This window comes from Variovorax paradoxus, from assembly GCF_022009635.1.
Classification (GTDB): domain Bacteria; phylum Pseudomonadota; class Gammaproteobacteria; order Burkholderiales; family Burkholderiaceae_C; genus Variovorax.
Window position 1 is genome coordinate 275652 of record NZ_CP091716.1, and the last position, 46849, is coordinate 322500.

Annotated in this window: 46 protein-coding genes and 1 rRNA gene (2 of these 47 only partly in view); 13 read left to right on the forward strand and 34 right to left on the reverse strand. The window is 68.1% G+C overall.

All coding sequences use genetic code 11. The annotated features are described in order from the left end of the window. Positions 1-426: the 5' portion of an SDR family NAD(P)-dependent oxidoreductase gene (locus tag L3V85_RS01435; RefSeq protein ID WP_237677661.1), read on the reverse strand. 339 nt of this gene lie to the left of the window's left edge; 426 of the gene's 765 nt are visible here — the first part of the coding sequence; its start codon is at positions 424-426; the stop codon falls past the left edge of the window. 19 nt (positions 427-445) lie between these two features. Further along, positions 446-1312, reverse strand: coding sequence for a dioxygenase (locus L3V85_RS01440; protein WP_237677662.1), 867 nt, complete (start codon positions 1310-1312; stop codon positions 446-448). 130 nt (positions 1313-1442) lie between these two features. Here L3V85_RS01440 and L3V85_RS01445 point away from each other — a divergent pair, with 130 nt between their 5' ends. Continuing rightward, positions 1443-2477: a LacI family DNA-binding transcriptional regulator gene (locus L3V85_RS01445; protein ID WP_237677663.1), complete on the forward strand. Its 1035-nt coding sequence runs from the start codon at positions 1443-1445 to the stop codon at positions 2475-2477. Between the two features lie 16 nt (positions 2478-2493). Here L3V85_RS01445 and L3V85_RS01450 read toward each other — a convergent pair whose 3' ends face one another. The 3 genes from L3V85_RS01450 to L3V85_RS01460 all read right to left on the reverse strand — a co-directional run bounded on the left by L3V85_RS01450 (position 2494) and on the right by L3V85_RS01460 (position 4790). Further along, entirely contained in the window at positions 2494-2841 is a 348-nt protein-coding gene (locus L3V85_RS01450; RefSeq protein WP_237677664.1) for a hypothetical protein, read from the reverse strand. Positions 2842-2857: 16 nt separating this feature from the next. Further along, positions 2858-4531, reverse strand: coding sequence for a hypothetical protein (locus tag L3V85_RS01455; protein ID WP_237677665.1), 1674 nt, complete (start codon positions 4529-4531; stop codon positions 2858-2860). A gap of 64 nt (positions 4532-4595) precedes the next feature. Beyond that, positions 4596-4790 carry a DUF1127 domain-containing protein gene (locus L3V85_RS01460; protein WP_237677666.1) on the reverse strand — a complete coding sequence of 65 codons (195 nt, stop codon included), beginning with the start codon at positions 4788-4790 and terminating at the stop codon, positions 4596-4598. Positions 4791-4914: 124 nt separating this feature from the next. Between L3V85_RS01460 and L3V85_RS01465 the strand changes: the two genes are divergently transcribed. Then, positions 4915-5805 (forward strand): LysR family transcriptional regulator, encoded by an 891-nt coding sequence (locus L3V85_RS01465; RefSeq protein WP_237677667.1) that lies wholly within the window; start codon positions 4915-4917, stop codon positions 5803-5805. A 15-nt stretch (positions 5806-5820) separates the two neighbouring features. Here the strand turns inward: L3V85_RS01465 and L3V85_RS01470 are convergent, their stop codons facing one another. From L3V85_RS01470 to L3V85_RS01525, 12 genes are all read right to left on the reverse strand, one after another. Beyond that, positions 5821-6471, reverse strand: a complete 651-nt coding sequence (locus L3V85_RS01470) for an ANTAR domain-containing response regulator (protein ID WP_237677668.1) — start codon at positions 6469-6471, stop codon at positions 5821-5823. Positions 6472-6473: 2 nt separating this feature from the next. Further along, a complete protein-coding gene (locus L3V85_RS01475; protein ID WP_237677669.1) occupies positions 6474-7628 on the reverse strand; it encodes a transporter substrate-binding domain-containing protein in 1155 nt (384 codons plus the stop codon). Positions 7629-7677: 49 nt separating this feature from the next. Next, positions 7678-9330 (reverse strand): nitric oxide reductase activation protein NorD, encoded by a 1653-nt coding sequence (locus L3V85_RS01480; RefSeq protein WP_237677670.1) that lies wholly within the window; start codon positions 9328-9330, stop codon positions 7678-7680. Next, positions 9327-10145: a CbbQ/NirQ/NorQ/GpvN family protein gene (locus L3V85_RS01485; RefSeq protein WP_237677671.1), complete on the reverse strand. Its 819-nt coding sequence runs from the start codon at positions 10143-10145 to the stop codon at positions 9327-9329. The genes L3V85_RS01480 and L3V85_RS01485 overlap by 4 nt, the downstream gene beginning before the upstream one ends. Beyond that, positions 10142-11179: an aliphatic amidase gene (locus L3V85_RS01490; RefSeq protein ID WP_126183487.1), complete on the reverse strand. Its 1038-nt coding sequence runs from the start codon at positions 11177-11179 to the stop codon at positions 10142-10144. The genes L3V85_RS01485 and L3V85_RS01490 overlap by 4 nt, the downstream gene beginning before the upstream one ends. 39 nt (positions 11180-11218) lie before the next feature. Next, the gene (gene urtE / locus L3V85_RS01495; protein WP_237677672.1) at positions 11219-11908 is read right to left on the reverse strand and encodes an urea ABC transporter ATP-binding subunit UrtE; all 690 of its coding nucleotides are present in this window, start codon (positions 11906-11908) and stop codon (positions 11219-11221) included. Between the two features lie 18 nt (positions 11909-11926). Then, a complete protein-coding gene (gene urtD, locus L3V85_RS01500) occupies positions 11927-12727 on the reverse strand; it encodes an urea ABC transporter ATP-binding protein UrtD (protein ID WP_423838536.1) in 801 nt (266 codons plus the stop codon). Next, positions 12724-13773, reverse strand: coding sequence for an urea ABC transporter permease subunit UrtC (gene urtC, locus L3V85_RS01505; RefSeq protein ID WP_237677673.1), 1050 nt, complete (start codon positions 13771-13773; stop codon positions 12724-12726). Before urtC ends, urtD begins: the two co-directional genes overlap by 4 nt. Positions 13774-13783: 10 nt before the next feature. Continuing rightward, positions 13784-14686 (reverse strand): urea ABC transporter permease subunit UrtB, encoded by a 903-nt coding sequence (urtB, locus tag L3V85_RS01510; protein ID WP_125952481.1) that lies wholly within the window; start codon positions 14684-14686, stop codon positions 13784-13786. 5 nt (positions 14687-14691) lie between these two features. Next, entirely contained in the window at positions 14692-15885 is a 1194-nt protein-coding gene (gene urtA / locus L3V85_RS01515; RefSeq protein WP_237677674.1) for an urea ABC transporter substrate-binding protein, read from the reverse strand. 378 nt (positions 15886-16263) lie between these two features. After that, a complete protein-coding gene (locus tag L3V85_RS01520; RefSeq protein WP_237677675.1) occupies positions 16264-16758 on the reverse strand; it encodes a hypothetical protein in 495 nt (164 codons plus the stop codon). Continuing rightward, complete coding sequence (locus L3V85_RS01525; protein ID WP_237677676.1) at positions 16755-17702, reverse strand: LysR family transcriptional regulator; 948 nt, start codon at positions 17700-17702, stop codon at positions 16755-16757. The genes L3V85_RS01520 and L3V85_RS01525 overlap by 4 nt, the downstream gene beginning before the upstream one ends. A 95-nt stretch (positions 17703-17797) precedes the next feature. Between L3V85_RS01525 and L3V85_RS01530 the strand changes: the two genes are divergently transcribed. Continuing rightward, positions 17798-18790: an NAD-dependent epimerase/dehydratase family protein gene (locus L3V85_RS01530; RefSeq protein ID WP_237677677.1), complete on the forward strand. Its 993-nt coding sequence runs from the start codon at positions 17798-17800 to the stop codon at positions 18788-18790. 13 nt (positions 18791-18803) lie between these two features. Here L3V85_RS01530 and L3V85_RS01535 read toward each other — a convergent pair whose 3' ends face one another. From L3V85_RS01535 to L3V85_RS01555, 5 genes are all read right to left on the reverse strand, one after another. Further along, entirely contained in the window at positions 18804-19757 is a 954-nt protein-coding gene (locus L3V85_RS01535) for a glutaminase (protein ID WP_237677678.1), read from the reverse strand. Continuing rightward, positions 19754-20662, reverse strand: a complete 909-nt coding sequence (locus L3V85_RS01540) for a DMT family transporter (protein WP_237677679.1) — start codon at positions 20660-20662, stop codon at positions 19754-19756. Before L3V85_RS01540 ends, L3V85_RS01535 begins: the two co-directional genes overlap by 4 nt. 91 nt (positions 20663-20753) lie before the next feature. After that, positions 20754-21254 carry a BON domain-containing protein gene (locus L3V85_RS01545; RefSeq protein WP_237677680.1) on the reverse strand — a complete coding sequence of 167 codons (501 nt, stop codon included), beginning with the start codon at positions 21252-21254 and terminating at the stop codon, positions 20754-20756. Then, the gene (locus L3V85_RS01550; RefSeq protein ID WP_237677681.1) at positions 21251-21760 is read right to left on the reverse strand and encodes a flavin reductase family protein; all 510 of its coding nucleotides are present in this window, start codon (positions 21758-21760) and stop codon (positions 21251-21253) included. The genes L3V85_RS01545 and L3V85_RS01550 overlap by 4 nt, the downstream gene beginning before the upstream one ends. Positions 21761-21804: 44 nt before the next feature. Then, positions 21805-22734 carry a LysR family transcriptional regulator gene (locus L3V85_RS01555; protein WP_237677682.1) on the reverse strand — a complete coding sequence of 310 codons (930 nt, stop codon included), beginning with the start codon at positions 22732-22734 and terminating at the stop codon, positions 21805-21807. A gap of 73 nt (positions 22735-22807) precedes the next feature. Here L3V85_RS01555 and L3V85_RS01560 point away from each other — a divergent pair, with 73 nt between their 5' ends. Beyond that, the gene (locus L3V85_RS01560) at positions 22808-24799 is read left to right on the forward strand and encodes an alkyl/aryl-sulfatase (protein WP_237677683.1); all 1992 of its coding nucleotides are present in this window, start codon (positions 22808-22810) and stop codon (positions 24797-24799) included. Here the strand turns inward: L3V85_RS01560 and L3V85_RS01565 are convergent. Beyond that, positions 24781-26010 (reverse strand): nucleoside recognition domain-containing protein, encoded by a 1230-nt coding sequence (locus tag L3V85_RS01565; RefSeq protein WP_237677684.1) that lies wholly within the window; start codon positions 26008-26010, stop codon positions 24781-24783. The two genes, L3V85_RS01560 and L3V85_RS01565, sit on opposite strands and share 19 nt — an antisense overlap. Positions 26011-26095: 85 nt before the next feature. Here L3V85_RS01565 and L3V85_RS01570 point away from each other — a divergent pair, with 85 nt between their 5' ends. From L3V85_RS01570 to L3V85_RS01585, 4 genes are all read left to right on the forward strand, one after another. After that, positions 26096-27679 (forward strand): phospholipase D family protein, encoded by a 1584-nt coding sequence (locus L3V85_RS01570; RefSeq protein WP_237677685.1) that lies wholly within the window; start codon positions 26096-26098, stop codon positions 27677-27679. Between the two features lie 104 nt (positions 27680-27783). After that, a complete protein-coding gene (locus tag L3V85_RS01575) occupies positions 27784-29343 on the forward strand; it encodes a metallophosphoesterase (RefSeq protein ID WP_237680474.1) in 1560 nt (519 codons plus the stop codon). Continuing rightward, entirely contained in the window at positions 29340-30692 is a 1353-nt protein-coding gene (locus L3V85_RS01580; RefSeq protein ID WP_414080180.1) for a cytochrome-c peroxidase, read from the forward strand. Before L3V85_RS01575 ends, L3V85_RS01580 begins: the two co-directional genes overlap by 4 nt. A gap of 103 nt (positions 30693-30795) precedes the next feature. Then, a complete protein-coding gene (locus L3V85_RS01585; protein ID WP_237677686.1) occupies positions 30796-31953 on the forward strand; it encodes an ABC transporter substrate-binding protein in 1158 nt (385 codons plus the stop codon). A gap of 105 nt (positions 31954-32058) precedes the next feature. Here L3V85_RS01585 and L3V85_RS01590 read toward each other — a convergent pair whose 3' ends face one another. The 8 genes from L3V85_RS01590 to L3V85_RS01625 form a co-directional block, all read right to left on the reverse strand. After that, positions 32059-32763 carry an ABC transporter ATP-binding protein gene (locus L3V85_RS01590; protein WP_237677687.1) on the reverse strand — a complete coding sequence of 235 codons (705 nt, stop codon included), beginning with the start codon at positions 32761-32763 and terminating at the stop codon, positions 32059-32061. Beyond that, positions 32756-33526 carry an ABC transporter ATP-binding protein gene (locus L3V85_RS01595; protein ID WP_237677688.1) on the reverse strand — a complete coding sequence of 257 codons (771 nt, stop codon included), beginning with the start codon at positions 33524-33526 and terminating at the stop codon, positions 32756-32758. The genes L3V85_RS01590 and L3V85_RS01595 overlap by 8 nt, the downstream gene beginning before the upstream one ends. Beyond that, positions 33523-34485 (reverse strand): branched-chain amino acid ABC transporter permease, encoded by a 963-nt coding sequence (locus L3V85_RS01600; RefSeq protein WP_237677689.1) that lies wholly within the window; start codon positions 34483-34485, stop codon positions 33523-33525. The genes L3V85_RS01595 and L3V85_RS01600 overlap by 4 nt, the downstream gene beginning before the upstream one ends. Continuing rightward, positions 34482-35342, reverse strand: a complete 861-nt coding sequence (locus tag L3V85_RS01605; protein WP_237677690.1) for a branched-chain amino acid ABC transporter permease — start codon at positions 35340-35342, stop codon at positions 34482-34484. The genes L3V85_RS01600 and L3V85_RS01605 overlap by 4 nt, the downstream gene beginning before the upstream one ends. Positions 35343-35409: 67 nt before the next feature. Beyond that, positions 35410-36603, reverse strand: a complete 1194-nt coding sequence (locus L3V85_RS01610; RefSeq protein WP_237677691.1) for an ABC transporter substrate-binding protein — start codon at positions 36601-36603, stop codon at positions 35410-35412. Positions 36604-36698: 95 nt separating this feature from the next. Continuing rightward, positions 36699-37022, reverse strand: a complete 324-nt coding sequence (locus tag L3V85_RS01615) for a 2Fe-2S iron-sulfur cluster-binding protein (RefSeq protein WP_237677692.1) — start codon at positions 37020-37022, stop codon at positions 36699-36701. A 19-nt stretch (positions 37023-37041) separates the two neighbouring features. Further along, complete coding sequence (locus L3V85_RS01620) at positions 37042-38490, reverse strand: glutamine synthetase family protein (RefSeq protein WP_237677693.1); 1449 nt, start codon at positions 38488-38490, stop codon at positions 37042-37044. A 10-nt stretch (positions 38491-38500) separates the two neighbouring features. Beyond that, positions 38501-39835 carry an aromatic ring-hydroxylating dioxygenase subunit alpha gene (locus tag L3V85_RS01625; RefSeq protein ID WP_237677694.1) on the reverse strand — a complete coding sequence of 445 codons (1335 nt, stop codon included), beginning with the start codon at positions 39833-39835 and terminating at the stop codon, positions 38501-38503. Positions 39836-40097: 262 nt separating this feature from the next. Here L3V85_RS01625 and L3V85_RS01630 point away from each other — a divergent pair, with 262 nt between their 5' ends. Continuing rightward, positions 40098-40832, forward strand: coding sequence for a GntR family transcriptional regulator (locus L3V85_RS01630; protein WP_237677695.1), 735 nt, complete (start codon positions 40098-40100; stop codon positions 40830-40832). Positions 40833-40918: 86 nt separating this feature from the next. After that, positions 40919-41536, forward strand: a complete 618-nt coding sequence (locus L3V85_RS01635; RefSeq protein WP_237677696.1) for a TetR/AcrR family transcriptional regulator — start codon at positions 40919-40921, stop codon at positions 41534-41536. 12 nt (positions 41537-41548) lie between these two features. Here the strand turns inward: L3V85_RS01635 and L3V85_RS01640 are convergent, their stop codons facing one another. Beyond that, complete coding sequence (locus L3V85_RS01640) at positions 41549-43045, reverse strand: amidase (protein WP_237677697.1); 1497 nt, start codon at positions 43043-43045, stop codon at positions 41549-41551. Positions 43046-43152: 107 nt separating this feature from the next. Then, the gene (locus L3V85_RS01645; protein ID WP_237677698.1) at positions 43153-43959 is read right to left on the reverse strand and encodes a metallophosphoesterase; all 807 of its coding nucleotides are present in this window, start codon (positions 43957-43959) and stop codon (positions 43153-43155) included. Positions 43960-44085: 126 nt separating this feature from the next. Between L3V85_RS01645 and L3V85_RS01650 the strand changes: the two genes are divergently transcribed. After that, positions 44086-44259 (forward strand): hypothetical protein, encoded by a 174-nt coding sequence (locus L3V85_RS01650; RefSeq protein ID WP_237677699.1) that lies wholly within the window; start codon positions 44086-44088, stop codon positions 44257-44259. A 13-nt stretch (positions 44260-44272) separates the two neighbouring features. On the opposite strand, the gene L3V85_RS01655 is transcribed toward L3V85_RS01650, so the two are convergent. Further along, a complete protein-coding gene (locus L3V85_RS01655) occupies positions 44273-45253 on the reverse strand; it encodes a LysR family transcriptional regulator (RefSeq protein WP_237677700.1) in 981 nt (326 codons plus the stop codon). A gap of 118 nt (positions 45254-45371) precedes the next feature. On the opposite strand from L3V85_RS01655, the gene L3V85_RS01660 reads away from it, so the two are divergent. Next, positions 45372-45914 carry a hypothetical protein gene (locus tag L3V85_RS01660; protein WP_237677701.1) on the forward strand — a complete coding sequence of 181 codons (543 nt, stop codon included), beginning with the start codon at positions 45372-45374 and terminating at the stop codon, positions 45912-45914. Between the two features lie 581 nt (positions 45915-46495). Next, a 16S ribosomal RNA gene (locus tag L3V85_RS01665) occupies positions 46496-46849 on the forward strand (it continues 1177 nt past the right edge of the window).

Genomic DNA, 46849 nt, shown 5'->3' on the forward strand with positions numbered 1-46849 from the left:
GCCGCTGGCCTTGAGCATCGGCGCGAAGGCGCGGATGGTGGCGAACACGCCGCGGAAGTTGGCGCGCACGATGTCGTCGATGAGCTCGTCGGTCAGCGCGTCCAGGTCGGCGGCCGGCACCGGCTGCGTGTGGCCCGCGCTGTTGACCAGGATGTCGCAGCGCCCGAGCGTGGCCTTCACCTCGGCGGCGGCGGCCACGAGGCTCGCCGAGTCGACGATGTCGGCGCGGATCGCCGCATGGCGCTGGCCGTTGGCGGAGGGCAGGGCGGCCGCGCGCGCCGCCGCGTCGCCGCCCTTGCGGTGCAGCAGCACGCAGGTGGCGCCGAGCGCGGCCAGGCGCGTGGCCGTGGCATAGCCGATGGCGCCGAGGCCGCCGGTGATGACGGCGACCTTGCCGTCGAGTCTGGAGACAGGATCGAAGCTCATATCAATAGGGGGAGTTGGTTCAGGGAATCGGGGGGCGCGGGAATTTCATTTCGCCGGGCTCTAGTTCGAAGTCGTGGTGCATGGACGCGCTCTTGCCATCGGGCGCCAGCGCGAAGCGCCCGATCAGCCTGCGCGTCACGCCGAAGGTCGGGTCGCTTTCGAGGTTCTCGTCGTCGTCCGCGAAGACCTGCGTGATCAGCACCTTGTGGCCGGGCTTGCTCACCATGAAGTGCAGGTGCGCGGGCCGGTTCGGGTGGCGCACCTGCGCGCGCAGCAGCACGCCGCAGGGCCCGTCGGTCGGTACCGGGTAGCCGGCCGGGCGCACGCTGCGAAAGCGGAAGCGCCCTTCGGCGTCGGTGAAAAAGCGCCCGCGCAGGTTCATGTCTTCCTGCGCCGGGTCCTGGTTTTCATAGAGGCCGACGGGCGAGGCCTGCCATACGTCGACCGTGGCGCCGGCCACCGGGCGGCCCTCGTGGTCGCGCACCGTGCCCGTCACTTCGAGCGGCGTGCCGGGCGTGCCCGAGCGCGCGATGTCGTCGCCCAGCGCGCAGGCCGGTGCATTGGCGCGCCAGAACGGCCCGAGCAGCGCGGCGGGCGATTCGCCGTGCGGGTCCTGGTTGTTCTGCAGCGCGACCACGGTCGACACGCCCAGGATGTCCGCCGCCAGCACCACCTCGTTCTTGGTCTCGCCCGTGGCGTGGCCGATGGCGACGATGAATTCGAGCGCCTGCTCGAACTCGTCTTCCGTCAATTTCACTTCCTGCACCAGCGCATGCAGGTGGCGCGTGACCGCTTCCATCACGGTGCGCAGCCGCGGGTCGGGCGTGTTCTTCATGGCGTCGAGCACATGGCCCAGCACCGAGTCGGGGGAGGTGGCGATGTTCATGGTGGATTCGTGCAATCGTTTGCACGATATTAGCCATATTTGCCGAAAAGTAAAATGGAGGTTTCCGGCAGACCCTGAGGGAAGCATTGGCACCCGATGCCGGCCGGCCTCGCGACAATCGTTTGCACCAATGAGCACCAGCCCGACTTCTTCGTCTTCCGCCACCGTCACCATCCGCGACGTCGCCCGTGCCGCCGGCGTGCATGTGTCGACCGTCTCGCGCGCGCTCAGCCCCGAGAAGCGCTCGCTCATCAGCGAGGAGGTGCTTCGCGTGGTCGAGGAGGCGGCGCAGCGGCTGGGCTACCGGCCCAACCGCGCGGCCTCTGCATTGCGCACGGGCCGCACCCACACCATCGGCGTGCTGGTGCCGGACATCACCAACGCGGTGTTCCCGCCGATCCTGCAGGGCATCGAGGCCAGCGCGGCGGCGCGCGGGTACTTCGTGTTCGTCACCAACGTGGCCGACCCGGCGCTGGCGCGGCCGGTGCTGGAGCGCATGCTCGCGCAGCGCGTCGACGGCGTGGTCATGGCCACCGCCACGCGCGACGACCCGCTGGTCGACTTCGTCGCCAAGGCCGGCATGACGGCCGTGCTGGTCAACCGCGCCGACGAAACCGGCCGCCTGCCGGCCGTGGTCAGCGATGACCGGCTGGCGATGAAGCTCGCGGTCGACCATCTGGTGGCGCTCGGCCACAAGCGCATCGCGCACCTGGCGGGGCCGCAGACCATCCCGACCGGCGTGGGCCGGCGCCTGGGTGTGGAGCAGGCCCTGCGCGACCACCGCATGAAGCCCTTCCGCGTGGTCGAGTGCGCGAGCTACAGCCGCGAGGCCGGCGCGCTGGCGATGAAGCAGATGCTCGAGGCCGGCGCGGCCCCGCAGGCGGTGGTGTGCTGCAACGACCTGGTGGCGCTGGGCGCCTACGACGCGCTGCGCGAAGCCGGCCTGCGCGTGCCGCAGGACATTTCCGTCACCGGCCACAACGACATGCCGCTGGTCGACATGGTCGACCCGCCGCTCACCACCATCCGCCTGCCGCACCGCGAGCTGGGCTGGCGCGCGGCCGAGATGCTGTTCGACGAGATCGACGGCCGTTCGATGTCGGCATCGACCGTGGTGCTGCGCCCGGAGCTGGTGGTGCGCCAGTCGACCGCCGCGCCGCGCTGACGAGCGGCGAAGCGCCTTACTTCATGCGCCACCACAGGGCGGCGATGTCGTCGCTCAGGCCCGCGAGCAGCAGCGCCACGGCGACCAGCGCGACCAGCGCCTTGGTGCGCCCCGACATCTTTTCCTTGGGCGCGAAGTCTTCGGCACGGCCGCTGAAATGCACGCCGCAGTAGGGGCAGCGCAGCACGTAGCCGAAGACCGGCTCGCCGCAGCGGATGCAGGGCACTTCGCCGGGGCCCGGCTCGGACGCGGACGACGAGGCTGCGTCGCGCGCGGCCTGCTCCGCGGCACGCTGTTGCTGCTGTCGGGCACGGCGTTCGCGGTGCGCGGCCAGGTCGATGGGTTCGTGGGAGTTGTCGGGCATGGTCGGACCCCGAAGTCTAGGACGCGATTTTCTTTCGTGCAGCAGGCCGGCGCGGCGGCTTTGCCTCCAGCACCAGTTCGGCCGGCAGCGTGTCGTTCCACGATTCCGTGAAGTAGGCGCGGTCGCTCGGCACCAGCTGCGGCAGCGCCTCGCGCAGCAGGGCGAGCGACTGCTCGGCGGCCTTCAGCTCGCCGGCGTGGGCGGCGTACCAGGCGTGCTCGAACAGCAGGCTGCAATGCTGCAGGCCCGGGTAGCGGCGCCGCCCGGCCTGGTGGTCGGCCAGCCGCGCCTGCGCCACCTGCACCCAGCGCGCAGGCCAGTTCGTGGCGTCGAAGGCATCGGCCAGCGGGCCGGCGAGCTTCGATACGGCGGCCGGGTCCAGCGGTTTCTGCGCGCGGAACTGCGCCAGAGTGGGCTGCTTCTCGGGTCGGCAATGGCCGCGCGCGATGCGCATCAGGTAGATGGCGTTCCATGCCGAGCGGCCTTGGCCGTCGGTGTGGCCGCACAGCCATTCGCTGAAGGCGATCCATTGCACCGCGCGGCGCGTGGTGTCGGCGTTGCCGTGCTGCGCGAGCGCGGGCAGGTCGGACAGGCCCACGCGGTCGAACAGCCACGCGGCCATGCCCATGTTGGCCGCCACATGCTGCGCCGCGTCGAAGGAGTGCGATTCGAAAGCCGCCGCCAGCGCCTCGCCGAAGCGGCGCAGCGACTCTTCGGCGAGCGCCGCGGAGGCCGGCTTGTCGTCGGCCGAAAGCCCGAGCGCGCGCGATCGGCACACCAGCGCCCACAGGTTGCACCACTCGAAGCGCACGTCGGGGTGATGCCGCAGCACCAGCCCGCGCGCGGCGTCGTCGGCCATGCCGCCCAGCAGAGACTGCGCCAGCGGCAGGTCGCGCGCGGTGTAGGCGCACCAGGCGGCGACGATGCACTCCATCGCGCCGAGGTAGTCGTTGCCCGCCACATGGTGCGCGAGCCGCTGCTTCTTGAGTGCCTGCAGCCGGCGCCGCGCCTGCTCGTTGTCGCCGAGCCGGCGCCACAGCATGGCCTCGTTGAGCGTGACCAGCGCGCGCTGGAAGTCGGTGGCGGCCAGCGTGCCGGCCAGGCGTATGGATTCGAGCGCGCTGGCCGGTTGGGCGCCGGCACTCGCATCGCCCGTGTTCATGCCTGCCACCGGCGCCATCAGCCGGCCCTGCCGCGCCGCCTGCTGCGACGCGACCAGCTGCTTCCAGAAGGCGGCGTCCTGCAGATGCACCGCGTCGGGCGGCGGCGAGCCGGCGGCCGCCTGCGACTTGCGCGCGCGCAGCCCCAGGAACGAGGCCACTTCGGCCGCGGTGGCCGCACGGCCTTCCACCAGCACGCGCACGCGCCGGGCCTCGACGGCGGGCAGCCAGAACGGCCCCTGGCTGCGCCGCTCGGCATTGAGGAAGCGCGGCTCGCGCAGCGTGTCTTCGCCCCAGCCGACCTCGATGTTCCAGGCCTTGAAGTCGCGGAACGCGCGGCTCACCACCATGCGCAGCGTGCTGGCGTCGGACACTTCGCCGCGCAGGTCGACCAGCCGCACGACGCCGGTGCCGGCTTCCTGCGCGTGCTGCATGCGCACCAGCAGCCAGAGCGATTGAAAGGCCGCGCGCCGGCCGTTGACCGACTGCGGCGAGGTGAGTTCGATGGAAAGAAGAGCGGGCTTGGACACGCCCCGGATTGGACCTCAAAACCGGCGCGATACCTGAAGAAGAAAAGCGCCTGCCCGGTCCGGCTCAGTGGCGGTGGCGGTCCAGCAGCTCGGGCACTTCGCTGCGCCCGATGCCCAGGTCGCGCAGCTCGTGGTCGCTCATGCCGGCCAGGTGCCGCGTGTCGGCCCGCGCGCGGCGGCGATTCATCACGCGGCGTCGCCAGCCGCGCAGGGCATGGATCAGGCGTTGATGAAAGGACGATGGCTTCGGCGCGGTCACGATGGGCTCCTTGGTTGGGAGCGCTCATCTTCCGGCGGCGCGTGATATTGTGGAAGTTGAGAATCCTGAGGCCTTCGATCAGCTTTGCTGATACTGAAAATATCCACTTCACACGGCGACCCCGATGCGACAACTCAACCTCGACCAGCTGCGCACCCTCATCGCCATCGTCGACCTCGGCACTTTCTCCGCCGCGGCCAAGGCGCTGCATCTGGCGCAGCCGACGGTGAGCCTGCACATCAGCGAACTCGAATCGCGGCTGGAGGCGCCGCTGGTGGTGCGCGGCAACCGCCGCATCACACCGACCGCCGCCGGCGCCGCATTGGTCGAGCGCGGGCGCAAGCTGCTGCGCGACACCGACGACGCGGTCGAGGCCGTCAAGCGCCAGGCCGAGGGCCGCACCGGCCGCGTGCGGCTGGGCACATCCACCGGCGTGCTGGTCGACCTGCTGCCGCAGGTGCTGGAGGCGCTGGGCGCGGAGCATTCGGGCATCGACGTCGAGGTGAGCATCCGCGGCTCCTACGAGGCCATGGAGCGGCTGGCCGCCGGCACGCTCGACATCGGCCTGGTGGCCATTCCGCAGCCGCCGGTGCGCGGCATCGTCGTCACGCCGTGGTGCGAGCAGCCCATGATGGCCTTCGTGCCGCCGCGCTGGAAGGCGCCGAAGCGCGTCACGCCGGCGTGGCTGGCGGCGCAGCCGCTGATCTTCAACGAGGCCACCACGCACATGTACCGGCTCACGATGGAGTGGTTCGCCGAGGCGGGCTTCGCGCCGCGCGCGCGCATCGAGCTCAACTACGACGCCGCCATCCGCAGCCTGGTGGCGGCCGGTTATGGCGCGGCGCTGCTGCCGCTACAGCAGAGCACCGACAACGTGCGCGGCGACCGCATGCGGATCCTGCCGGTGAGCCCGAAGCTCACGCGACGCGTGGGCATCGCGCACCGGCAGCACGCGACGCTGGACGGTGCCACGCTGAGCGTGCTGAAGGTGCTGACGATGTTCCGCCAGGCCTGAGCGGAATCCGGCGGCTCAGCCCGCGTCGGGCTTGTTGCGCATGCCCAGCGAGAGGATCTCGTTGGCATTGACGATGGCGGTGGCTATTTCTTCCGTGGTGGTGCGCTTGCTCATCGCCTGGTCGCGGATCAGGTCGTAGGCCTGGCCTTCGGACACGTCGTGCGTCTTCATGAGGATGGCCTTCGCTTCCGCGATGCGGCGTTGCCCCAGCAGCTTGGCCTCGACCTTGCGCAGCCGCTTGGCGAGCGAGCGCGCTTCCTTGTGCGCCTCGCGCGCCACCACCAGCGCGGAGAACAGCCCGAACGAGCGCACGGGCGACGGCAGCACGGCCTTGGCGCCGATTTCCAGAACGGCCTCGATGATGGTCGGGTTCTCGTAGGTGACGACCGCGATGATGGCCGGCGCGTCTTCGCTCTTGGTCCATTCGAAGCGCATGTTGATGAAGTCGGGCTGCACGGCCATGAAGGCGACGTCGATGCCTTCGGGCAAGACTTGAACGGGCGGCCAGAAGGCCTGCACCTGGCAGCCGATGCGTTGCAGCTGTTGCGTGAGTTGACGGCCGTCGTTGTCGTCGGGGTGGATCACGGCGATCTTCAGCAGGCGTAGCTCTTTCAGCTGCGGCGGCGTGACACGCAGGGTGTGGCGTTTCGGAGCCGTGCCTTCCACGCTCAGGCCTCCAGGGTGTCGAGCTTGGCCGTCCAGTCCCCCAGCGAGTGGGTGACGAGGTAAGGGTCCGGGTACACCGCCCGCGTCGCCTGCCGCACGATGGTGAACTGCCCATGAGAGTCGACCCGCCCGATGCGTGGGTAGAGACACGTGTGATGGTTGGTCGGATCGATCTTCACCAGCCCCTGCGGCGCATCGAACTCGCTGCCCAGGATGTACGGAAGAATCTCCGCGATGCCGTCGCTGCCCGCCTGCCGGTAGGCATTCGCGAAGATGTGCATCTGGAAGTACGAAGCCTCCCAGCACAGGTTGGGCACGCAGCCGTCGCCGAAGCGCGCGCGCAGCATCGCCAGGCAACGCCGGTTGGCGGCGGAGTCGATCGACTGGAAATACGGCGCCGCCGTGAAGTGCCCCGTCGCCACGCCGTGGCCCATCTGCGAGATCTCGGCCTCCGAGGTCGTGAGGCTGGCGATCGGCATCGTCTTCGGGTCGAAGCCGGCCTCGGCATATGCGCGGTACAGGCTCGCGGTGGAATCGCCCACCACGGTCGAGAAGATGAAGTCGGGCCGCTTGTCGCGGATGTCGTCCATGATGGCCCGGTAGTCGCGCTCGCCGGCATCCAGCGCCACGTAGCGCTCGCCCAGTTTCTCGCTGCCGGGGCGCTGCATCACCAGCTCGCCCATGATGCGGTTCGACTCGTACGGGTAGATGTAGTCGGAGCCGATCAGGTACACGCGCGCGCCGAAATTCGTGGTCATGAACTCCGCGAGCTGCACGCTGTTCTGGTTGGGCGCGGCGCCGGTGTAGATCACGTTGCCCGAGTACTCGAAGCCCTCGTAGAGCGTCGGGTAGAAGAGCAGTTTGTTCCACTTCTCGATGACCGGGATCACGGCCTTGCGGCTGCTCGACATGTAGCAGCCGAAGATCACGTTCACGCGGTCCTGCACGATCAGCTTCTCGGCCAGCTGGGCGTAGCGCGCGGGGTTGGATTGCGGGTCGTAGCGCACGGCCACGATCTCGCGGCCTTCCACGCCGCCGGCCGCGTTGATCTCCTCGATGGCGAGCAGGGCGCCCTGCAGCTGCGAGAGTCCGATGGTCGAAGTGACGCCGGTTTCCGAATAGAGGATGCCGACGCGTATGGGGTCCTTGTCAGCCACGCTGAAGTCTCCTGGGGTGTCGAATCATCATAGTCTTCAGTCGGCGGTGTCAGTGCGCGGCGGCGAGCCGTGCGCTCATGCGCGCGAGCCGCGCCGGCAGGCTGCGCGTGTCGTCGGCGATGCAATAGTTGCGCCAGCCGAAGATGCGCCGCACATAGGCATCGGCCGCGCCGTCCACCGCGATGCAGGCGATGCGCACGCCGGCATCGCGGGCCTCGGCGACGGCCTGGCGGGCGTCTTCGATCAGGTACTGCGGATCGTGCACGTCGATGTCTGATGGCGCGCCGTCGGTCACCAGCAGCACCGCGCGCTGGCCGGGCGGCTCGGCGCGCATCAGCGCGGTGGCGTGGCGCAGCGCGGCGCCCATGCGGGTCGAGTAGCGCCCGCGCAGCGCGCCGATCATGGCGCTCGTCGGTGCGTCCAGCGGCCGGCCGGATTCGAGCAGGCGGTAGTAGTACACCTCGGCGCGCGTGTTCGACGAGAAGCCGTGGATCGCCAGGCGGTCGATGCCGCGCGCGTTCGACGCGGCCAGCATCAGCGCGGCCTGCTTCTCGAGGTCGAGCAGCGAAGCCGCGTGCGGCCCCGCGTCGTTGGCCGATGCCGAGAGGTCGAGCAGCACCAGCACGCTCGACGGGCGCGGGCCCTTGCCAGGCCGCATGAAAAGCCGCGCGTCGGGCCGCAGCCGCAGGCGGCGGTCGACCAGTACCTCGATGGCGGCATTCAGGTCGATGTCGTCGCCTTCCCACTGCCGGCGCAGGCGGTGCGTGCGGTCGAGGTGGCGCGCGCGGGGCAGGGCGAGCGGGGCGATGCGCTCGGTGCCGGCAGCCGCCTGCTCGCGCGTCGGCAGCAGGCCCTGCCATGCCGGCAGCTTCTCGATCACCGTGCACCAGTCGGGACGCAGGCGTTCGAGCTTGCGGTCCCATTCGGGGTACGTGTAGCGGCCGAGTTCGATGTCGCCCGCGGCATCCGGCGGCGGGGCGCTGCCTTCGTCCTGTGCATCGGAAGGCGGCGATGGCCGCGCGCCTGTCTGCTTCAGCGCGATGGCCTCGTCGGGCGCGGTCTCCGTCTCGGCGAAATCCCACAGGTAGCTGTTGTCGTCGCGCCAGGGCGCGGGCACGGCGTAGTCCTGGGGCTCGAAGCGCACGCGCATCTGGCCCAGGTCGTTGGCAAGGATCGAGGCGATGGCGCGGAAGGCGTCGTAGTCCTCCAGGCCCGCGCTGGCGGCGGTCTCGTCGAACAGGCGGCGCGCCTTGTTCACCCAATGGTTGTCGTCCCGCGCGTCGGGCATCAGCAGCAGGCGGTCCATGCGGGCGACGAGCGCGGCGAAGCGCAGGTCGAGCGCATCGGGCACCGGCGGCAGCGACGCGGCGAACCAGCCGTGCAGACCGGGGAAGTCGCGGAACAGCAGGCGCTCGACACGCGCGTCCTCGATGGCCGAGACGACGGCGATGCCCATGGGCCTGAGCGTGTGCGCCGGACGCGCGGGCCGCGAGTGGCGCAGGTGCGCGACCGCATGCGCGACCATGGCGCGGCGAAGGCCCGGCTCGCTGGCGCCCTCCGGCAGCAGCAGCTTGCGGCCCGTGAGCACGGCGCGAGTGCCTGCGCCAGTCAGCGCCTGCACGTCCACGTCGACGCCAGCCAGCCCACGCGCCAGCAGCGCCAGTGCGCCGTGCCCGCTGCACCCGCCACGCCCGTCGTTCATCCGAACTGCGCCTCCACGAAGCCTTGCAGCGCGCTCGCCATGTCGGGGTCGTCGGTCAGCGCGCGCGTCATCGTCATCTCGCAGCTCTCGCGCGGCGTCACGCCGTCGCGGATCAGCACGCCCGCGTAGATCAGCATGCGCGTGGACACGCCCTCGTCGAGCCCGCGATGCTTCAGCTCGCGCGAGCAGCGCGCGATGGCCACCAGCTTCGCGGCGAGATCCGTGTCCACGCCGGCCTCGTGCGCGACGATCTCCGCCTCCAGCGCGCTGCCCGGGTAGTCGAACTCCAGCGCCGCGAAGCGCTGGCGCGTCGATGGCTTCATGTCCTTCGCGCTGCTCTGGTAGCCGGGGTTGTACGAAACCACCAGCTGGAAGTCGGGATGCGCATGCACCAGCTCGCCCTTCTTGTCGAGCGGCAATATGCGCCGCGCATCGGTCAGCGGGTGGATCACCACGGTGGTGTCCTGCCGCGCCTCCACCACCTCGTCGAGGTAGCAGATGCCGCCGTGCCGCACCGCCAGCGTGAGCGGCCCGTCGTGCCAGGCGGTGCCGTTGGCGTCGAGCAGGTAGCGCCCGACGAGGTCGGACGCCGTCATGTCCTCGTTGCAGGCCAGCGTCACCAGCGGCCGGCCCAGCGACCACGCCATGTGCTCCACGAAGCGCGTCTTGCCGCAGCCGGTCGGGCCCTTGAGGATCAGCGGCATGCGGTGGCGGTACGCCTGCCGGTAGAGCGCCACCTCGTTGCCCGCGGGCCGGTAGAAGGGCTCGGACTCTATGCGGTAGGCCGCGAGCGGATCGGGGATCGCCGCGTTCATCGGTGTTTCGCGGGCTCGTTCGGAATGCCTTCGATGGGGCATTCCGGCGTGCCCACCGTGCTGCGCGTGAACGACTCCACCATCTCGCGCGTGCCCTCGGGGTCGTTGATCCACTTCGTGTAGAAGTTGTACGGGCAGGCCGCCACGCCCTTGTCGCCGTCGCCGGAGTTGATGGTGCCGGTGTAGCCGCGGTGCACCAGCTTGAACAGGTGGTTCTGCGACTGGCCGTTCTTGCGCGCGTCGCGGATCAGGCCCATGGAAAGCTCGGCATAGTTGATGCCCATCTCTTCCTCGCCGCATTCGCCGAGCGTGCGGCCGTCGAAGCCGATGAGCGCGGAGTGGCCGAAGTACGAGTACACGCCGTCGAAGCCCGCCGCGTTGGCCACCGCCACGTAGGTGTTGTTCATGAAGGCCATGGCCTTCGACACCATGATCTGCTGTTCCTTGGCCGGGTACATGTAGCCCTGGCAGCGAATGATGAGTTCGGCGCCGCGCATCGCGCAGTCGCGCCAGATCTCGGGGTAGTTGCCGTCGTCGCAGATGATCAGGCTGATCTTCATGCCCTTGGGGCCTTCGCTCACGTAGGTGCAGTCGCCCGGATACCAGCCCTCGATGGGCACCCACGGCATGATCTTGCGGTACTTCTGGACGATCTCGCCCTTGTTGTTCATGAGGATCAGCGTGTTGTAGGGCGCCTTGTTCGGGTGCTCCTCGTGGCGCTCGCCGGTCAGCGAGAACACGCCCCACACGTTGGCGCGGCGGCAGGCATCGGCGAAGATGGCCGTTTCCTCGCCGGGCACCGTGGCGGCCGTGTCGTACATCTCCTTGGCGTCGTACATGATCCCGTGCGTGGAGTATTCGGGGAACACCACCAGGTCCATGCCCGGCAGGCCCTTCTTCATGCCGACCAGCATTTCGCCGATCTTGCGGGCGTTGTCCAGCACCTCGGCCTTGGTGTGCAGGCGGGGCATCTTGTAGTTGACGACCGCGACGCCCACGCAATCGTTGCTGCTCGAAATATCACCGTGTCTCATGGGACTGCTCCTGAAAGAGGGGTTGAGGAAAAAAGAGGGCTACACGGTCAGGAAGGACCTGACCTTGTCCTGGTCGAGCGTCGCGCGCGCCTCGTCGTGCACGAGGCGCCCGCGGTCGATGACGAGAAAGCGGTCGGCCAGGTCGAGCGCGAAGCTCAGCACCTGCTCCGACACCACGATGGCGAAGCCGCGCTCGGCGCGCAGCACGTTCAGCGTCTGCGCGATCTCCTTGATGATCGAAGGCTGGATGCCCTCGGTCGGCTCGTCGAGGATCAGCAGCTTCGGCTCGGAGATGAGCGCGCGCGCAATCGCCAGCATCTGCTGCTGCCCGCCCGAGAGGTTGCCGGCCTTGCGCTGCTTCATGTCTTTCAGCACCGGGAAGAAGCGGTAGAGGTACTCGGGCACCGTGCGGTGGCCCGACTTCGCGGCGCCCGAGAGGATGTTCTGCTCCACCGTGAGGAACGGGAACACCATGCGCCCCTGCGGCACGAAGGCCAGCCCCTGCGCCACGCGCTGGTAGCTGGGCAGCCTGGTGATGTCGGCGCCGCCCAGGCGGATGCTGCCGCCGCGAGCCGGCAAGAGGCCGATGAGCGACTTCAGCAGCGTGGTCTTGCCCATGCCGTTGCGGCCCATGATGGCTACCGCTTCGTCGGGCGCGACGCGCAGCGAAACATCGCGAATGACGTGCGACTCGCCATAGGCGACGTCGAGTTCGGAGACTTCGAGCATCTGTGTTTCTCCTTGTGCTCAATGGCCGAGGTACACGTCGATCACGCGCGGGTCGGCCTGCACCTCTGCAGCGGTGCCTTCGCTGAGCAGCCGGCCCTGGTGCAGCACGGTCACGCGGTGCGCGATGCGCTTGACGAAGTCCATGTCGTGCTCGATCACCACCACCGACTTGCCCGGCGAGATGCGCCGCAGCAGGTCGCCGGTCTGCTCGCGCTCGCGCGGGCTCATGCCGGCCACGGGCTCGTCGAGCAGCAGCAGCTCGGGCTCCTGCATCAGCAGCATGCCGATCTCCAGCCACTGCTTCTGGCCATGGCTGAGCTGGCCCGCGCGTCGGTCGAGCTGGTCGAGCAGGAACACGTCGGCCGCCATCGCGTCGATGCGCTCGCGCAGCGCCGCCGTACGGCGGAAGGCCAGCGACTGCAGCAGGCCGTGCATGCGCGGCAGCGAGATCTCGAAGTTCTCCAGCACCGTGAGGTCTTCGTAGACCGAGGGCGTCTGGAACTTGCGGCCCACGCCGGCGCGCACGATCTCATGCTCGTTCATGCGGGCGAGGTCGGTGCCGTTGAACAGCACGCGGCCCGAACTCGGCTTGGTCTTGCCGCACACCATGTCGAGCAGCGTGGTCTTGCCCGCGCCGTTCGGGCCGATGATCACGCGCAGCTCGTTGCGCTCGACCGCAAGGCTCAGGCCGTCCACCGCCTTGAAGCCGTCGAAGGACACGGTGAGGTCTTCCACGCGCAGGATCTGTTCGTTCGACGGCGGCACCGCCGAAGCCGCCTGCGGCAGGCCGCCGTTGGGCATGGTCATGGTCGCGTTCATGGCACGGCCTCCGCGCCGCGACGGCGCAAGAGCCTCGCGCCCAGGCCCGCGAGGCCGTCGGGCATGGCCCAGACCACGAGGATGAACACGGCGCCCAGGAAGTACAGCCAGCCTTCGGGAAAGGTCTCCGACAGGTACGACTTGAGAAAGCCGATCAGCAGCGCGCCGATCACCGCGCCCGGAATCGACAGCCGCCCGCCGACCGCCGCGTAGATCACCATCTCCACCGATGCCACCACGCCGATCACGCCCGGCGCGATCAGCCCCACCTGCAGGCTGTAGAAGGCCCCGCCGATGGACGAAAGCACCGCTGCCACCGCGAACACGAAGGCCTTCATGTGCGCCGTGTTGTAGCCGCTGAAGCGCACGCGGTCTTCGCGGTCGCGGATGGCGATGAGGATCTTGCCGAAGCGGCTGCGCACGATGACGAGCGACACCGCCATCACCAGCGCGATGGCCAGCACCTCGACGAAGTACATCGTGCGCTTGGCGTCGTCGCCCGCGATGTCCAGGCCCAGCAGCGTGCGGAAGTCGGTGATGCCGTTGGCGCCGCCGGTGTCGCCCTGCTGGCCGATCACCACCACGGTGAGCGTGAGCGCGAGAGACAGCGTGACGATCGCGAAGTACACGCCGCTCACCCGCCGCTTGAAGATGGCGTACGAGAACACATACGCCAGCACGGCGGGAACCACGAGGATGCCCACGATGGTCCAGCCCAGCGAGTGGAACGGAATCCACCACGAAGGCAGCTGGTCCACGCTGCTCCACACCATGAAGTCCGGCAGCTCGGGCGCCGAGGCTTCGAGCTTGAGAAACATGGCCATCATGTAGCCGCCCAGGCCGAAGAACATGCCCTGGCCCAGGCTCAGCACGCCGCCGTAGCCCCAGGTCAGCACCACGCCGACCGCGACGAAGGCGAAGGCCAGGTACTTGCTCACGAGGTTCAGGCGAAAGGGATCGAGCGTGGCCGGCAGCACCACGGCCAGCAGCAACAGCACGGCCGCCATGCCGGCGAGGTCGCTCCTGCGTTGGGGAGAAAGCTTCATGCCCATGCCTTCAGCTCCTCGAACGCGTGGCGAACAGCCCGTTGGGGCGGAAGTACAGCACCACGATCACCAGCAGCAGGATCGTCGCCTTGGCCATCGAGCCGCTCATCAGGTACTCCAGCCAGGTCTGCGACTGCGCGATGGAAAAGCCCGAGAGGGCCGTGCCCACCAGGCTCTGCACGCCGCCGAACACCACCACGATGAACGAATCGACGATGTAGAGCTGCCCCGTGCCGGGGTTGGTCGAGCCGATCATGGTGAACACCGCGCCCGCGATGCCCGCGAGGCCCGAGCCCAGCGCGAAGGTCATGGCGTCGACGCGGTGCGTGTCGATGCCCACCGCGCCGGCGATCGCGCGGTTCTGCGTCACCGCGCGCACCTTGAGTCCCCACGAAGTGCGGTACAGCAGCAGGTACACGCCGGTGGCCACCAGCGCGGTGAGCCCCACGATGAAGATGCGGTTCAGCGGCAGCTGGATGCCCGCCGTCGGCTCCCACGCGCCCGCGAGCCAGGAGGCCAGCGGCACGCTCACTTCCTGCGCGCCGAAGATCGAGCGGTAGGCCTGCTGCAGCATCAGGCTCAGGCCCCAGGTGGCGAGCAGGGTGTCCAGCGGCCGGTCGTAGAAGAAGCGGATGAAGCCGCGCTCCAGCACGTAGCCGAACGCGAAGGTCACCGCGAACGCGAACGGAATCGCGGCGAACAGGTACAGGTCCATGAAGCCCGGCGCGAAGTGCTCGAAGAAGCGCGCGGCCAGGTAGGTCATGTAGGCGCCCAGGGCCATCAGCTCGCCGTGCGCCATGTTGATGACGCCCATCAGGCCGAACACGATGGCCAGCCCGATCGCCATCAGCAGCAGGATGGTGAACAGGCTCACGCCGTTGAACACCTGCATCACCGCGATGTCGAAGTTCATCGCGTTCAGACCTTCGGGAAGGGGTTGGGCTCGACGAGCTGGGGCGATTCCCACACGATGTCGAACTGCCCGTCGGGCCGCGCGCGGCCCACGCGCACCTTCTTCCACACGTGGTGGTTGGTGGCGTGTATGCGCACCGTGCCTTCGGGCGCCTCGATCTCGACGCCCGCGGCGGCGGCCGTGACCTTGTCGACGTCGAAGGACTTGGCTTTTTCGACCGCCAGCTTCCACAGGTACACGCTGTTGTAGGCCACCTCCATCGGGTCGCCGATCACGCGGTCCTGCCCGTACTTAGCCTTGAAGGCTTTCACGAACTTCTCGTTGGCCGGCGACTTGATGCTCTGGAAGTAGCCCATGCAGGCGTAGTAGCCCGCGGCGTTGTCCTTGCCGATGCCGTCGATCTCGTTTTCCGACACCACGGTGGACAGCAGCACCTGCTTGGCGCCGTCCAGGCCCGCCGCGCGCAGCTGCTTGTAGAAGGCCACGTTGGAGCCGCCCACCACGGTGCTGTAGATGCAGTCGGGCTTGGCGGCCTTGATCTTGTTGATGATCGACGAGAACTCGGTGTGGCCCAGCGGCGCGTATTCCTCGCCGAGCACCTTGCCGCCGGCCTTGGCGATGGCGGGCTTGGCGATCTTGTTGCAGGTGCGCGGGTAGATGTAGTCGGAGCCCACCAGGAAGAAGCTCTTGCCCTTCTCGCGCGCCATCCACTCGACCGCCGCGATCACCGACTGCGTGGCCTCCTGCGAGGGGTAGAACACGCGCTTGTCCTGCTCCTGGCCCTCGTAGTAGGTCGGGTAGAAAAGCAGCCCCTTGGCCTGGTTGAGCACCGGCAGCAGCGCCTTGCGCGAGGCCGATGTGTAGCAGCCGATGATGGCGGCCACCTTGTCGCGCTCCAGCAGCTTGCGGGCCTTCTCGGCGAACACCGGGTTCTCGCTCGCGCCGTCTTCCACCACGGCTTCGATCTTCTTGCCCATCACGCCGCCGGCCGCGTTGATCTCCTCGATGGCGAGCTTTTCGGCATCGACCAGCGAAGCCTCGGCGATGGCGATGGTGCCCGAGAGCGAATGCAGCAGGCCCAGCTTCACGGTGTTGCCGTCCTGCGCCGATGCGATGCCGGCCACGCCGCCCGCGGCGCCCAGCACGATCATCGAGCCGCCGGTCTTCACGATCTGGCGGCGGTTGAAAGCGTTCGTCATGTCAAATTCCTTTGTGTTTGTGCGAGTCATCAGGAAGATCCGACCTTCGGAACCGCGCGTTGGGTGTCTCCTCCCGCGGCGCGGCCCTGCAAACGGGCGTTCGGCTGCCAGTGCGTTTTCTTTGGGCAAGGCTCCGCCACCGGATGCGGCGCATCCGTTTCGAAAAAGCTTCCTTGCGGCCGAGAAAACAAAAAAGCCCGAACCGGTGGTGAAACCGATTCGGGCTTTATTGCCCGACGCCTCGCTGGCAGCACTGGCAGCGGGTGTCGTATGACTGGTAACGATTGCTCGTTGGGGCGGATTCTTCTCAACTCACCCCGGCATGAACATACGCTGTTTCGCTAATTGGCGAAATCGCGATTCATGTGTTATTCGCGCTCAGCGCGGGCGCGCGTAGCCGGATTCGATCCATGCGCTGGCGCTGCTCGCCGTGAGCCTGAAGGCGGGCGACACGCTCACGCTGGCGAGTTCGGAGTCGTCGGCGTCGTCATACGCCGTGAGCGTGGCCGAAGGGTTGTCTTCGTCGGGCACGATGGCCAGCGCCACGCGAATGCGCTGGTCGTCGCGCGCGGTGACGGTCACGCTCTTGTTGAGCGTGGCGTGCAGCTGCTGTTCGTGGCGGCGGATCACTTCGGCGGCGGTCTTCACCAGCGTGGAGAAGGCGGGGCCGTCCAGCGGCTTGGGGTTCTTCTTGTCGCGGCCCATGGTCCAGGGGCCGACGAGCGCGGGCTCGGGGTCGCCGTGGCGGGTCATCTCGACGGCCCAGCCATCGTCTTCCTCGTTCTTGATGACGCGGGCGGTCCAGGCGTCGTCGCGCCAGAGGCGGGCTTCCTGCAGGGGGAGGGTGTCGGAGTCGTTCGATGGTTCTGTCATTCGGAGGCCTGTGTACTTGCGCGGGCCATTTTCCCCCGCGCGCCGGCGTCTTTCTGCCCGTCAACGTACTGTTGCAGTCCTTCGGCCAATGCGTCGAAGGTGGCGCGGCAGCGCGGGCTGTTGCGCAGGTCTTCGTGCATGGTGATCCAGGTGTCGAGCTGGAGCACCAGGGCGCGCGGCATCAGCCGCACCAGCGTGTCGGTCCGGCGGGCCAGGCCGACCTGGCACACGCCGATGCCCGCGCCGGCGCGGATGAGCGCCAGTTGCCCGAGGTCGCTGTCGGTGCGCAGCGAGAAGCTGTCGCGGCTGTAGCCCGGCACCGACTTGCCCGCGTTGCGCACGAAGGCCGAAGGCTGGTCGTAGCCGACCACCGCATGGTCGGCCAGGTCTTCGAGCCTGCGCGGCGTGCCGTGGCGCGCGAGGTAGTCGCGATGCGCGTGGAAGCCCAGTTCGATGTTCCCCACGCGCCGCGCCACCAGCTGTTCCTGCCGGGGACGCACCATGCGCACCGCGATGTCGGCCTCGCGCCGCAGCAGGTCCTGCACGCGGTTGGTCAGCACCAGCTCGACCTTCAGCGCGGGATGTTCCTCGCGCAGCCGCGCGACGATGGGCGGCAGCACTTCAACGCCGATCACCTCGCTGGCCGACACCCGCACCACGCCGCGCACGCCTTCGCCCTGGCTGCTGGCGGCGCGCTGCAGCGATGCGGCGGTGCTTTCCATGGCTTCGGCGTGCGTTCGCAGCGCCAGCGCCACTTCGGTGGGCAGCAGTCCCGTCTGCGAGCGGGTGAAGAGCACCACGCCCAGCGCGGCCTCCAGCGCCGCCACATGGCGCCCGGCCGTGGGCTGGGTGATGCCGAGCGCGCGCGCCGCGCCCGAGAGAGAACCCTCGCGCAGCACGCCGAGGAAGGAGCGATAAAGCTCCCAGCCGATGTTCGAAGTCATGCATAAATGTATAGCCGCTGGCTCATGTTCGGTAATTCCAATTGAACCTGGCCGGTTCCAGAATTCATCCATCGACAACTGTTCTGGAGCATTCCATGGCACACGGCAACGACAACACGGTTCTGGTTCTTGGCGCGACGGGCGGCATCGGCGGCGAAGTGGCTCGCCAGTTGCGCGACGCGGGCTGGGAGGTGCGCGCACTGAAGCGCGATGCGACCGAAGGCAGGCGCGAGGGCATCACCTGGATGGCCGGCGACGCGATGGATGCGCAGGCCGTGCGGCAGGCGGCCCGGGGCTGCGCGGTGATCGTGCATGCCGTCAACCCGCCGGGCTACCGCAACTGGTCGCAGCTGGTACTGCCGATGCTCGACAACACCATCGCCGCCGCCAGGGCGGAGGGCGCGACCGTCGTGCTGCCGGGCACGGTCTACAACTTCGGCCCCGACGCATTTCCGCTGCTGGCCGAGGACTCGCCGCAGCATCCGGTCACCCGCAAGGGCGCGATCCGCGTCGAGATGGAAAAGCGCCTCGAAACCGCCAGCCGCGAAGGCGCCCGCGTCATCGTCGTGCGCGCCGGCGACTTCTTCGGCCCGCGGGCCGGCAACAACTGGTTTTCCCAGGGGCTGGTGAAGGCGGGGCAGCCTGTCAAGGCGGTGAGCTATCCCGGCCGCGCGGGCGTCGGTCACCAGTGGTCGTACCTGCCGGACGTGGCGCGCACCATGGTCGAGCTGCTGGCGCGGCGCGACCGGCTCGAGCCCTTCGCGCGCTTCCACATGGCCGGCCACTGGGACGCCGACGGCACGCGCATGAGCGGCGCCATCCGCAAGGCGGTGGCGCGCCGCACCGGCACCGAGGCGCGCGTGTCGGCCTTCCCGTGGTGGCTGCTGACGTTGGCCTCGCCCTTCGTCACCACCTTCCGCGAAATGCGCGAGATGCGCTACCTGTGGCGCACGCCCGTGGGCATGGACAACGCGAAGCTGGTGGCCTTGCTCGGCCGCGAGCCGCACACGCCGCTCGACGAGGCGGTCGAGGCTTCGCTCGAAGGCATGGGCTGCCTGGCGACGGCACCGGTGGCCGCGGCGGCCTGAGCCGGAACGTCGCTCAGAACACCGACAGCCCCGTGCGCGCCACGAACAGCTCCAGCGCCTTCATGCCCAGCAGCGAATTGCCGGTGGCATCGAGCGCCGGCGACCACACGCACAGCGTGAGCTTGTCGGGCACCACGGCCACGATGCCGCCGCCCACGCCGCTCTTGCAGGGCAGCCCGATCGAGAAGGCCACGTCGCCGGCGGCGTCGTAGGTGCCGCAGGTGAGCATCAGCGCGTTGATGCGGCGGGTCTGCCGCTCGCCGGTGATCCCGGGCTGGCCTTCGATGGGGTGCGCGCCGTCGCGGCTCAGGAAGGCGGCGGCGCGCGCCAGCTGGCGGCAGCTCATGCGCAGCGCGCACTGGTGGAAGTAGGTGTCGAGCACGGCGGCGACGTCGTTGTCGATCTTGCCGAAGCTCTTCATGAAGTTGGCCAGCGCGATGTTGCGAAAGCCCGTGTCGGCTTCGGACTGCGCCACCTCGTCGTCGAAGGCGATGGGCTCGCCGCACAGGTTGGCCATGAGCGCGAGGATGTCGGCCTTGGCGCTGCCGCCGCTGGCCTTGGCCTGGCTCACCAGCCGGTCGGCCACGGCGATGGCGCCGGCATTGATGAACGGGTTGCGCGGCTTGCCCTGTTCGTTCTCCAGCTGCACCAGCGAGTTGAACGGATTGCCCGAGGGCTCGCGGCCGATGCGCTCCCACAGCGCGTCGCCCATGCGCTGCATGGCGAGCGTGAGCGTGAAGAGCTTCGACACGCTTTGAATGGAAAAGGGCGTCTCGAAGTCGCCCGCGCCCGCTTCCCGGCCGTCGCAGGTGCGCAGCGCGATGCCGAACTGCCGCGCGTCGATGCGCGCCAGCGCCGGGATGTAGCTGGCCACCTTGCCGCCCGGGCAACCCTGCTCGATCTGCGGGCGCAGCGTGGCGACGATCTCGTCGAGCACCGGCTGGAAGTCCATGGTCTTGTCGTTCATGCGCTGCGCTGTACGGCGGGCCGCCGGTTCACCAGCACGATGCCCAGCGCCACGCCGATCAGCGCGACGATCAGCTGCGCCGTGAGCGGCTCCTTCAGCACCACCACGCCGAACACCAGCGCGAACAGCGGCGTGAGGAAGGTGAAGGACGACATCTGCGTGGCCGGGTAGTGCCGCAGCAGCCACATCCAGGTGAGGTAGCTCGCGAAGGCGCCGATCACGGTCTGCAGGCCGATGGAAGTCCAGGCACCCGCCGAGTAGGCGAAGCGCCAGTGCTCGCCGAGCGCCAGCGACAGCAGCGGACACATCGCCGCGGTGACCGCGACTTGATAGAACAGCGTCTTCTCGGCGCTGGCCGTGGCCAGCTTGGTGGTGCGCAGCGTGAGCGTGGTCAGGCCCCACAGCGCGCCGGCCGCCAGGCCCATGGCGTCGCCCACCAGTTGGGACGAACTCATGTGGCCGAAGCCCTCGCTGAAAGCCAGCACCACGCCCGAGAACGCGATGAACAGGCCCAGCCACTGGAAGCCGCGCAGCCGCTCGGCCGGCACCCAGCGCGGCAGCAGCAGCGACACCCAGAAGGGCGCGGTATAGAGGAACACGGTGAGCCGCGACGCGCTGGTGTTCTGCAACCCCAGGTAGATGCCCGCGAACTCGCCCGAGAACAGCAGCCCCGCCAGGAGCCCCGGCCACAGCGTGCCGTCGCGCTCGAACAGCGGCACGCGCCGCCATACGCACCACAGCCACAGCAGCGCGGTCGCGCCGACCATGCGGATCGAGGCCTGCCACATCGGCGGCACCTCGGCCACGGTGGTCTTGATGAGGATCTGCTGGAGCCCCCAGAACGCACAGCAGGCGATCAGGAGGCCGATGGCGAGGGAGTCGAGGTGGGTCTTGCGCTGGATCATTCGCTGCTGTCAGTCGGTCGCGGCGGAAAAAAGGCCAAAGGCCGCGTAATTCATCCGATGATCGTATCGCGCCCGCGTGTTCGGCGTGTGCCTATCGCGCGGCCACCGGATAGGTCGGCTTGCCGCGCGTGCCCACCATCAGGTCGGGCACCACGGCCTCGACGTCGGGCAGGGCGCGGGCGGCGTGCTCCAGCCGCTTCGCCAGCGCCGCATTGGGCACGCAGCCCTGCAGGTAGACCCAGCGCCGCTGGATCATCACCCACACGCTGCCCCTGTCCACGCCCGGCACCGCCTGCAGCGCGGCGCGCACCTTGGGCGCCAGCGGCTTGTCGTAGCGGTAGGCGTTGCTGTCGGTGCACTTGCCGGCCAGCCAGCAGCTGGTGCCGCGCTCCAGCCGCGAATGGGTCTGCACGCGGCGTTCTTCGGCGGTATAGAACGGGCCCTCCGGCATCGGGCAGGCCGGCAGCCCCGCCGACACCTGGAAGAACGGGTCGTCGAACCAGTTCTGCTTGAGCGGGCCGCCTGCTTCCTGCGCCACGCCGGTCCGCGCGACGAGCAGCAGGACACAGACGAGCGCAGGATGGCGGGTCACAAGGGGTGTTCCGTGTAGAAGCGCCCGCCGTGGAACAGCAGCGGCGAAGCGCCGATGTCGTGCGAGCAGCGCTCCACTTCGCCGACGAAGATCACATGGTCCCCTTCGTCGTAGCGGCTGCGGTTGAAGCACTCGAAGCTCGCGGCTGCTCCGGCCAGCACGGGTGCGCCGCCCAGTCCTTCGGTGAAGGCCACGTCGGCCCAGCGGTCGATGTTTTTTGTGGCGAAGCGCTCTGCCAGCGCCTTCTGGCTGGCCGCCAGGATGTTGACGGTGTAGTGCGAGCCGGCGCTGAGCGCGGGCATCGAACCGGCGGCGCGCGCCAGGCTCCACAGCACCAGCGGCGGCGCGAGCGAGACGGAATTGAAGGAGTTGGCCGTGAGGCCGACCAGCGTGCCGTCGGCCGCCCGGGCGGTGACGATGGTGACGCCGGTGGCGAACATGCCGAGCGCTTCGCGAAACTCGTCGGGCGAAAAGGAGGGCGGCTGGGCCCGTCGGAGAGTAGTCACTGAAAAAGGCTGCAAGGGCTTGGAGGGCAGAAGGCCATTTTGGCTCAGCGCCCGGGGGGCTGCTTGGCGGGGCTCATCAACTCGGTCACCAGCCGGGAATAGGCGGTGGCCGCAGGCGAGAGGGTACGCCCTGCGAGCGTCACCAGGCTGTAATGCGTTTGCATGCCTGTGAGACCGGCCACCGGCAGCGGCACCAGCGCGCCGGTCTCGTGCCCCGGCGCGGGTGCCAGCGGTGCGAGGATGGCCGCATTGGCCGTGAGCGCCAGGTGCCGCAGCGTGCCCGCGTCGTCGCAGCTCACGTTGAACAGGCCGCGATCGGCGCTCTTGCCTTTGCTTCGGTTGGCCTGCCGGTCGAACTGCGCCGCCACCTCGGTGGGCAACTGCGGGCCGGCCACCGGGTACGCCATGAGTTTGTCGAGCGTGACCTGCTTCAGCCGCAGCAGCGGATGCTTCGGCCGCACGAAGAACGACACCGGCACGTTGGGCAGCCGTGCCAGCTTCAGGCCCGGCTGCTTCTTCTCGAGATCGCGCGTGTCGGCGATGAACAGGTCGAGCTGGCGGCGGTGCAGGCGCTCGCACAGGCTGGCGGTGTCGGCCACTTCCATGCGCATCAGCAGCTGCGGATGGCGCTGCGCCATGAGCGACAGGGCCATGCGGCCGAGCGTGCCGGCCGCGAAGGGGCCGAGGCCGACCGCAAGGCTGCCGATGGCCAGGCCTTCGAGCTGCAGCACGTCGCGCTCGATCTGCCGGGCGTCGGCCAGCAGCTCGCGGGCGCGCGCCAGCACCAGCTCGCCGGCCTGGGTGAAGCGCACGGTGCCGTAGGCGCGGTCGATCAGGCGGGCCTGCAGGACCTCTTCGAGGTTGTCGATGCTGCGCGAGAGGGCAGGCTGCGACAGATGCACGGCCTGTGCCGCGCGGCCGAAGCTGCCCTGGTCGGCAAGGGCGACGAGATGCTGGAGCTGGCGCAGCTGCATTTTGCAAATTGCTGAAAATTGGAGTTCATATTTTGCATTTGCCAATGCTTCCGGCGGTTCGCAGAATTGCCGGATGACTTCTTCCTTCTCCCGTACGGCCGGGCTCGTCGCGCTGGCCTGCATGCTGGGCGCACCGCCGGTTTCCGCGCAGACCGCCGCCAAGTCGCCCGAGCCCGCCACGCTGCAGGCCAACGCCGACATGGCGAAGACGCTGCCCTTCGCCGACCGCCGCGACTTCGAAGACGCCATGCGCGGCTTCGTCGCCACCGTGCCCGACGCGCTGGTGCCCGGCACCGGCCCGCGCCCGGTGTGGAGCATGAAGCCCTACGACTTCCTCAAGGCCGACGCGCCGGCCGACACCGTCAACCCCAGCCTGTGGCGGCAGGCGCAGCTCAACGCCATTCACGGCCTGTTCCAGGTGACGGAGCGGGTCTACCAGGTGCGCGGCTTCGACCTGGCGAACATGACCATCGTCGAAGGCGACAGCTCGCTGATCGTCATCGACCCGCTGCTGTCCGCCGAGACAGCGCGCGCCGCGCTCGACCTGTACTACCAGCACCGGCCGAGGAAGCCGGTCGGCACGGTGATCTACACGCATGGCCATGTCGACCACTTCGGCGGCGTGAAGGGCGTGACCACCGAGGCCGACGTGGCCGCCGGCAAGGTGCAGGTGCTCGCGCCGGCGGGCTTCATGGAAACGGCGGTGGCCGAGAACATCCTCGCGGGCAACGCGATGAGCCGGCGCTCGCAGTACCAGTTCGGCACGCTGCTGCCGCCGGGCGTGCGCGGGCAGGTCGACACGGGGCTGGGCAAGGCGCTGGCGCGCGGCACGGTCACGCTGATCGCGCCCACGGCCAGCATCGAGAAGCCGACCGAGTCGCGCACCATCGACGGCGTGCAGTTCGTGTTCCACCTGGTGCCGGGCTCCGAGGCGCCGTCGGAAATGCTCATGTACCTGCCGCAGTTCCGCGTGCTGAACATGGCGGAGGACGTGACGCACAACATGCACAACCTCTACACGATCCGCGGCGCCGAGGTGCGCGACGGCAACCTGTGGTCGAAGTACATCGGCGAGGCGCGCGTGGCCTTCGGCGGCAAGGCCGACGTGCTGATCGCGCAGCACCATTGGCCGACTTTCGGGCAGGAGCGCATCGTCGACCTGCTGAAGAAGCAGCGCGACATGTACAAGTTCATCAACGACCAGTCGCTGCGCCTCTTGAACCAGGGCTACACGGCGGCCGACATCGCCGAGACGCTGCGCATGCCCGCGAGCCTGGCGCAGGAGTGGTCGGCGCGCGGCTACTACGGCACGCTGCGACACAACGCCAAGGCCGTCTACCAGAAGTACCTGGGCTGGTACGACGCGAACCCCGCCAACCTGGATCCGCTGCCGCCGGTGGCGTATGCGAAGAAGACGGTGGAGTACATGGGCGGCGCCGACGCGGTGATCGCGCGTGCGCGCGAGGATTTCAGGAAGGGCGAGTTCCGCTGGGTGGCCAGCGCGATGAACCAGGTGGTGTACGCCGACCCGTCGAACCGCGTGGCCCGCGAGCTGGGCGCCGATGCGCTGGAGCAGCAGGGCTATCAGTCGGAGGCCGGTACTTGGCGCAGCGCGTACCTGGTGGGCGCGATGGAATTGCGCAATGGCGTGCCGAAGATTCCGGGCGGCAGCAGTGCGAATGCGGACACGCTCAAGGCGGTGAGCAATGACCTGTTCTTCGACTTCCTGGGCGTGCGGCTCGACGCGGCCAAGGCGGAGGGCAAGAAGCTGGTCATCAACTGGAACTTCACCGATTCGAACCAGCAGTTCGTGCTGACGCTGGAGAACTCCGCGCTGACGCACATCGCGGGGCAGCAGCCGGGGGCGGATGCGACGGTGACGCTGAGCCGGGCGACGCTCGATGCGGTGACGCTGAAGGAGACGAGCTTTCCTGCCGCCGTGCTGACCGGGAAGGTGAAGATCGAAGGAGACCGCGCGAAGCTGGCCGAGCTGATGTCGATGCTCGATACCTTCGAGCCCATGTTTCCCGTGGTGGAGCCGAGGGCTCAGCCGAAGAACCAGTAGCAGACAGCGACTGCGGCAATCACCCCGGCCAGCTCGGCCAGCAACGCACAAGACACCGCATGCCGCGTGCGCTGGATGCCGACCGCACCGAAGTACACGGCCAGCACGTAGAAGGTGGTCTCGGTGCTGCCCTGGATGGTGGCGGCCACCAGCGCGGGGAAGCTGTCGACGCCCTGGGTCTTCATGGTCTCGATCAGCATCGCGCGCGCCGCGCTGCCCGAGAAGGGCTTGACGAGCGCCGTGGGCATGGCGTCGACGAAACGCGCGTCGAAGCCGCCCGCCGTCACCAGCCAGCGCAGGCCGTTCAACGCGAAGTCGAGTGCGCCCGAGGCGCGCAGCACGCCGATGGCGCACAGCATCGCGACCAGGTAGGGCAGCAGGTTCTTCGCGATGTCGAAGCCTTCCTTCGCGCCTTCGATGAAACACTCGTACACCTTGATGCGCTTGATGGCCCCGGCCAGCAGGAACACGAGGATCACGCCGAACAGCGTGAGGTTGCCCAGCAACGAAGACAGCGACGCGATGGCCGCCGCCGACAGCGTGCCCAGCAACGCCATGAAGCCGCCCAGCAGCAGCGCGCCGGGCACCAGGTAGGCCAGCACCACCGGGTCCCACAGGCGCAGCCGCTGCGCCACCGCCACCGACAGCAGCCCGACCAGCGTCGAGACGCTGGTGGCCAGCAATATCGGCAGGAACACCAGCGTCGGGTCGCCCGCGCCCTGTTGCGCGCGGTACATGAAGATGGTCACCGGCAGCAGCGTGAGCGAAGAGGCGTTCAGCACCAGGAACAGGATCTGCGCGTTGGTGGCGGTCACCGGGTCGGGGTTGAGCCGCTGCAGTTCGCGCATGGCCTTCAGGCCGATGGGCGTGGCGGCGTTGTCCAGCCCCAGCGCGTTGGCCGCGAAATTCATGGTGATGAGGCCGAGCGCCGGATGCCCGGCCGGCACGCCCGGCATGAGGCGCCTGAAGAGCGGCCCCAGCAGCCGAGCCAGCCAGCCGACCAGCCCCGCCGCCTCGGCGATGCGCAAAAAGCCCAGCCACAGCGTGAGCGTGCCGAACAGCAGCACCATCACCTCGACCGCGAGCCGCGCCATCGTGAACAGGCTCGCGACCAGCGCCGCGAACACCGTCGGGTCGCCGCCGACGAGCCAGCGCCCCAGCGCGGCCAGCGCCGCCACCCCGAAGAAACCCAGCCACAAGCCGTTGAGCACGTTTGCTTTTCCTCTTTTCCCCTTTCGGGCGGGTTGATCATAGGGCGCTAAACCTGCCGGCCCGCCGCGAGCTACAGTTCGGCCCATGCGCGCCGCCAACCTCCGCCGACTTGCCGCCCTGGCACTGGGCGCGACCTCGCTCTGGCTCGCCGGCTGCGCGGTCCTGCCGCCGGGCAAGCCGATGCCCGTGGCCACCGCCTTCCCGGCCGCGGAGGTGTCGCAGACCGAGCTGGCGCAGCTCGCGGCCCGGGGCACGCCGGGCGGCTCCACGTCGCTGTCGGGCTTCCGGCTGCTGCCGGAGGCGGCCTTCGCGTTCGACGCGCGCATCTCGCTGGCGCGGCACGCCGAGAAATCGCTCGACGTGCAGTACTACCTGATCCAGAAAGACGACGTCGGCCTGCTGTTCCTCAAGGAGCTGCGCGAGGCCGCCGCGCGCGGCGTGCGCGTGCGCCTGCTGGTGGACGACCTCTACACGGCCGGCGAGGACGAGGTGTTCGGCACGCTGTCGGCGTTTCCGAACATCGAGGTGCGGCTGTTCAACCCGCTGCCTTCGCGCGCCGATTCGCTGGCGACGCGGCTGCTGTTCTCGCTGACCGACTTCGGCCGCATCAACCACCGCATGCACAACAAGCTGCTGGTGGCCGACAACAGCTTCGCGGTGTCCGGCGGCCGCAACATCGCCAACGAATATTTCATGCGCAGCACGGCGGCCAATTTCATCGACATGGACGTGCTGTCCAGCGGTCCGGTGGTGCGCCAGATGTCCGAGGGCTTCGACCGCTACTGGAACAGCGAGCACGTGCGCCCCATCGAGCAGATCGCGCCGCTGCGCATGCCGGTGGAAGAGGCGCAGAAGCGCTTCGACGCCATCGCCCGCACGGCGGTGCCCGACGTGGCCATGCACCAGCGCGACGTGCTCGACAAGTCGCCGGTGGGGCAGCAGCTCATCGCCGGCAACGTGGAGCGCTACTGGGCGCCGTCGACGCTGTTCGTGGACGACCCCGAGAAGATCACGCGCAAGCCCGACGCAGCCTATGAGGGCAGCGTGACCGAGGGCGCGCTGGGCGTCATCAACTCGGCCAGGCGCGAGGTGAAGATCGGCTCGCCGTACTTCATTCCGGGGGCGCGCGGAATGGCGATGATGAAGAAGGCCATCGAGCGCGGCGGCCGCATCACGGTGGTCACGAACTCGCTGGGCGCCACCGACGAGCCGCTGGCCTACGCGGGCTACGAGCGCTACCGCGCCGACATGCTCAAGATCGGCGTCACCATCTACGAGATCGCGCCCACGCTCACCGGGCGGTCGGGGCGCTTCGGCGACTTCGGCAAGTCGATCAGCCGGCTGCATGCCAAGCTCGCGGTGGTGGACGACGAGCGCTTCTTCGTCGGCTCGATGAACCTCGACCACCGCTCGGCCGCGGTCAACACCGAGATGGGGCTGGTCATCGACAGTCCCGAACTGGTGAAGGACTACGACAAGCTCATGAGCGGCGATCGGGTCAACCTCGGTTACCGGCTGCGCCTGGGCCCCGACGGCCGGCGCGTGCAGTGGCTGGAGTACGACGACGCCGGCGGCGACATCGTGCACGAGGACGAGCCCGGCGAATTCCTCTGGCTGCGCTTCAAGAACTGGCTGCTGCTGCCCATCGTGGGCGAGGACCTGCTGTAGCGGCTGCCGCGGTCACGGCCGTGTAATACGGTTTGCACATTGCCCCTCTAGATTGCGGCGTCCCACGACGCATAACAACCAGAGGGGTTCTTCTCATGCACGCCATGCTCGCCTTGCCGCGCGCCTTTTCCGAATCGCGGAGGCTGCGGCGCCTTGCCGCTCTCGCCGGCCTTGCCGCCGCCGCCACCTTGCTGCAAGCCTGCAACGGCGGCAGCGACAACCAGACCGTCGTCCTCGGGCCACCGCCCGCGCCGGCACCCGCCCCGGCGCCGGCACCCGCGCCGGATGCCGCCAGCGCCGACGCCAACCTGCAGGCCGCCTGGGTCGAGATCGGCGAGAACAACGCGGCCATCGCGCGCGTCATCACCAGCTACACCGCACCGGCCGCCGCCACGACGGCCGACGCCAATGCCGTGTGCCCGCAATTGACGGTGGACGGCAAGGCGATGCGCATGACGCTGCGCATCGGCGCCGGCACCATGGCACTGCGAACCACCGCCAGCGACCCGGTCGACTCCAAGCCCTCCGCATTCCCCGTGTCGACCTGCGAGACGACCCTGCCCGCGAGCGCGAAGCAGGCCGCCGTCGGCAGCCGCGCGTTGCCGCTGCCCAAGGCCGAGCCGCAGCGCGTGCTCGTGCTGGCCGACACCGGCTGCCGCATGAAGAAGGCCGACAAGGCCTTCCAGCCCTGCAACGACAGCACCGTGTGGCCGTTCGCGCCGCTGGCCGCGATGGGCGCGAGCTTCAACCCCGACCTCGTGATGCACATCGGCGACTACCACTATCGCGAGAACGAGTGCCCCAGCGACAACTCGGGCTGCAAGAGCAGCCCCTGGGGTTACGGCTGGGACACCTGGCAGGCCGACTTCTTCGCGCCCGCCGCGCCGCTGCTGGCGAAGGCACCGTGGGTGTTGGTGCGCGGCAACCATGAAGAGTGCGCGCGTGCCGGACAGGGCTGGGCGCGCTTCCTCGATCCGCGTCCGTACGCCGACAAGCGCTCGTGCAACGATCCGGCCAACGACGACAGCGGCAACTACGCCGATCCGTACGCGGTTGCGCTGGGCACCGGCTCGCAGGTCATCGTGTTCGACTCGGCCAAGGCCGGCAAGGTGGCGCTGGCGACGAACGATCCGCAGTTCATCGCCTACCAGAAGCAGTTCCAGGCGGTGACCGCGCTGGCGAACAAGCCCGGCATGACCACCACGATGTTCACCAACCATCATCCGATCCTGGGCTTCGCTCCGACCCCCACAGATCCGCTGCCTGGCAATCTTGCGCTGCAGTCGGTGATGAAGAGCGTCAACGCCACGGCCTACTACCCGGCCGGCGTGCACGTGGCGCTGCACGGCCATGTGCATGACTTCCAGGCGCTGAACTTCTCCACCGACCATCCCGCCACCCTCGTGACAGGCAACGGCGGCGACAACCTCGACTTCGCGATCACCGACCCGCTGCCGGCCGGCGCGACGCCCGCGCCGGGCGTGACCGTCGACCGCATCACGCACCACAACACCTTTGGCTTCATGCTGATGGAACGCAAGGCCGCGCCCGGCGTGGGCTGGAACTTCAAGGCCTACACCGTGGTCGGCAAGCTGCTCGCCACCTGCGTGCAGACGGGCAGGGCGCTGGCTTGCGACAAGACCGGTCTCCTCGTCACGCCGTGACGGATGCAAGGGCGCTGCGCGCGCGGCGCCGGAGCCTGTTCGGCGCCGGCCTCGCGCTGGCCGCGGCCTGTGCGGGGTGGGTCGGCGGCACCCTGGCCGCGCCGGATGCGCGCACGGTGCAGATCAATCCCGGCGGCCCGCCGAGCGTGGTGGCCGAGCGCATCGGCGCCACGCCGCGGCTCACCGAGCGCACCGACCCCGCGGAGGCCACCTTCCGGCCAGACCCGGCGTTGTCCGCTCTGGGCAAGCGCATCTTCTTCGACACGCGGCTGTCGCAGCCGCAGGGGCTGTCGTGCGCGGGCTGCCACGACCCCGCGCGCGCCTTCACCTCGACGCTGAACGCGCCGTCGCTGGCCGGGCCGCGCACGCCGCAGGGCAGCCGCCCCGGGCACTTCAGCGCGCGCACCGCGCCTTCGCTGCTGTACGTGCGCTACGTGCCGCGGCGCCACTTCTACCAGGACGACGACGCGCTCGTGCCGTCGCCCTTCGGCGGCCTCTTCACCGACGGCCGCGCCGACACGCTGGCCGAACAGGCGCGCGGGCCGCTGTTCGACCGCGACGAGATGAACAACGCCTCGCCGCGCAGCCTGCTGCGCAAATTGCGCGGCACCGACCTCGCGCCCGCCATGTCGCTGGCCTTCGGCCCACAGGTGCTGCAAGACCCGGAACGTGCGGTCAAGGGCATCGGCCTGGCGCTGCAGGCGTATCTGCAGAGCGACGAGATGGCGCCTTTCAGTTCGCGCTTCGACGACTACCTGCGCAAGCGCACGCCGCTGAATCCGCAGGAGATGCGCGGCCTCGCGCTGTTCAAGAACCCGGACAGGGGCAACTGCATGTCGTGCCACACGCTGTCCGACACCTCGAGCCGGCCCGAGCGATCGCTCTTCACCGACTTCGGCTACGACGCCATCGCCGTGCCGCGCAACCTGTCGCTGCCCGCCAACCGCGATCCGCGCCGCTTCGACAACGGCCTGTGCCGCACGGCCGCGCAACTGCGCTGGCCCGAGCCCGACCAGTGGTGCGGCTACTTCCGCACGCCGGGGCTGCGCAACGTGGCGGTGCGCCAGAGCTTCATGCACAACGGCGTGTTCACCACGCTGCGCGACGCGGTCGCGTTCTACGCCACGCGCTCGACCGACCCGGCCAAGTGGTACCACGGCAAGCCGACCTTCGACGACGTGCCTGCGGCCTACAGGGGCAACATCAACGTCAATTCCACGCCCATGAATCGCCGCCCCGGGCTGCCGCCGGCGCTGACCGATGCGGAGATCGACGACATCAGCGCCTTCCTCGGCACCCTGACCGATGCACGCTATGTGGCGGCCATGCCGAAGCCGGTGACGAAGTAGCTGCGGCTGTCGCCGAAGTCATCTGCGCAGAGGCGAGGTGCGTTACATTTCTGTTGGAAATGTGTACTTTTGTCACTGCAAACCCCCTCTGGAGACTTCGACCATGACCGTTCCCGTGCCGCGCGAGTCGATTGCGCCGCTTTCCACCAGCCGTCGCCGTGCGCTGACCGGACTGGCCGCAACCGCCGCCGCGGGCCTGGGATTTCCGGCGCTGGCGCAGAACAAGCCGGTTCGCGTCGGGACCACCTTCGACAACAGCAGCGTGGAGAAGGCCAACGGGCAGGGGCTTTACCAGGGTTCGAGCGCTTTCTTCGCGGCGCTGAACAAGGCCGGCGGCATCAACGGCACCAAGGTCGAGCTCGTGATGGCCGACGACACCTTCAAGCCCGATGTGGCCAAGGCCAACGCGCTGGCCTTCGAGAAGGACAGCTCGGTGCTCGCGCTGGTGCACCCGCTGGGCACGCGCCAGACGGCCGAAGTGATGGACGCGGTGCCGGGCATGGCCGTGGTCGGCCCCATCACCGGCACCATCTCGCTGCGCAAGAAGGCGTCGCCCAACACCTTCTGGGTGCGCGCCAACTACGACCAGGAAGTCGACAAGCTGGTGAGCACGGCCGCCGTGCTGGGCCAGAGCCGCATCGGCCTCGTGCACTCGGACGATCCGCTGGGCCAATCGGTGCTGGCCGCGTTCAAGGCCTCGCTGGCCAAGGCCAAGCTGGAGCCGGCGGTGATCGCCACCACGCCCAACACCACCAGCATGGAAGTCGGCCCCGCCGCCGCGGCCATCGCCAAGGCCAAGCCGCAGGTGGTGGTGGTCGGGTTGGCGGGCACGGCGCCGGTGTTCCTGAAGGCGCTGCGCGAGGCGGGCAACAGCAGTTCGGCCTACGGCCTGTCGATCACGGCCAGCGCGCTCGCGGCCATGGGCGACCTGGCGCGCGGCCTGGGCTTCGTGATCGTGGTGCCTTCGCCGTATTCGACCAAGTACGAGATCGTGCGCCGCTACCAGGCCGACATGGTGGCCAGCGGCATCAAGGAGTTCTCGCTCACCAGCCTGGAGGGCTACATGAACGCCGCCGTGCTGGCAGAGGGCATGCGCCGCGCGGGCGGTTCGCTGACGCGCGCGTCGGTGATGTCGGGGCTGGCCAGCATCGAGAGCTTCGACCTGGGCGGGGTGAAGATCAACTACGGCCGCACCAACCGCGAAGGCGGCCAGTTCGTGGACGTGGCCGTGATCGGCAGCCGCGGCCAGATGCTCAGCTAGGCCAGGTACTCCCCCAGGCTTCGCGCACTTCGTGTCGCTTCGCCAACCCCCTCGCCGGGGGCGACACCTGCGGCCCGGCAAAGCCGGTTCCGCGGTGTCCTGCGATCAAACCCCGACGCCCAGCAAGCCTTCCAGTAACTCTTGGTCGGCCGCCAGCTCCGCGCTCGGGCCCGCGTGCACCACGGTGCCGCGCTCCAGCACGATGGCCTTGTGCGTCATCTCCAGCGCCAGCACCGGGTGCTGCTCGACCACGATCGAGGCCAGCCCTTCCGATTCGCACAGCCTGCGGATCGCGGCCGCCAGCTCTTCCACGATGATCGGCGCCAAGCCTTCCATCGGCTCGTCGAGCAGCAGCAGCCTGGGGTTGGTCATCAGTGCGCGGCCGATGGCGAGCATCTGCTGTTCGCCGCCCGAGAGCTGGTTGCCGTAGTTGCCGCGCCGCTCGCGCAGGCGCGGAAAGAAGTCGTAGACGCGCTTGAGATTCCAGCCGCCGAGCCGCGAGATCACCGTGAGGTTTTCTTCCACGGTGAGGGAGGGAAACACCTCGCGCTCCTGCGGCACCCAGCCCAGCCCGGCGCGCACGCGCTGGTGCGAGGGCCAGCGCGTGATGTCGGCGCCTTGCCAGCGGATCGCGCCCTGCATCACGCGGGTGTTGCCCATCAGCGTTTCGAGCAGCGTGGTCTTGCCCACGCCGTTGCGCCCGAGGATGGCGAGGCTTTCGCCCTGCTGCAGCGAAAAGTCGAGTCGGTCGAGCACGACCGCGTTGCCGTAGCCGGCGGTGACGCGGTCGAAGGCGAGTGCTTCAGGCATGGTGGTGCGAACTTCCCAGGTAGACCTCGCGAACGCGCGGGTCGGCGCCGATTTCCGAAGGCGTGCCCTCGGTGAGGATGCGTCCGCCGACCAGCACCGAGATGCGGCGCGAGAAGCGGAAGACGAGCTTCATGTCGTGCTCGATGAACAGCACGCTGATGTCCTGCGGCAGCGCCGCGATGACCTCGAACAGCTCGCCGCTCTCGTCCTGCGGCACGCCGGCCGCGGGTTCGTCGAGCAGCAGGATGCGGGGCTTGGCGGCCAGCGCCAGGGCGATCTCCAGCAGCCGCTGCTTGCCGTAGGCCAGCTCGGCCACCGGCACGTCGGCCAGGCTGTCGAGCCTGAATATGCCCAGCAGCGAATGCGCTTCGTCGAACACCTTGGTGCAGCCCTTCAGCGGCCGCCACCAGGTGGCGCCCAGGCCTTCGCGCTCGCTGATCGCCAGCACCACCGACAGCAGCGGCGTGAGGCTGGGGAACAGCGTGTTGATCTGGAAGGTGCGCGACAGGCCCATGCGCGCCCGCTTGTCGGCGGACAGGCGAGTGAGGTCGTGGTCGCCCATGTGGATCGATCCGCTCGTGGGCTTGAACACGCCGGTGAGCAGGTTGATGAGCGTGGTCTTGCCCGCGCCGTTGGGGCCGATCAGCGCCTGGCGCGCGCCGGGCTCGAGCGAGAGGTTCACGTCGCTCACCGCCTGGAACTCGCCGAAGCGGATGCCCAGGCCCTGGGTGCGCAGGGTGTGCGTCTTGTTTGCCGGGCTCATCGCGCCTTCCCCGTGCGAACGAAGCGCGACAGCGCGCCCATGATGCCGCCGCGTCCGAGCATGACCGCCGCGATCAGGAAGATGCCGAGCCAGAACATCCAGTACTGCGGGTTCATGTCCGCGAACCAGTCGTGCACCAGCATGTAGACGATGGCGCCGATCATGCCGCCGTACAGCCGCCCGGTGCCGCCCAGCACCAGGATGATGAGCACTTCGGCCGAGCGGTTGAAGCCGATGGATTCGATGCCGACGAACTGCGTGGTCTGCGCCAGCAGCGCACCCGCCACGCCCGCCACCGCGGCGGAGAAGGCGTAGGCCATGCGCAGCCGTGCTTCCACCGGCGAGCCGATGGCCAGCATGCGCTTGCGGCTGTCGTGGATGCCGCGCAGCGCCAGTCCGAAGGGCGAGCGCAGCACCAGCCGCACCAGCAGGAACATCGCGAGCACCACGCCGAAGGCGTAGCAGAAGGCGGTCTTGCCGTAGAGGTCGAAATCGAAGAAGCCGAGCACCGGCGCGATGACCACGCCCTGCAGCCCGTCGGTGCCGCCGGTGATGCCGGAGAGCCGGTTGGCCACCTCGAACAGCAGCACGCACACGCCGATGGTGATCATCAGCCGCGTGAGGTCGGCGCCGCGCACCACGAGGTAGCTCAGCGCATAGCCGAGCAGGCCGCTCACGACCAGCGCGAACAGCAGGCCGGTGAAGGGCTCGCTCCAGCCGTACTTGGCCAGCAGGCCGGCCGCGTAGGCGCCCGCGCCGAAGAAGGCGGCGTGGCCCACGGTCAGGATGCCCGCGTAGCCCAGCGCCATGTCGAGCGACACGGCGAACAGGCCGAAGATCATGATCTGGCTCATCAGCGTGAGCTTGTCGGGCAGCAGGAAGAAGCTCGACGCGAGCGCGATCCAGAAGACGGCTTCCGCGGCGCGCAGCTGCGCGGGAGAGACGGTCAGGGCTTTCATGCGAGCCCCTTCTTGGCGACGATGCCGTTCGGGCGCACCAGCAGCATGACGATCATGAAGACATAGATGAGAAAGGCGCCGGCTTCGGGCAGGTAGTACTTGCCCGCCACGTCGACGATGCCGACCAGCAGCGCCGCGATGAATGGCCCGGTGACGGTGCCCGCACCGCCCACGCACACCACCATCAGAAAGTAGACGAGGTACTTGAGCGGGAACGATGGCTCCAGCCCCAGCATGCCCAGGCTCAGCGCGCCGCCCAGGCCGGCGAGGCCGCAGCCCAGCGAGAAGGTCAGAAAAAAGAGGCGCTGCACGTGGATGCCGGTGCCGCCGGCCACGCGCTGGTTGTCCACCGCCGCGCGCACCATGGCGCCGTAGCGGGTCTTGCCCAGGCCCAGCAGCAGGGCGACGAGCACCGCCGCGCCGCAGGCGATCAGGAACAGCCGGTAGCGTCCCACCTCCATGCCCAGTAGCGACACCTGCCCGTCGAGCGCCGCGGGCAACGTGAAGGGCTGCATCGTCGGGCCGAAGAAATAGGTGAATGCCGCGATCGACACGAACACCACGCCGATCGACAGCAGCACCTGGTCGAGCGGATGCGCGCGGTACAGCCGGCGGTAGAACACGAACTCCAGCACCGCGCCCACCAGCGCCGCCGCCACGAAGGCGGCCGCCAGCGAGAGGCCGAAGCCGAGCCCGAAGTGGTTCATCAGCACGGCGGCCACGTAGCCGCCCACCATCGCGAAGCTGCCGTGCGCGAGGTTGACGAAGTTCATGAGCCCCATCGTGATGGACAGGCCCACGCCGATGAGGAACAGGAGCATGCCGTAGGCCACTCCATCGAAGATCACGATGCCCATGAATTTCCTGTGGTCGTCGCTGCCTGGGCCCGCGCGGATGCGGGGCCCGGGTGGCTGCTGGTGCTGCTTACTTGCTTTCCTTGGCCGGGTCCTTGACGCGGTCGAACTTGTCGAACTCCACGTTCACCAGCTGGCCGTTCACGCGCTCGGTCTTGCGGATGTAGACGGTCTGCACGATGTCGCGCGTGACCGGGTCGATCTCGATCGGGCCGCGCGGGCTTTCGAAGCTCAGGCCCTTCAGGGCATCCATGAACTTGTCGCCGCCGGTGTCGCCCTTGGTCTTGGCCAGCGCCAGGTCGATGGCGGCCATCGCGTCGTAGGCGGTGACGGCGAAGTAGCTCGGGCGCAGCTTGGCGCCGTTGTCGGCGGCGAAGTCCTTCACGAACTTCTGGTTCTTGGGCGAGGGGTGCGCGAACGAGTAGTGGTGGCTGGTGACCAGGCCCAGCGCCACGTCGCCGGTGGCGTCGAGGTAGCTGTCGTCGGTGGCTTCGCCGGTGGCGAAGAGCTTGATGCCGGCCTGCTCCATGCCGCGTTCCTTCCAGACCTTCAGGAAGGCCGGCGGCATCACGCCCGAGGGGAAGAAGAAGAACACGGCCTGGGGCTTGGCGTCCTTGATGCGCTGCACGTAGGCCGAGAAGTCGGGGTTGTTCATCGGCGTGCGCACTTCGCCCGACACCTTGCCGCCGCCGGCGGTGAAGGTCTTCTTGAAGGCGGTTTCCGCGTCCACGCCCGAGGCGTAGTCGGCGACCACGGTGTAGGCGTCCTTGATGCCTTCCTTGAGCATGTAGCGCGCCATCGGGTCGGTGACCTGCTGCACGGTGAACGACAGGCGCGCCACGTAGGGCGAGCTGGTGGTGATGGCCGACGACGCCGCGTTCATCACGATGGTCGGGATCTTGGCCTGCGTGGCGATGGCACCCACGGCGTAGGCGTTGGGGCTGAAGTCCAGGCCGGTGAGCACGCTCACCTTGTCGCGCACGATGAGCTCCTGCGCGATGCGCTTGGCGGCGTCGGGCGCGGGGCCGGCGGTGTCCTTCTTGATGATCTCGACCGTGCGGCCACCCACCTTGCCACCGTGCTCCTTCAGGTAGAGCGCGATGCCGGCGTCGAACTGGCGGCCGTAGTCGGCGTAGGGGCCGGAGTAGGTCGCGATCAGGCCGATGCGCAGGGGCTCGTCGGCCGCCTGCGCGGCGGTCGTGCCCAGCACGCCGAAGCTCGCCAGCAGCAGGGTCGAGAGGATGGTTCTCTTGGTCATCGTCATTGCAAAACGCCTTTCAGGTGGAATGGATGCGCCCGTCGGGCGCCGCTGTCGTGTAACCGGATGTGCAAAGCGGGCGATGATGCCCGAGTCGAGCGTCAGACCTGGGTATCGGGCACCCGCACCGTGAGGCCATCGAAGGCCGCGGTGATGCTGAGCTGGCAGCTCAGGCGGGAGCCGGGCCGGCGCTCGGAAGCGACGGCGTCGAGCAGCGCGCTTTCCATGTCGTCGGGCGGCGGCAGCAGGTCGATGAAGGCGTCGTCCACGTAGACGTGGCAGGTGGCGCAGGAGCAGCAGCCGCCGCACTCGGCGTCGATGCCGCGCACGTTGCCGCGAATGGCGGTTTCCATCACGCTGGCGCCGACCTTGGCGTCGACGTCGCGCGTGGTGCCGTCCTTGAGGATGTAGTGGATCGTGGGCATTGTTGTTCTTGGGGCTCGTTCAGAACATGTCGAAGTACTCGCGGTGTTCCCACTCAGAGACTTCGAGGTTGAAGCGGGCGATTTCCGCTTCCTTGATGTGGCAGAGGTAGTCGACGAAGGTCTTGCCCATCTGCGCGTTGAGCATTTCGTCGCGGCGCAGGCAGGCCAGGGCGTCGCCCAGCGAGCGCGGCAGCTGTTCCGCCGGGGTTTCGTAGGGAGCGTCGGCCGAGGGGCCGGGGTCGGTCTTGTGGCGGATGCCGTCCAGGCCCGAGAACAGCTGCGACGCGAGGTACAGGTACGGGTTGGCCGTCGGCTCGCCCACGCGGTTCTCGATGCGCGAGGCGCTCTGCCCCACGCCGCCGAGCACGCGCAGCATCGCGCCGCGGTTGTCGCGCGCCCAGATCGCCCGGTCGGGCGCCAGCGAGAAGGGGCGGTAGCGCCTGTAGCCGTTGATGGTGGGGCTGGCGAGCGCGGCCGCGCCGCAGGCGTGCGCCTTGAGGCCGCCGAGGTAGTGCATGCCGATCTCGCTGAGCGTCTGGCCCTCGGTCTCGGGCATGAACGCGTTCACGCCGTCGCTCTTGCGGCGCAGCGACTGGTGCAGGTGCCAGCCGCTGGACATCACGTTCGGGATCTTCGGGCGGCACATGAAGGTGGCATGCAGGCCGTTGCGCTGGCAGATCTGCTTGATGGCGCTGCGCAGCAGCACCATGGTGTCGGCGGGCACGACGCCGGCCGTGGGGCCGAAGGTCAGCTCGAACTGGCTCGGGCCGAACTCGATTTCCAGCGAGCGCAGCGGCAGGCCGAGCGCCAGCAGTTGCGAGCGCAGCAGCTCCATCAGGTTGTCGACGCGGTCGTAGCGCAGCTCGGTCAGGTACTGGTGGCCGTGCGAGAGCAGCGACACGCGCGGCGGCTCGCCGGGCTGGCCGGAGTCGGCCAGGCCCATGCGGGCGTCGTCGAGCTTGAAGACGTGGAATTCCACTTCGAGGCCGGCGATGAAGTCCAGCCCCAGCTCGTCGAGCTGGCGCACCGCGCGCTGCAGGATCTGCCGCGTGGCGAAGGGGCAGGGCTTGCCGTCGGCCATGTAGGCGTCGCACATCACCCAGCCGGTGCGCGGCGACCACGGCAGCACCTTGAAGGTGGCGGGGTCGGCGACGATGGTGAAGTCCGCGCCGCCCTGCAGGCCTTCGATGGCGAAGCCGCCACCCTGGGTGAACACCGGGAACACGGTCTTGTGCGAGGTGTCCTTGGCCAGCAGGGTGGAGGTGAGGTTCACGCCTTCCCAGAGGGCAGAGCGCGCCTCGCTGGCGACCAGCGTCTTGCCGCGCAGGATGCCGTGCTGGTCGGGCCAGGCGAAGCGGACGAGATCGACCTCGCCGCCGTCGATTCGGCGCACCAGTTCCCTGGCCTGCGCGTGCTGGTCGTCGGACCACAGACCGAAGCGGTCGACGAATGTGTTGCTGCTGCTCATGGCGCGGGCTTCAGGCGGCGAGCCGTGCCGAGGCCCAGTCGGACTTCAGCCGGCGGGCGCGGTCGGCTTCCTGCCAGTAGGTCTCGGTGGCGGCTTCGTCGCTGACGTTGTGGCCGATGCCGTCGATGGACGGCGGCCCGGTCATTGCGCTGGCCTGCGCGGCGTCGATGAGCATCGGCGCGGTCTCGCCGGCCTGTGTGGCCTCGATGGCCTTCACCAGCAACCGGCGGTAGGCGACGATGCCCTTGTCGGTGCTGCCCAGGTGTTCGCGCGTGCGGTCCTGGATGGCGCCCTGCGACTCCACCGCCCACTGGTCGTGCACGTTGATGTCGTCGCCCATGCCGGTGTACGTCTCGGTGAGCTGTTCCTCGATGCTGTAGCCGTAGTTGTTGCGCTTGTTCTTGCGCGAGGTGTAGTCGGGCAGCTCGTAGAGCTTCAGGCGCTGGTCGCGCATCTGCTGCTTGTCGACCGGGCCGGTGAAGCTGGTGAAGATGGCATACCAATAGCAGTGCGTGTCGTCCACGGGCACGTGCCATTGCGAGATGGTCATCTCGGCGCTCATCGGGATCACGAAGGCCTGCGGGAACACCACGTTGGTCACGCGCACGTGGGTGGTGTCCTCGCTCAGCTTGCGCAGCGCCTTCAGGCGGAAGCCGTAGTCGGTCGACTCGACGCTGATGTCGGGGCGGTCGTATTCGCGCAGCACCTTGGTGATGGGCATGTCGGAGTCGGCCGAGGCGCCGCGGAACTGCTTGCCGTAGCTCTCGGAGGTGTCCTCGTCCTCGAAGAAGCGGTGCAGGTACGAGGCGTGCGCGGGGTCGATGCCCACTTCGAGCGCCTGCAGCCAGTTGCACTCGAACAGGCCCTTGAACGCGAAGGTGTGGGTGTCGGGGGCGACGAAGCAGTCGAAGTCGGGGAAGGCGGGGGGCTCGCCCTCGCCGATGTACGCGAAGATCGTTCCGGCCTTTTCCACCACCGGGTAGGCCGACTGCTTGATGCGGCTGCACAGCTTGCTGGTGGCGGGCTCGGCGGGGGTCTCGAGGCAGTTGCCCTTGGCGTCGAACAGCCAGCCGTGGAAGGCGCAGCGGATGCCGCCGTTCTCGAGCCGGCCGAAAGCCAGGTCGGCGCCGCGGTGCGGGCAGTCGCGGTCGAGCATGCCGAGCTGGCCGCTTTCGTCACGGAACAGGACGAAATCCTGCCCCATGAGCTTTACCGGCTTGACCGGGCGCGGGCCGGCGAGTTCGTCGGCCAGGGCCACCGGCTGCCAGTAGCGGCGCAGCAGCTTGCCGGCGGGAGCGTCGGGTCCGACGCGGGTGATGAAATCGTTCTGCTCGGCGCTGATCATCGTGCGGGCTCCATCGTGGGTTCTGTGGAATAGGGTCTGCAGGCATTGCATGCAACTGTATGCATTGTCTTGGTGATCCTTGATCCCAGTCAAACTTTCATCTGTGGTTTTGCCCCGTAATGGGGCATGAAACGCCAAAAATCAGGGTAAACGCTGAGCGTAACGTCGGTTTTTGACACTTGTTTACATCGAGTGCATGCAACAACCGAGCCAGCGCAAATATGCTGCGTGCAGCAAGGAGCGCGTCTCCTAGAATTCGCCGATGGACTCCCAACAATCCCGCGTGCTCGTGCAGCTGCGCGACATGATTCTCAAGGGCGAATTCGTGCCCGGAGAGCGGCTGGCCGAGATCCCGCTGGCCGAGAAGCTCGAGGCCTCGCGCACCCCGGTGCGGCTGGCGCTGGCCAGCCTGGAGCACGAAGGGCTGATCGAGCAGTCGCCCTCCGGCGGCTACCAGATGCGCCGCTTCACCTCGCAGGAGGTGGCCGATGCCATCCGCGTGCGCGGCGTGATCGAAGGCTTCGCGGCCCGCCTGCTGGCCGAGGACGGCGCGCCGCGCCAACTGCTGCGCGACCTGAAGGACTGCCTCGATGCCGGCGACCGCGCGGTCAACAAGCCCAGCATGGACCTGGATGACTACGCGGCCTACGTCGAGATGAACGACCGCTTCCACAAGCTGATCCTCGAAGGCTGCGGCAACCTCGCGCTCAAGCGGGTGATGGACATGCTCGGCGGCCAGCCCTTCGCGGCGCCGAGCGCGATGCTGCCGATGCAGTCGTCGATGGAAGAGGGCCAGCAGTGGATGCGCCAGGCGCACCGCACGCACCACGCGATGGTGCAGGCCATCGAGCGCGGGCAGGGCTCGCGGGCTCAGGCGCTGGGCGAGGAGCACGTCGAAATCGCGCGCATGAATCTCGACTACGCCCTGGAGCGGCCCGAGCTGGCGGCCGAGCTGATGCCCGGGATCCGGCTCGTCTCCAAGGGGCGCAGCACGTGAGCGTACTGTTCGGTCTGTAAAAGACCGCGCGGTATTTCGGCGGGCGCGTCGTCTGGTTGGCGACGCCCGAGACTAGAATTTCCGGCATGAATGCCGTTTCCCCCGCCAAGACCTCGTTCAAGGAGCAGATGCTGCAGGCCCGCGAGGAGGCCATCGTGCAGACCGCGAACCGGTTGCTGGCCGAAAAAGGCTTCGAGTCGATGACGGTCGACGAGGTGGCCGCCGCGGTCGGCATTGCCAAGGCCAGCCTCTACAAGCACTTTCCCAGCAAGGAAGACCTGGCCGCCGCGGCCATGGTGCGCATCATGCAGCGCACCCTCGAATTCCTGGCTTCGGTGCCGCCCGAGGACAAACCCGTCGCCAAGCTGCGCGCCGTGGTGCGATGGTCGATGCAGGTGCAACTGGCCGGCGAGATGCCGTCGCTGCCGCACCAGAACTCGACTCTTCGCGCCGCGTTGATGAACAACCGCGCCTACCTCGACCGCCTGGTCACGATCAGCGACCAGCTCGGCGGCTGGATCCAGGCCGCGCAGGCCGACGGTTCGCTGAACCCGAAGCTGCCGGCCATCGCCGTGCTCTACACGCTGTTCGCGCGCGCTTGCGATCCGGTGCTGGGTTTCCTCAAGGCCGGCGGACTGCAGACCGACGAGCAGATCGTCGAGCTGGTGCTCGCCACCTGCTTCGAGGGGCTGGCCTCGCGATGATGAAGACCCGGCTCAGCTGCTGAGCACGCGCCGCGGGGTCACCGCGGCTTCCACGGCCCAGCCGACTGCCAGCAGCCGGTGGTCGGTGTTGCCGATGCCGGCGACCATCAGCCCGATGGGCGCGCTGCCCGCCTCGTGGCACGGCACCGAAAGCGCGCAGCCGTCGAACAGGTTCACCACCGAAGGATTGCGCAGCATCCGGCCGTTGATGCGGTAGTAGGTGTCGTCGTCCTTCAGCACCTCGGCGATGGGCGGCGCGGTGTCGGGAGTGGTCGGCATCAACATCGCGTCGTAGCTGGCGGCCGCGGTGTTGATCGAGCGTATGAACTGGCGGCGCAGCGCCTGCAGCTGCAGGTAGTCGGGCGCGGTGATGGTTTCGCCGGTCTTGATGCGGGCCAGCACGCGCGGGTCGTACTTGGCGGCGCCGGTCTTGATGAATTCGCGGTGCCAGGTGAAGGCCTCGGCGGCGGTGATCATGCCGCGCGGATTGATGGTGGGCGCCTTCGCGAACTCGGCCATCGGCAGCTCGGTGACGGTGGCGCCGGCGGCGGAGAGTTTCGATAGCGCCGCCGCGAACGCCGAGGCCACGGCCGGCGACAGGTCGTCCTGGAAGAAGGTCTTGGGCACCGCGAAGCGCAGCCCCCGCAGCGGCGGCACCCGGATCGGGCGCGGCAGCTCGCCGGCCATCACCGCGTCGAGCAGGGCGCAGTCTTCCACCGTCCAGGCGATCGGCCCGGCCGAATCGAAGGAGGTCGACAGCGGCAGCACGCCGTCGAGCGGAATGCGCCGCTGCGTCGGCTTGAAGCCCACGAGTCCGTTGAGCGCCGAGGGAATGCGCAGCGAGCCGCCGGTGTCGGTGCCGATGGCGCCGGCCGCCATGCCGTCGGCCACGGAGATCGCGCCGCCCGAGGTCGAGCCGCCGGGAATGCGGCCGGTCGCGCGGTCGAAGACGTTCTTCGGCGTGCCGTAGTGCGGGTTGATGCCCAGGCCCGTGTACGCGAACTCGACCGTGTTGGAGCGTCCGATGATGATCGCGCCGGCGCGCCGCAGCCGCTCGACCACGATGGCGTCGCGCGCCGCGGGCGGCTGGCCGGCCAGCACGGTCGAGCCGCCGAGCGTGGTGATGCCGGCTTCGTCGAACAGGTCCTTCAGCGAGATCGGGATGCCGGAGATCTGCGAAGCCGCGGGGCGGCCCGCCTTGCGGTCGGCGTCGAGGCGGCCCGCCGCGGCGCGCGCCGAATCGGCATGCACGCGGATGAAGGCGCGAGCGCCTTCGCCGGCGGGATTCTGGATGGCAGCGAGCGCTTCTTCCACCAGCTGGCTGCTGCTGACCGAACCGGCTGCGAGGCGGCGAGACAGCTCGGCGATCGACGACATTCCCATCGCCTTGCCGCTCGCCTCGGGTGCCTGGGCCGATGCCTTGGGCCAGAAGGAGAACATGCCGGTGGCGGCCGCGAGGCCGGCCGACTGCTGCAGGAAAGTCCGACGTTGTTGTTGCTGTTGCGTCATGGCGCTCTCCTCCGGGTGGATGGGTGGGCCTCGCGGCAGTCTACACAGCGGGCGCGGCCGGTGCGTTGCCGGCTGTTACAACGTGCGCGGCCGGGCCGCGCGCCTTTTCAGCTGATATCGATCAGCAAATGGGGCTTGAAGCCCTCCTGCTCGCCGTTGCGCGCGTAGCCCAGCGGGTTGGCCACGACGCGGCAGCCGTTCTTCACGTAGTCGGACGGGCAGTGCAGGTGGCCGTGGAGCCACAGCCTGGCATGGGGGAGCAGCGCGTCGAGCCCATTGCAGAAACCGGCGGTGCCGGGAGTCAGGCCGTAGCGCGGATCGCCGCTGTCGAGGCTGGGTGCGAAATGCGTGATGGCGACCGTGGTGCCGTCGAAGGGCTCGGCCAGGGCCTGCTCGAGCCAGGCCTGGCAGGCGAGCGCCTGCTCACGCAATTGCGCGGAGAGGAAAAGCTGGCCGTTACGCATGGTGGCCGCTTTTTCAAGGTAGAAATCGGCCGCGCGCATGGCCTTGCCGCGTTTCTTGAGGGCTTCGGCAAGGCTGTCGGTGGGTTCTGCCAACGCATCGAAGTCGGCCCAGAGCGTGGTGCCGACGAAGCGGATGCCGTCGATGACGCGGGTTTCGCGCTCCAGCCAGAGGATGTCGAGCTCCTCGCAGAGGGTGCGCAGGCGTTCGTGCGTTTCGTCGAAGTCGACGTTGTCGTACTCGTGGTTGCCCGGCACGTAGATCACGGGCGTCGGCCAGCCGTTGCGGGGGGAGAAACGGCCCAGGCCGAAGTCGGTGTCGGTCAGGCGGGAACCTTGCTGGTAGGAGCCGATGTCGCCCGCCAGGATCAGCATGTCGGCGCCCGGCACGGGCTCGGCATGAAAGCGCGGGTGGGACTCCAGGTGAAGGTCGGACAGCAGTTGCAACTTCATCGTCGGGCCAGTCTAGGGGAATTGACCCATGCATGAAGCGCATAAGGTTGGGGTTGCAATGTTAGGGATAACCCTTATTCTTGAAACATCAACCACTCAGAGCACGGCCACAAGCCGCGCAACACCATGTTCAGCCTCATCGCCCAAGTGGCACGTTTCTTCCGCTCCTCGACCGTCAACGCCCCGGCCAGCCACGCCGCGGCACTGATGGAAAGCGCCGACATGCGCGCCGGTCGCGGAGCTCACCACGCGCAGGAACTGCGCGCCGCCGCCTCGGCCTGGCTCAGCGTCGTCCGCTGATCGGCCAACAAGGTCAGTCGGGCACCTTCTGCCCGAGGACCGATCCGGCGAAAGCCGCGGCTGCCGAACGCAACAGCGCCGTGCGCAGCCACTCGTGCGAATGTCCGTGCTGGGCACGCCGGTGCCAGATGGCATCCACGTGCACCGGCGGCTGATCGAAGGGCAGGTCGCGCAAGACCAACTGGTCGCCGATGCCGGTCACTGTCACGAAGTGACGCGGCAGCACCGTCAGCAGGTCTGAATTGGCCACGACCCGGCCCGCGGTGAAGAACTGATTCACCGTCACCACGATGCGCCGCTCGCGCCCCATGGCGCCCAGCGTCTGGTCGATGAACCCGTAGGGGCGCCCCGAAAAGCTCACCAGCAGGTGCCGCGCCGCGCAATAGTCGTCGAGCGTGAGCGGGGCGTTCGCCAGCGGATGGCCCCGGCGCATCACGCATACATATTGGCCCAGGTAGAGCCGCTGGGTCTCGAACGCAACCCCCACGCCCGACTGGCCGCGCGCCGCGAGGCTGGCGATCACCGCCGGAAAGTAGCCGACGGCCATGTCGACTTCTTCGAGTTCGAGCATGCGGCGCGGGTCGCGCGTGGTCAGGGGCAGCACGCGCAGCGAAATGGCGGGCGCTTCTTTCTCGGCGATCTGCACGAGGCCCGGGATGAGCTCGGCCGCTGTTGCGTCGGCCATGGCCAGGAGGAAAGTGGTGTCGGCGGTGGCGGCGTCGAACTCGCCGGGCGCTAGCGTGTGCTGCAACTGACGCAGCGCGTCACGCACAGTCGGCCAGAGGGCCAGCGCCCGCGGAGTGGGCTCGACGCCGGCACCGGAGCGGCGCACCAGCTCATCCCCCAACACCTCGCGAAGGCGGCGCAGCGCATTGCTCACTGCAGGCTGCGTGATGGAGAGATTGCGGGCGGCGCGTGTGAGGTTGCGCTCTGCCATCACCTCGTCGAAGACGCGAAGCAGGTTGAGGTCGAGCGTGCGAAAGTTGACGTCCATCAGTCTTGTGAATGATAAACATCAGAAAGATAAAGTGGAAATGCACTGGGGTAAACCCTAATATCACTGCATCGGCCTTGTTCGCCACCACTGATTACCAAAGTCCCAGGAGGACACCATGACCAGCTTCGTTCACGTTGACCAACCTACCGTCCATCCCGGCGTGCGTCGCGCCGAAGTTCTCTTCGGCCAGATTCAGGCCGCACGCGCTGGCGCCAATGGCGCCCGTCCGCTCATCGCGCTGCTGATCGTCGCCATCGCGGCTGCAGTGCTGGTGGTGACGGACGCACTTGTCTCCAGCTGGAGCGAAGGCGGTTTGCTCGCAGTTTGGGTTGTGTTCTGCGTTGCTGCAATCGCTATGTTTGCGCTGTTCGCAGGATCGGTTCGCAAGACTGGCATCGCCGGCCTCTGGCGCGCCGCTGCCCAGCGCCGTGCCGCCGCCCGTGCTGATGCTCGTTTTCTGGAAACGGCCAAGAACGATCCGCGCGTGATGCAGGAACTCCAGGCCGCCGTTTGGCGCCAACAGTCGGAAGGCACTGTGCCTGCCGCCGAGGCCGCCAAGATCGATGCACTGGCCCGCATGAGCCATCGTTCGCAGGAAGTGCGCATGCCCACGCTGTATGAAGCGATGCGCCGTATGAACAACTCCCGCTATTACTAAGCTAAGCAGCGATCTGTTCTTGAATGAGAAAGCCGCCTTCGGGCGGCTTTCTTATTTCTACATATAGATAGAAGGCCGGGCCCTCTGCGCCGAGATAGAAAGTTCTGAGAACTTTGACGATCCGTGAAATTTCGATGTATGATCGAAGGCTCGGCAGACGGCTGGTGCTCTCAGGGGTTCAGCAGGTAGGTTGAGAAAAAACTTCCTTCGAAGTTGACGCTGAGTTAAAAACCGGTGCATAATCGAAGGCTTCGCTGAAAACGATTCGGCGGCTGGTGATGAAAGTCGCTGACTGCTGGAAAGTTTGAAGAAGGCGAAAAAAGTTTGACGATACTTAAAAAATCGTGTTAGACTACAAGGCTTCGCTGATCGCAGCAAGCAAGACGAAGCAGGCGATAAGTTGCTTCGGTGATCGTTAAAAATTTACAGCCGATAAGCGTGGGCGTTTGAAGGTAATTGCGTAAGTTCTTCGGAACAAGTCGCAAGACTTAAAAACGCTCATGAGAATAGAAGTGAAGTTCACTTCAATTTCTTTTTTTATGAGTTTTGCCTGGTCGCGAGATCAGGCGCAAATCAAGATCGAACTATAGAGTTTGATCCTGGCTCAGATTGAACGCTGGCGGCATGCCTTACACATGCAAGTCGAACGGCAGCGCGGGAGCAATCCTGGCGGCGAGTGGCGAACGGGTGAGTAATACATCGGAACGTGCCCAATCGTGGGGGATAACGCAGCGAAAGCTGTGCTAATACCGCATACGATCTACGGATGAAAGCAGGGGATCGCAAGACCTTGCGCGAATGGAGCGGCCGATGGCAGATTAGGTAGTTGGTGAGGTAAAGGCTCACCAAGCCTTCGATCTGTAGCTGGTCTGAGAGGACGACCAGCCACACTGGGACTGAGACACGGCCCAGACTCCTACGGGAGGCAGCAGTGG

Coding starts and splice junctions, on each gene's coding strand:
- L3V85_RS01440 (WP_237677662.1), bottom strand. CDS start 1,312: ATGAACATCGCCACCTCCCCCGACTCGGTGCTGGGCCATGTGCTCGAC.
- L3V85_RS01445 (WP_237677663.1), top strand. CDS start 1,443: ATGAGCACCAGCCCGACTTCTTCGTCTTCCGCCACCGTCACCATCCGC.
- L3V85_RS01450 (WP_237677664.1), bottom strand. CDS start 2,841: ATGCCCGACAACTCCCACGAACCCATCGACCTGGCCGCGCACCGCGAA.
- L3V85_RS01465 (WP_237677667.1), top strand. CDS start 4,915: ATGCGACAACTCAACCTCGACCAGCTGCGCACCCTCATCGCCATCGTC.
- L3V85_RS01480 (WP_237677670.1), bottom strand. CDS start 9,330: ATGAACGACGGGCGTGGCGGGTGCAGCGGGCACGGCGCACTGGCGCTG.
- L3V85_RS01485 (WP_237677671.1), bottom strand. CDS start 10,145: ATGAACGCGGCGATCCCCGATCCGCTCGCGGCCTACCGCATAGAGTCC.
- L3V85_RS01490 (WP_126183487.1), bottom strand. CDS start 11,179: ATGAGACACGGTGATATTTCGAGCAGCAACGATTGCGTGGGCGTCGCG.
- urtE (WP_237677672.1), bottom strand. CDS start 11,908: ATGCTCGAAGTCTCCGAACTCGACGTCGCCTATGGCGAGTCGCACGTC.
- urtD (WP_423838536.1), bottom strand. CDS start 12,727: ATGAACGCGACCATGACCATGCCCAACGGCGGCCTGCCGCAGGCGGCT.
- urtC (WP_237677673.1), bottom strand. CDS start 13,773: ATGAAGCTTTCTCCCCAACGCAGGAGCGACCTCGCCGGCATGGCGGCC.
- urtB (WP_125952481.1), bottom strand. CDS start 14,686: ATGAACTTCGACATCGCGGTGATGCAGGTGTTCAACGGCGTGAGCCTG.
- urtA (WP_237677674.1), bottom strand. CDS start 15,885: ATGACGAACGCTTTCAACCGCCGCCAGATCGTGAAGACCGGCGGCTCG.
- L3V85_RS01520 (WP_237677675.1), bottom strand. CDS start 16,758: ATGACAGAACCATCGAACGACTCCGACACCCTCCCCCTGCAGGAAGCC.
- L3V85_RS01525 (WP_237677676.1), bottom strand. CDS start 17,702: ATGACTTCGAACATCGGCTGGGAGCTTTATCGCTCCTTCCTCGGCGTG.
- L3V85_RS01530 (WP_237677677.1), top strand. CDS start 17,798: ATGGCACACGGCAACGACAACACGGTTCTGGTTCTTGGCGCGACGGGC.
- L3V85_RS01535 (WP_237677678.1), bottom strand. CDS start 19,757: ATGAACGACAAGACCATGGACTTCCAGCCGGTGCTCGACGAGATCGTC.
- L3V85_RS01540 (WP_237677679.1), bottom strand. CDS start 20,662: ATGATCCAGCGCAAGACCCACCTCGACTCCCTCGCCATCGGCCTCCTG.
- L3V85_RS01555 (WP_237677682.1), bottom strand. CDS start 22,734: ATGCAGCTGCGCCAGCTCCAGCATCTCGTCGCCCTTGCCGACCAGGGC.
- L3V85_RS01560 (WP_237677683.1), top strand. CDS start 22,808: ATGACTTCTTCCTTCTCCCGTACGGCCGGGCTCGTCGCGCTGGCCTGC.
- L3V85_RS01570 (WP_237677685.1), top strand. CDS start 26,096: ATGCGCGCCGCCAACCTCCGCCGACTTGCCGCCCTGGCACTGGGCGCG.
- L3V85_RS01575 (WP_237680474.1), top strand. CDS start 27,784: ATGCTCGCCTTGCCGCGCGCCTTTTCCGAATCGCGGAGGCTGCGGCGC.
- L3V85_RS01585 (WP_237677686.1), top strand. CDS start 30,796: ATGACCGTTCCCGTGCCGCGCGAGTCGATTGCGCCGCTTTCCACCAGC.
- L3V85_RS01590 (WP_237677687.1), bottom strand. CDS start 32,763: ATGCCTGAAGCACTCGCCTTCGACCGCGTCACCGCCGGCTACGGCAAC.
- L3V85_RS01595 (WP_237677688.1), bottom strand. CDS start 33,526: ATGAGCCCGGCAAACAAGACGCACACCCTGCGCACCCAGGGCCTGGGC.
- L3V85_RS01600 (WP_237677689.1), bottom strand. CDS start 34,485: ATGAAAGCCCTGACCGTCTCTCCCGCGCAGCTGCGCGCCGCGGAAGCC.
- L3V85_RS01605 (WP_237677690.1), bottom strand. CDS start 35,342: ATGGGCATCGTGATCTTCGATGGAGTGGCCTACGGCATGCTCCTGTTC.
- L3V85_RS01610 (WP_237677691.1), bottom strand. CDS start 36,603: ATGACGATGACCAAGAGAACCATCCTCTCGACCCTGCTGCTGGCGAGC.
- L3V85_RS01615 (WP_237677692.1), bottom strand. CDS start 37,022: ATGCCCACGATCCACTACATCCTCAAGGACGGCACCACGCGCGACGTC.
- L3V85_RS01620 (WP_237677693.1), bottom strand. CDS start 38,490: ATGAGCAGCAGCAACACATTCGTCGACCGCTTCGGTCTGTGGTCCGAC.
- L3V85_RS01625 (WP_237677694.1), bottom strand. CDS start 39,835: ATGATCAGCGCCGAGCAGAACGATTTCATCACCCGCGTCGGACCCGAC.
- L3V85_RS01630 (WP_237677695.1), top strand. CDS start 40,098: ATGGACTCCCAACAATCCCGCGTGCTCGTGCAGCTGCGCGACATGATT.
- L3V85_RS01635 (WP_237677696.1), top strand. CDS start 40,919: ATGAATGCCGTTTCCCCCGCCAAGACCTCGTTCAAGGAGCAGATGCTG.
- L3V85_RS01640 (WP_237677697.1), bottom strand. CDS start 43,045: ATGACGCAACAGCAACAACAACGTCGGACTTTCCTGCAGCAGTCGGCC.
- L3V85_RS01645 (WP_237677698.1), bottom strand. CDS start 43,959: ATGAAGTTGCAACTGCTGTCCGACCTTCACCTGGAGTCCCACCCGCGC.
- L3V85_RS01650 (WP_237677699.1), top strand. CDS start 44,086: ATGTTCAGCCTCATCGCCCAAGTGGCACGTTTCTTCCGCTCCTCGACC.
- L3V85_RS01655 (WP_237677700.1), bottom strand. CDS start 45,253: ATGGACGTCAACTTTCGCACGCTCGACCTCAACCTGCTTCGCGTCTTC.
- L3V85_RS01660 (WP_237677701.1), top strand. CDS start 45,372: ATGACCAGCTTCGTTCACGTTGACCAACCTACCGTCCATCCCGGCGTG.